At 70.0% G+C, this 56,014-nt stretch carries 50 protein-coding genes, 4 tRNA genes and 4 pseudogenes (1 of these 58 running past the window's edge); 27 read left to right on the top strand and 31 right to left on the bottom strand.

Translation table 11 applies throughout. The features are described from left to right. The 8 genes and pseudogenes from BW730_RS01295 to BW730_RS01260 form a co-directional block, all read right to left on the bottom strand. Positions 1-1,242: pseudogene (locus tag BW730_RS01295) on the bottom strand (NADH-quinone oxidoreductase subunit G); it reaches 1,157 nt to the left of the window's first position. After that, the gene (nuoF, locus tag BW730_RS01290) at positions 1,239-2,552 is read right to left on the bottom strand and encodes an NADH-quinone oxidoreductase subunit NuoF (RefSeq protein ID WP_077684724.1); all 1,314 of its coding nucleotides are present in this window, start codon (positions 2,550-2,552) and stop codon (positions 1,239-1,241) included. The pseudogene BW730_RS01295 and the gene nuoF overlap by 4 nt, the downstream one beginning before the upstream one ends. Beyond that, positions 2,549-3,292, bottom strand: coding sequence for an NADH-quinone oxidoreductase subunit NuoE (nuoE, locus tag BW730_RS01285; protein WP_077684723.1), 744 nt, complete (start codon positions 3,290-3,292; stop codon positions 2,549-2,551). The genes nuoF and nuoE overlap by 4 nt, the downstream gene beginning before the upstream one ends. Then, positions 3,289-4,638: an NADH-quinone oxidoreductase subunit D gene (locus BW730_RS01280; protein WP_077684722.1), complete on the bottom strand. Its 1,350-nt coding sequence runs from the start codon at positions 4,636-4,638 to the stop codon at positions 3,289-3,291. The genes nuoE and BW730_RS01280 overlap by 4 nt, the downstream gene beginning before the upstream one ends. Continuing rightward, positions 4,638-5,333, bottom strand: coding sequence for an NADH-quinone oxidoreductase subunit C (locus BW730_RS01275; protein ID WP_077684721.1), 696 nt, complete (start codon positions 5,331-5,333; stop codon positions 4,638-4,640). The genes BW730_RS01280 and BW730_RS01275 overlap by 1 nt, the downstream gene beginning before the upstream one ends. Next, positions 5,330-5,884: an NADH-quinone oxidoreductase subunit B gene (locus BW730_RS01270; RefSeq protein ID WP_077684720.1), complete on the bottom strand. Its 555-nt coding sequence runs from the start codon at positions 5,882-5,884 to the stop codon at positions 5,330-5,332. Before BW730_RS01270 ends, BW730_RS01275 begins: the two co-directional genes overlap by 4 nt. 20 nt (positions 5,885-5,904) lie before the next feature. Next, positions 5,905-6,264, bottom strand: coding sequence for an NADH-quinone oxidoreductase subunit A (locus BW730_RS01265; RefSeq protein ID WP_077684719.1), 360 nt, complete (start codon positions 6,262-6,264; stop codon positions 5,905-5,907). A 19-nt stretch (positions 6,265-6,283) separates the two neighbouring features. Further along, on the bottom strand, positions 6,284-7,567 hold the full coding sequence (locus tag BW730_RS01260) for a geranylgeranyl reductase family protein (RefSeq protein ID WP_077684718.1): 1,284 nt from the start codon (positions 7,565-7,567) through the stop codon (positions 6,284-6,286). 242 nt (positions 7,568-7,809) lie between these two features. Here BW730_RS01260 and BW730_RS01255 point away from each other — a divergent pair, with 242 nt between their 5' ends. Further along, a complete protein-coding gene (locus BW730_RS01255; RefSeq protein ID WP_077687472.1) occupies positions 7,810-9,066 on the top strand; it encodes an isochorismate synthase in 1,257 nt (418 codons plus the stop codon). 53 nt (positions 9,067-9,119) lie between these two features. Here the strand turns inward: BW730_RS01255 and BW730_RS01250 are convergent, their stop codons facing one another. Together BW730_RS01250 and BW730_RS01245 are read right to left on the bottom strand one after the other, a co-directional pair. Then, on the bottom strand, positions 9,120-10,751 hold the full coding sequence (locus tag BW730_RS01250) for a DUF6297 family protein (protein ID WP_077684717.1): 1,632 nt from the start codon (positions 10,749-10,751) through the stop codon (positions 9,120-9,122). Next, positions 10,751-11,395, bottom strand: a complete 645-nt coding sequence (locus tag BW730_RS01245) for an ABC transporter ATP-binding protein (RefSeq protein WP_145952670.1) — start codon at positions 11,393-11,395, stop codon at positions 10,751-10,753. The genes BW730_RS01250 and BW730_RS01245 overlap by 1 nt, the downstream gene beginning before the upstream one ends. Positions 11,396-11,458: 63 nt before the next feature. Here BW730_RS01245 and BW730_RS01240 point away from each other — a divergent pair, with 63 nt between their 5' ends. Further along, complete coding sequence (locus BW730_RS01240) at positions 11,459-12,157, top strand: demethylmenaquinone methyltransferase (protein ID WP_077684715.1); 699 nt, start codon at positions 11,459-11,461, stop codon at positions 12,155-12,157. Further along, on the top strand, positions 12,154-13,845 hold the full coding sequence (locus BW730_RS01235; RefSeq protein WP_077684714.1) for a TM0106 family RecB-like putative nuclease: 1,692 nt from the start codon (positions 12,154-12,156) through the stop codon (positions 13,843-13,845). Before BW730_RS01240 ends, BW730_RS01235 begins: the two co-directional genes overlap by 4 nt. A 277-nt stretch (positions 13,846-14,122) precedes the next feature. Here the strand turns inward: BW730_RS01235 and menD are convergent, their stop codons facing one another. From menD to BW730_RS01215, 4 genes are read right to left on the bottom strand one after another with little or no spacing between them, the layout of a single operon-like run. Beyond that, positions 14,123-15,652, bottom strand: a complete 1,530-nt coding sequence (menD, locus tag BW730_RS01230) for a 2-succinyl-5-enolpyruvyl-6-hydroxy-3-cyclohexene-1-carboxylic-acid synthase (protein WP_077684713.1) — start codon at positions 15,650-15,652, stop codon at positions 14,123-14,125. After that, complete coding sequence (locus BW730_RS01225) at positions 15,649-16,599, bottom strand: o-succinylbenzoate synthase (RefSeq protein ID WP_077684712.1); 951 nt, start codon at positions 16,597-16,599, stop codon at positions 15,649-15,651. Before BW730_RS01225 ends, menD begins: the two co-directional genes overlap by 4 nt. Then, entirely contained in the window at positions 16,596-17,474 is an 879-nt protein-coding gene (locus BW730_RS01220) for a 1,4-dihydroxy-2-naphthoate polyprenyltransferase (protein WP_077684711.1), read from the bottom strand. The genes BW730_RS01225 and BW730_RS01220 overlap by 4 nt, the downstream gene beginning before the upstream one ends. Beyond that, on the bottom strand, positions 17,471-18,478 hold the full coding sequence (locus BW730_RS01215; RefSeq protein WP_077684710.1) for an AMP-binding protein: 1,008 nt from the start codon (positions 18,476-18,478) through the stop codon (positions 17,471-17,473). Before BW730_RS01215 ends, BW730_RS01220 begins: the two co-directional genes overlap by 4 nt. Positions 18,479-18,513: 35 nt before the next feature. Between BW730_RS01215 and BW730_RS01210 the strand changes: the two genes are divergently transcribed. The 5 genes from BW730_RS01210 to BW730_RS01190 all read left to right on the top strand — a co-directional run bounded on the left by BW730_RS01210 (position 18,514) and on the right by BW730_RS01190 (position 22,040). Then, entirely contained in the window at positions 18,514-18,765 is a 252-nt protein-coding gene (locus BW730_RS01210) for a PLD nuclease N-terminal domain-containing protein (protein WP_077684709.1), read from the top strand. 81 nt (positions 18,766-18,846) lie between these two features. Further along, entirely contained in the window at positions 18,847-19,455 is a 609-nt protein-coding gene (dhaL, locus tag BW730_RS01205; protein WP_226996968.1) for a dihydroxyacetone kinase subunit DhaL, read from the top strand. 40 nt (positions 19,456-19,495) lie between these two features. Beyond that, the gene (locus BW730_RS01200; protein ID WP_077684707.1) at positions 19,496-20,314 is read left to right on the top strand and encodes a nucleotidyltransferase family protein; all 819 of its coding nucleotides are present in this window, start codon (positions 19,496-19,498) and stop codon (positions 20,312-20,314) included. After that, entirely contained in the window at positions 20,311-21,498 is a 1,188-nt protein-coding gene (locus tag BW730_RS01195; RefSeq protein ID WP_226996967.1) for a GHMP family kinase ATP-binding protein, read from the top strand. The genes BW730_RS01200 and BW730_RS01195 overlap by 4 nt, the downstream gene beginning before the upstream one ends. After that, positions 21,495-22,040, top strand: coding sequence for an NUDIX hydrolase (locus BW730_RS01190; protein ID WP_158522450.1), 546 nt, complete (start codon positions 21,495-21,497; stop codon positions 22,038-22,040). The genes BW730_RS01195 and BW730_RS01190 overlap by 4 nt, the downstream gene beginning before the upstream one ends. Positions 22,041-22,444: 404 nt before the next feature. Here BW730_RS01190 and BW730_RS01185 read toward each other — a convergent pair whose 3' ends face one another. Continuing rightward, entirely contained in the window at positions 22,445-23,302 is an 858-nt protein-coding gene (locus BW730_RS01185; protein ID WP_145952669.1) for a hypothetical protein, read from the bottom strand. 84 nt (positions 23,303-23,386) lie between these two features. Here BW730_RS01185 and BW730_RS01180 point away from each other — a divergent pair, with 84 nt between their 5' ends. Then, on the top strand, positions 23,387-24,619 hold the full coding sequence (locus tag BW730_RS01180) for an MFS transporter (RefSeq protein ID WP_077684704.1): 1,233 nt from the start codon (positions 23,387-23,389) through the stop codon (positions 24,617-24,619). Positions 24,620-24,630: 11 nt separating this feature from the next. On the opposite strand, the gene BW730_RS01175 is transcribed toward BW730_RS01180, so the two are convergent. Genes BW730_RS01175 through BW730_RS19900 form a run of 3 tightly spaced genes read right to left on the bottom strand, consistent with a single transcriptional unit; the run spans position 24,631 to position 26,563 of the window. Next, a complete protein-coding gene (locus BW730_RS01175) occupies positions 24,631-25,569 on the bottom strand; it encodes a cation diffusion facilitator family transporter (protein ID WP_418082024.1) in 939 nt (312 codons plus the stop codon). Between the two features lie 50 nt (positions 25,570-25,619). Continuing rightward, a complete protein-coding gene (locus tag BW730_RS19905) occupies positions 25,620-26,018 on the bottom strand; it encodes an NAD(P)-dependent oxidoreductase (protein WP_250637752.1) in 399 nt (132 codons plus the stop codon). Then, complete coding sequence (locus tag BW730_RS19900; RefSeq protein ID WP_250637751.1) at positions 26,015-26,563, bottom strand: NAD(P)-dependent oxidoreductase; 549 nt, start codon at positions 26,561-26,563, stop codon at positions 26,015-26,017. Before BW730_RS19900 ends, BW730_RS19905 begins: the two co-directional genes overlap by 4 nt. Before the next feature lie 172 nt (positions 26,564-26,735). Between BW730_RS19900 and BW730_RS18925 the strand changes: the two are divergent. From BW730_RS18925 to BW730_RS18400, 3 genes and pseudogenes are all read left to right on the top strand, one after another. Continuing rightward, positions 26,736-27,548: pseudogene (locus BW730_RS18925) on the top strand (glycine--tRNA ligase subunit alpha); the annotation flags it as partial. Between the two features lie 218 nt (positions 27,549-27,766). Continuing rightward, positions 27,767-29,773, top strand: a pseudogene (gene glyS / locus BW730_RS01165) (glycine--tRNA ligase subunit beta); the annotation flags it as partial. A gap of 14 nt (positions 29,774-29,787) precedes the next feature. Next, positions 29,788-29,940 (top strand): hypothetical protein, encoded by a 153-nt coding sequence (locus BW730_RS18400; RefSeq protein ID WP_158522449.1) that lies wholly within the window; start codon positions 29,788-29,790, stop codon positions 29,938-29,940. Between the two features lie 7 nt (positions 29,941-29,947). On the opposite strand, the gene BW730_RS01160 is transcribed toward BW730_RS18400, so the two are convergent. Beyond that, positions 29,948-30,550: a pentapeptide repeat-containing protein gene (locus BW730_RS01160; protein ID WP_158522448.1), complete on the bottom strand. Its 603-nt coding sequence runs from the start codon at positions 30,548-30,550 to the stop codon at positions 29,948-29,950. Between the two features lie 82 nt (positions 30,551-30,632). On the opposite strand from BW730_RS01160, the gene BW730_RS01155 reads away from it, so the two are divergent. Both BW730_RS01155 and BW730_RS01150 read left to right on the top strand, forming a co-directional pair. After that, the gene (locus BW730_RS01155) at positions 30,633-32,114 is read left to right on the top strand and encodes a patatin-like phospholipase family protein (protein ID WP_158522447.1); all 1,482 of its coding nucleotides are present in this window, start codon (positions 30,633-30,635) and stop codon (positions 32,112-32,114) included. A gap of 107 nt (positions 32,115-32,221) precedes the next feature. Continuing rightward, complete coding sequence (locus BW730_RS01150) at positions 32,222-32,917, top strand: aspartate/glutamate racemase family protein (RefSeq protein ID WP_077684702.1); 696 nt, start codon at positions 32,222-32,224, stop codon at positions 32,915-32,917. Positions 32,918-32,921: 4 nt separating this feature from the next. On the opposite strand, the gene BW730_RS01145 is transcribed toward BW730_RS01150, so the two are convergent. Next, positions 32,922-33,905 carry an aldo/keto reductase gene (locus BW730_RS01145; RefSeq protein ID WP_077684701.1) on the bottom strand — a complete coding sequence of 328 codons (984 nt, stop codon included), beginning with the start codon at positions 33,903-33,905 and terminating at the stop codon, positions 32,922-32,924. Positions 33,906-34,265: 360 nt separating this feature from the next. Continuing rightward, positions 34,266-34,859, bottom strand: a complete 594-nt coding sequence (locus tag BW730_RS01140; protein ID WP_077684700.1) for a DUF1269 domain-containing protein — start codon at positions 34,857-34,859, stop codon at positions 34,266-34,268. A gap of 353 nt (positions 34,860-35,212) precedes the next feature. Between BW730_RS01140 and BW730_RS01135 the strand changes: the two genes are divergently transcribed. The 6 genes and pseudogenes from BW730_RS01135 to BW730_RS01110 all read left to right on the top strand — a co-directional run bounded on the left by BW730_RS01135 (position 35,213) and on the right by BW730_RS01110 (position 42,842). Beyond that, positions 35,213-35,305 carry a potassium-transporting ATPase subunit F gene (locus BW730_RS01135; RefSeq protein WP_077684699.1) on the top strand — a complete coding sequence of 31 codons (93 nt, stop codon included), beginning with the start codon at positions 35,213-35,215 and terminating at the stop codon, positions 35,303-35,305. Continuing rightward, positions 35,302-36,978, top strand: coding sequence for a potassium-transporting ATPase subunit KdpA (gene kdpA, locus BW730_RS01130; RefSeq protein ID WP_077684698.1), 1,677 nt, complete (start codon positions 35,302-35,304; stop codon positions 36,976-36,978). The genes BW730_RS01135 and kdpA overlap by 4 nt, the downstream gene beginning before the upstream one ends. A 101-nt stretch (positions 36,979-37,079) precedes the next feature. After that, positions 37,080-39,058, top strand: a pseudogene (gene kdpB / locus BW730_RS01125) (potassium-transporting ATPase subunit KdpB). 10 nt (positions 39,059-39,068) lie between these two features. Next, a complete protein-coding gene (gene kdpC, locus BW730_RS01120) occupies positions 39,069-39,677 on the top strand; it encodes a potassium-transporting ATPase subunit KdpC (RefSeq protein WP_077684697.1) in 609 nt (202 codons plus the stop codon). A 28-nt stretch (positions 39,678-39,705) separates the two neighbouring features. Beyond that, on the top strand, positions 39,706-42,159 hold the full coding sequence (locus BW730_RS01115; RefSeq protein ID WP_226997179.1) for a sensor histidine kinase: 2,454 nt from the start codon (positions 39,706-39,708) through the stop codon (positions 42,157-42,159). Further along, positions 42,156-42,842, top strand: a complete 687-nt coding sequence (locus BW730_RS01110) for a response regulator (RefSeq protein ID WP_077684695.1) — start codon at positions 42,156-42,158, stop codon at positions 42,840-42,842. The genes BW730_RS01115 and BW730_RS01110 overlap by 4 nt, the downstream gene beginning before the upstream one ends. A 19-nt stretch (positions 42,843-42,861) precedes the next feature. Here BW730_RS01110 and BW730_RS18395 read toward each other — a convergent pair whose 3' ends face one another. From BW730_RS18395 to BW730_RS01100, 3 genes are all read right to left on the bottom strand, one after another. Next, on the bottom strand, positions 42,862-42,978 hold the full coding sequence (locus tag BW730_RS18395) for an excalibur calcium-binding domain-containing protein (RefSeq protein ID WP_158522446.1): 117 nt from the start codon (positions 42,976-42,978) through the stop codon (positions 42,862-42,864). 71 nt (positions 42,979-43,049) lie between these two features. Further along, entirely contained in the window at positions 43,050-43,295 is a 246-nt protein-coding gene (locus BW730_RS18390) for a hypothetical protein (RefSeq protein WP_158522445.1), read from the bottom strand. A gap of 456 nt (positions 43,296-43,751) precedes the next feature. Beyond that, a tRNA-Lys gene (locus BW730_RS01100) sits at positions 43,752-43,824 on the bottom strand. A gap of 41 nt (positions 43,825-43,865) precedes the next feature. Here BW730_RS01100 and BW730_RS01095 point away from each other — a divergent pair. From BW730_RS01095 to BW730_RS01070, 6 genes are all read left to right on the top strand, one after another. Then, the gene (locus BW730_RS01095; protein WP_077684693.1) at positions 43,866-44,525 is read left to right on the top strand and encodes a TCP-1/cpn60 chaperonin family protein; all 660 of its coding nucleotides are present in this window, start codon (positions 43,866-43,868) and stop codon (positions 44,523-44,525) included. Positions 44,526-45,023: 498 nt separating this feature from the next. Beyond that, positions 45,024-46,298 carry an SH3 domain-containing protein gene (locus BW730_RS01090; RefSeq protein ID WP_158522444.1) on the top strand — a complete coding sequence of 425 codons (1,275 nt, stop codon included), beginning with the start codon at positions 45,024-45,026 and terminating at the stop codon, positions 46,296-46,298. A gap of 95 nt (positions 46,299-46,393) precedes the next feature. After that, positions 46,394-46,466, top strand: a tRNA-Glu gene (locus BW730_RS01085). Between the two features lie 156 nt (positions 46,467-46,622). Continuing rightward, positions 46,623-46,696: transfer RNA gene (locus BW730_RS01080), tRNA-Asp, on the top strand. A 27-nt stretch (positions 46,697-46,723) separates the two neighbouring features. After that, positions 46,724-46,797 (top strand) — tRNA-Phe (locus BW730_RS01075). Positions 46,798-47,167: 370 nt separating this feature from the next. Next, positions 47,168-47,437: a YdeI/OmpD-associated family protein gene (locus BW730_RS01070; protein WP_145952667.1), complete on the top strand. Its 270-nt coding sequence runs from the start codon at positions 47,168-47,170 to the stop codon at positions 47,435-47,437. A gap of 107 nt (positions 47,438-47,544) precedes the next feature. Here BW730_RS01070 and BW730_RS01065 read toward each other — a convergent pair whose 3' ends face one another. Beyond that, positions 47,545-48,048 carry a hypothetical protein gene (locus BW730_RS01065; protein ID WP_077684691.1) on the bottom strand — a complete coding sequence of 168 codons (504 nt, stop codon included), beginning with the start codon at positions 48,046-48,048 and terminating at the stop codon, positions 47,545-47,547. 3 nt (positions 48,049-48,051) lie between these two features. Next, entirely contained in the window at positions 48,052-48,339 is a 288-nt protein-coding gene (locus tag BW730_RS01060) for a hypothetical protein (RefSeq protein ID WP_077684690.1), read from the bottom strand. Positions 48,340-48,444: 105 nt separating this feature from the next. Here BW730_RS01060 and BW730_RS01055 point away from each other — a divergent pair, with 105 nt between their 5' ends. Then, on the top strand, positions 48,445-50,616 hold the full coding sequence (locus tag BW730_RS01055; protein WP_077684689.1) for a tetratricopeptide repeat protein: 2,172 nt from the start codon (positions 48,445-48,447) through the stop codon (positions 50,614-50,616). 292 nt (positions 50,617-50,908) lie between these two features. On the opposite strand, the gene BW730_RS01050 is transcribed toward BW730_RS01055, so the two are convergent. From BW730_RS01050 to BW730_RS01030, 5 genes are read right to left on the bottom strand one after another with little or no spacing between them, the layout of a single operon-like run. Further along, complete coding sequence (locus BW730_RS01050) at positions 50,909-51,481, bottom strand: TlpA family protein disulfide reductase (protein WP_077684688.1); 573 nt, start codon at positions 51,479-51,481, stop codon at positions 50,909-50,911. Beyond that, complete coding sequence (gene ccsB / locus BW730_RS01045; protein WP_077684687.1) at positions 51,474-52,373, bottom strand: c-type cytochrome biogenesis protein CcsB; 900 nt, start codon at positions 52,371-52,373, stop codon at positions 51,474-51,476. The genes BW730_RS01050 and ccsB overlap by 8 nt, the downstream gene beginning before the upstream one ends. Then, positions 52,366-53,802: a cytochrome c biogenesis ResB family protein gene (locus BW730_RS01040; RefSeq protein WP_077684686.1), complete on the bottom strand. Its 1,437-nt coding sequence runs from the start codon at positions 53,800-53,802 to the stop codon at positions 52,366-52,368. The genes ccsB and BW730_RS01040 overlap by 8 nt, the downstream gene beginning before the upstream one ends. Positions 53,803-53,811: 9 nt before the next feature. Beyond that, a complete protein-coding gene (locus BW730_RS01035; protein WP_077684685.1) occupies positions 53,812-54,603 on the bottom strand; it encodes a tetratricopeptide repeat protein in 792 nt (263 codons plus the stop codon). Further along, positions 54,593-55,996 (bottom strand): ammonia-forming cytochrome c nitrite reductase subunit c552, encoded by a 1,404-nt coding sequence (locus tag BW730_RS01030; RefSeq protein ID WP_226996963.1) that lies wholly within the window; start codon positions 55,994-55,996, stop codon positions 54,593-54,595. Before BW730_RS01030 ends, BW730_RS01035 begins: the two co-directional genes overlap by 11 nt. Positions 55,997-56,014: the final 18 nt, after the last annotated feature.

Here is a 56,014-nt window from a genome sequence, read left to right as displayed (position 1 = left end):
CACGATCGGGGACTCGTCCTCGGGCTCGAAGCTGACGAGCACGACATGGCTGGCCGACTCGAGGTCGGCGTAGGTGACCGACTCCGTCAGCGACCTGCCCGCGACGCGGGCGGCGATGAACTCGGCCTCCTCCTGGGAGGAGGGACGCGAGCGGAAGTCGATGTTGTTGGTGCCGAGCACCGCGCGGGCGAACTTCGAGTAGCCGTAGGCGTTCTCGACGCTCAGCCGGCCGCCGGTCTGGACGGCGACGGCGGTCCCCGCGTCGCGCAGCCCGTGCACGGCCGCGTCGATGGCCTCGGGCCAGGACGCGGGCTGCAGCACGCCGTCGCGGCGCACCAGTGGGCGGGTGACGCGGTCGTCGCCGCGGGAGTACATGAAGCCGAAGCGGCCCTTGTCGCAGCTCCACTCCTCGTTCACCTCGGGCAGGTCGCCGGCGAGGCGACGCTTGACCTGGTGGTGACGCTGGTCGGTGCGCAACTGGCAGCCTGCGGCGCAGTGCTCACACGTCGTGGTCGTCGACACGAGGTCGAACGGGCGCGACTGGAAGCGGTAGGCGGCCGACGTCAGGGCGCCGACGGGGCAGATCTGCACGACGTTGCCGGAGAAGTACGAGTCGTACGGGTCCTGCTCGTAGGTGCCGATCTGCTGCAGCGCGCCGCGCTCGACGAGCGCGATGAACGGGTCGCCGGAGATCTGCTCGGAGAAGCGGGTGCAGCGCGCGCACAGCACGCAGCGTTCGCGGTCGAGGAGGATCTGCGCGGAGATGTTGACCGGCTTCGGGAAGGTGCGCTTGCGACCCTCGTAGCGGCTCTCCCCCGCGCCGTTGGTCATCGCCTGGTTCTGCAGGGGGCATTCGCCGCCCTTGTCGCAGATGGGGCAGTCGAGGGGGTGGTTAATCAGCAGGAACTCGATCATCCCCTCCTGCGCCTTGGCGGCGACGGCTGAGGTGACCTGCGTGTTGACCTTCATGCCCTCGGCGACCGGCATGGTGCAGGAGGCCTGCGGCTTCGGGAAGCCGCGGCCGTTGCCCGCGTCGGGGATCTCGACCATGCACTGACGGCAGGCGCCGACGGGGTCGAGGAGCGGGTGGTCGCAGAAACGCGGGATGGCGGTGCCGATCATCTCGGCGGCCCGGATGATGAGGGTTCCCTTTGGCACGGACACCTGCGTGCCGTCGATGGTCAGCGTGACCAGGTCCGGCTTCGGGGTCACCTCACCTGAGGTCTTGGCGTCGACGGTCATCGGGCGTCTCCTTCCTCGGTGAACAGCGAGCTCTTCTCGTAGGGGAACAGCTCCCAGGCGGGCGTGTGGTAGCCCTGCTCGAACTCGGAGCGGAAGTGCTTGACGGCGCTGGTGACGCACGCGACGGCGCCATCGGCCAGGGCGCAGAACGAGCGGCCGCCGATGTTGTCGCAGATGTCGAGCAGCTTGTCGACGTCGCCCTCTTGAGCCGTGCCCGCCTCGAACTTCATCAGCAACTGCACGAGCCACCAGGTGCCCTCACGGCACGGGGTGCACTTGCCGCAGCTCTCGTGCTTGTAGAACTCCACGAACCGCAGCGTGGTGCGCACGATCGAGGTGGTCTCATCGAAGATCTGCAGCGCCTTGGTGCCGAGCATGGTGCCAGCGGCCGCCATCGCCTCGTAGTCGAGCGGCACGTCGAGCGATTCGCCCGTCAGGATCGGGGTCGACGACCCTCCGGGGGTGAAGAACTTCAGCTCGTGGCCCTCGCGGACGCCGCCCGCGAGGTCGATGAGTTGGCGCAACGTGATGCCCATGGGGGCCTCGAACTGGCCGGCGTTCTTGACGTGGCCGGACAGCGAGTACAGCGTGAAGCCCTTGGACTTCTCGGTGCCCATCGACTGGAACCAGTCGGATCCGTTGGCCAGGATCGCGGGAACGGACGCGATCGACTCGACGTTGTTGATCACCGTCGGCGATGCGTACAGGCCTGCGACGGCCGGGAACGGCGGGCGCAGGCGCGGTTGGCCGCGGCGACCCTCGAGGGAGTCGAGCAGCGCCGTCTCCTCACCGCAGATGTAGGCGCCCGCTCCGGCGTGGACGATGATGTCCAGGTCGTAGCCGGTGCCGAGGATGTTCTTGCCGAGGTAGCCGGCCGCGTATGCCTCGCGCACCGCCTGCTGGAGGCGGCGGATGACGTGCAGCACCTCACCGCGGCAGTAGATGAACGACGTGTGGCCGTTGATGGCGTAGGAGGAGATGATGATGCCCTCGACCAGCGTGTGGGGGCTCGCCATCATCAGCGGCATGTCCTTGCAGGTGCCCGGCTCCGACTCGTCGGCGTTGACGACGAGGTACTTCGGGTTCGGGTTGTCCTGGGGGACGAAGGACCACTTCATGCCGGTCGGGAAGCCCGCGCCGCCGCGGCCGCGCAACTGCGCGTCCTTGACGAGCGTGATGACGTCCTCGGGCTTCATCTCGAGGGCCTTGCGCATCGCGCGGTAGCCGCCGGTCGCCTCGTAGCGCGACAGCTTCCACGAGTTGTCCTCGCCCCAGTTGGCGCTCAGCACCGGGGTCAGCAGATCGGTCACTTGGTCTCTCCCTGTTCCACGGGGGCAGGCTTGGCGTCGGCGGGCGGTGCCGTCCAGTCGTTCTGGGCCGCGATCCCGCGTCCGAGCAGCGAGGCAGGGCCCGCGGAGGGGCCCTCGTCGGCGCGGCCGTCGGGGAACCCCGCGAGCACGCGCTCGGCCTCGCGCCACGACGTGATCGTCGCGCCGCGCGGCGAGACGACCTCGCGGTCGGCCTGCAGGTCGCCGAGGACGTGCTCAAGCTTCTGCGGGGTCATGTTGTCGAAGAACTCCCAGTTGACCATCGCAACGGGGGCGAAGTCGCAGGCCGCGTTGCACTCGATGCGCTCGAGCGAGATCTGGCCGTCGGGGGTCGTCTGGTTCTCGTCGATGCCGAGGAACTTCTTGGCGCGCTCCAGCAGAATGTCGCCGCCCATCACGGCGCACAGCGCGGTGGTGCAGATGCCGACGTGCTGCTTGCCCGCCGGGCGACGCTTGTACATGGTGTAGAACGTCGCGACGCCGGAGACCTGGGCGGCGGTGATGTCGAGGATCTCGGCGCACACCTCGATGCCGCGGGGGCTGACGCGCCCGTCGACCGACTGCACAAGGTGCAGCATCGGAAGCAGCGCCGAGCGGGCCTCCGGGTAGCGGCCCGCCAGTTCGCGCAGTTCGGCGATCGTGGTCGCGTCGATGCTGGTCGACTGGTCCGCGTAGTCGACCGAGCCCGAGTCGGGGAAGTGGCTCTCGAAGTGGCCGCTCATCGGTCAACACCTCCAAGGACGGGGTCGATGCTTGCGACGGCGACGACCACATCGGACATCATGCCGCCCTCACACATCGCGGGAACGGATTGCAGGTGGTTGAAGCCCGGGTCGCGGAAGTGGCAGCGGTACGGGCGGTTGCCCCCGTCGGAGACGACGTGGCAGCCGAGCTCGCCCTTGGGCGACTCGATGGCCTGGTACACCTGACCGACCGGGACCTTGAAGCCCTCGGTGACGATCTTGAAGTGGTGGATCAGCGCCTCCATGGACTGGCCCATGATGTGGCGGATGTGCTCGTTCGAGTTGCCCTGACCATCCGGGCCGACCGTGAGCTGCGCGGGCCACGCGATCTTCTGGTCGGCGACCATCACGGGCTCACCCTGGGACTTCTGCAGGCGGTCGTAGCACTGCTCGACGATCTTGAGGGACTCCCAGCACTCCTCGAGGCGGATCCGGAAGCGGCCGTACGCGTCGTCGGAGGCCCACGTGACCACGTCGAAGTCGTAGGTCTCGTAGCCGCAGTAGGGCTGCGTCTTGCGCAGGTCCCAGTTGTAGCCGGTGGAGCGCAGCGGCGGGCCGGTGACTCCGAGCATCATCGACGCCGTCAGGTCCATCTTGCCGACCTCGGACATTCGGCCGATGAAGATCGGGTTCTCGTTGCAGAAGCCCGCGTACTCGGGCAGGTGCTTCTTCAGCCACGAGATGACGTCACGAAGCTGCTCGAGGCCACCCTCAGGCAGGTCGTTTGCGACGCCGCCGGGGCGGATGTATGCGTTGTTCATGCGCAGGCCGGAGACGGCCTCGAAGAAGTCGAGGATCATCTCGCGCTCGCGGAACGCGATGGTCATCATGGTGAGCGCACCGATCTCCATGCCGCCGGTGCCCATGGCGACCAGGTGCGAGGCGATCCGGTTGAGCTCCATCATCAAGACGCGGATCACGGAGGCGCGCTCCGGGATGTCGTCGGTGATGCCGAGGAGCCGCTCGACGGCCAGGCAGTAGACGGCCTCGTTGAAGATGGGCGCCACGTAGTCCATGCGCGTGACATAGGTCACGCCCTGGGTCCACGTCTTGTACTCCATGTTCTTCTCGATGCCGGTGTGCAGGAAGCCGATGCCGGGGCGGATCGAGGTGACGGTCTCGCCGTCCATCTCGAGGATCAGGCGGAGCACGCCGTGCGTGGACGGGTGCTGGGGGCCCATGTTGACGACGATGGTCTCGTCGCCGCGCTCGGCCTGCTCGGCCGCGATGTCTTCCCAGTCGCCGCCCTGCGCGAGGTAGACGCGGTCGACCTTCTCATCGCCGGAGCCGGCGAAGATGTCTTCGGTAGCTGCGTGCGTGGTCATCAGGAGTAGGACCTCCGGTTGTCGGGAGCAGGCACCTTGGCGCCCTTGTATTCGACGTCCACGCCGCCCAGGGGATAGTCCTTGCGCTGCGGGTGGCCCTGCCAGTCGTCTGGCATCAGGATGCGGGTCAGCGCCGGGTGACCGTCGTAGACGATTCCGAACATGTCCCAGGTTTCGCGCTCGTGCCAGTCCACCATCGGGTAGACCGGTGCGAGCGACGGGATGTGCGGATCATCGTCGGTGCACGTGGTCTCAAGGCGGACGCGGCGGTTGTGCGTGTAGCTCAGCAGATGCGCGACCGAGTGCAGTTCGGCCCCGGTCTCCTGCGGGTAATGCACGCCCGAGACTGAAACGCACACCTCGAAGCGCAGGTGCGCGTCGTCGCGGAACGCCTTCGCCACGTCGAGCAACTGCTCGCGCGGCACGTAGATCGTCAGTTCGCCGCGGTCGAACAGGAAGCGGCCCTCGTCGAGGCCGGGAATCAGTTCGAGGGCGCGGGAGCGGATCGAATCGAACGGCTCACCGAACGGCGGCTCGCTCTGGCCGGGCATCGACAGGTGACGCACGATGCCGTTGTAGCCCGAGGTGTCGGAGGATCCCTCGGACCACATGCCCTTGCGGGTCTCGAAGACCGGGAGCGCCTTCGCCTCGTCGCCGGTCGCGGGCAGGTTCGCGTCGGGGGTCTGCTCGCTCATCGCATGAGGCCCTTCATCTCGATCTTGGCGGGGGCGGCAAGGGCCGCCTGCTCGGCGTTCTCGACGGCGGCGGCCTCGTTGGGGCCGATGGGACGGTGCTGGACCTTCTCGCGCAGCTTGAACATGGCCTCGATGAGCATGTCGGGGCGCGGCGGGCAGCCGGGGATGTACATGTCGACGGGCAGGAAGTGGTCGCAGCCCTGCACGATCGCGTAGTTGTTGAACATGCCGCCGGAGGACGCGCAGGCGCCCATCGAGATGACCCACTTCGGGTTGGGCATCTGGTCGTAGACCTGGCGGATGACCGGCGCCATCTTCTGCGAGACGCGGCCGGAGACGATCATCAGGTCGGCCTGGCGCGGCGATGCGCGGAAGACCTCCTGGCCCCATCGTCCGGAGTCGTAGCGCGGCGTGCCGAAGGCCATCATCTCGATGGCGCAGCAGGCGAGGCCCATGGTGGCAGGCCAGAAGGAGGCCTTCCTGAGCCAGCCGAAGACGCCCTCGACCGTGGTCAGGAGGATGCCGCTTGGGAGCTTATCTTCGATACCCATGTGTCAGGATCCTTCCGAGATCAGTCCCAGTCCAGGCCGTTGCGGCGCAGGACGTAGAAGTAGGGGACGAAGAACAACACGATGAACACGATCATCGCGATGACGGCGAACATGCTCAACTGGTTGTAGGCGACGGCCCACGGCAGCAGGAACACGACCTCGATGTCGAAGACGATGAACATCATCGCGGTGATGTAGTACTTGACCGGGAAGCGACCGCCGCCGATGGGCTGCGGGGTCGGCTGGATGCCGCACTCGTAGCTGTCGTACTTGGCGCGGTTGTAGCGCCTCGGGCCAACCACGAGGCTCAGCCCCATGGAGACCAGGACGAACACTGTCGCCAGGATCACCATGCCCACGATGGGGATATAGGGATTCATCCTTAATCGTTCCTTCCGGTCAGGCCGACGGGGCGGCCTTGCACAGGGCGTTGATGATGCGGTCCATTGCGTCACCGCCGTGCGAGTCGGTGAGGTTGGCCAGGAGCTTCAGGACGAAGCGCATCAGCGTCTTGCGTGGCAGCCCGTAGCGGGTGCACAGATGCATGATGCGGGGGTCGCCGATCAGCTTCACGAAGATCGTGCCGAGGCGGTAGTACCCGCCGAGGCTGGCCTTCATCTGTTCGGGGTAGGCGCGCATGGCCTTCTCCGCGGAGGCGCTGCCGAAGCCGCGCGAGGATGCCTCTGCGATGGCCATGGCGGCGTACTCGGCCGCCTCCATCGCGTAGGCGATGCCTTCCCCGTTGAAGGGGTTGACCATGCCGCCCGCGTCGCCCACCAGGACGAGGCCGCGGCCGTAGTGCGGTTGGCGGTTGAACGCCATCGGCAGTGCAGCGCCCTGGATCTTGCCGACCATGTTCTGATCGCGGAAGCCCCACTCCTCGGGGGTGTGGTCGACCCAGCGCTTCAGCAGTGCCCGGTAGTCGGTCTGCCCGAACCCCTTGGAGGTGTTGAGGACTCCGAGGCCGACGTTGCTTGTGCCGTCGCCCATCCCGAAGACCCAGCCGTAACCGGGCATCAGGTTGGACTTGCCTCGCTCGCCGTCCCACAACTCGAGCCAGGACTCGAGGTAGTCGTCGTTGGTGCGGGGGCTCGTGTAGTAGGTGCGAACTGCAACGCCCATCGGGCGGTCGGAGCGCTTGTTGATGCCCATCGACACGGCGAGGCGTGAGGAGTTGCCGTCGGCCGCGACCACGATGGGGGCCTTGAAGGTGCGTCCGTCCTTCGTCGTGACCCCGGTGATCCGGCCGGTGCGGTCGTCGAGGACCGCGGCGTCGACGTTGGCGCCCTCGATCAGGTCGGCGCCGGCAGCGACGGCGTGGCGGGCGAGCATGTCGTCGAAGTCGGAGCGGGGGCGCACGAGGCCGTACGGCGGGAAGTCGGTCAGGTCGGGCCAGGGCAGTTCGAATGGCTCGGTGCGACCGCCGTAGACGCGCAGGCCCTTGTTGTGCAGCCAGCCGTTGGACTCGGAGGTGTCGATGCCGATGCGGGTCAGCGCGCGGGTCGCGCGCGGCGTCAGGCCGTCGCCGCACACCTTCTCGCGAGGGAAGTGCGACTTCTCAAGCAGCGTGACGCTCAGGCCATGACGCGCCAGATATGTGGCTGTCGATGAGCCGCCTGGACCTGCGCCGACTACGACAACGTCAGATTCGACGGCCGCGCCCTCGGGCTTGGCGAACGACATACACGCTCCTGGTCTCACACGTATCCGGATTCTCGGGTCAGTCTAAGGGTGGCCGGGTTTTTCGGCCAACCGACAACTCGCGATCCTAAACCCGATCTGACAAGGGATTCGGCATAACAATTAGTCACATATTACTTTCGTAATATATTGCGGGAAGTCAGGCCGGAGATGGGTGCCGCGACACCCGTCTCAACACGGGCCTCAGGTGGCTCCTTGGCCTGCCCACGGCTATGCTCGCGAGGGTGATTCTGGACTTCGGCAGCGCTCGGATGCGCGCCACGACCGTCGCCATCGACGACCCCGGTCCGTTGGAGGCGTTCCTGCCCGAGTCCGGTCCGTGCACCGCCTTCATCCGTAGGGGTGAGGGCTTCGTCGGGCTCGGTGAGGCGGCGCGGTTCGAGACCGACCGGTTGGAGGCGGCCGACGTCTGGTGGGATGAGATCTCCAACCAGATCGACCACGACTCAGAGATGCCGGGCGAGTTCGGAACCGGCCCGATCGCGGTCGGCTCGTTCACGTTCGACCCGGACCGCTCCGAGGACCGCTCGGTGCTCGTGATCCCGCGCATCATCATCGGCCGCCGCGGAGGCGTCTTCTGGATGACGAAGCTTGGCGCCGCGCGGGGCGACATGGCGCTGCCCGCCCGCCGCGAGCGCGTGGCCTCCCCCGTCAACCCGACCGCCGTCGGCGGCGCGATGGGCGAGGACATCTGGACGCGGATCGTTGGCGAGGTCGTCGACCTGATCCGCAACGACGAGGTCCACAAGGTGGTGCTCGCCCGCGACCTGATCGTCCGGGCCGACGAACCGCTCGACCTGCGCTACCTGCTCGACCGCCTGATCGAGAACTACCCGATGACATGGGCCTACCTGGTCGACGGGATGATCGGCGCCACCCCCGAACTTCTGCTGCGCAGGCAGGGCGGCCTTGTCACCTCGCGCGTGCTTGCAGGCACCGTGTGGCGCGAGGGCGACACCGTCGACCCGCTGCAACTTGCGGCCGAACTGGCCCGCTCCCAGAAGGACATCTCGGAGCACGAGTTCGCGGTGGCCTCGGTCGCGGAGGCGCTCGCGCCGTACTGCCAGGCCATGAACGTTCCCGAGGCGCCGTCGGTGCTGAAACTGCCAAACGTGATGCACCTGGCGACCGACATCACCGGCTCGGTCGGCCCCGACACCGGCGCGCTCGCGCTGGCCGCCGCGCTGCACCCGAGCGCCGCCGTGTGCGGCACGCCGACCCACCTGGCGCTCGACATCATCAGCGAACTCGAGTCGCTCGACCGCGGCCGCTACGCCGGCCCGGTCGGCTGGACGGACATGTACGGCGACGGCGAGTGGGCCATCGCGCTGCGGGGCGGCCAGGTGCGGCCGGAGACCCCGCAGGAGATCCAGTTGTTCGCCGGAGCGGGCATCGTCGCCGACTCCGACCCGAGCGTCGAACTGGCCGAGACGGGCGCAAAGCTCGTCCCGATGCTGCAGGCCCTCGGCCTCGACTCCTGAGGCCAGGGACGCGGAAACGGCCGCCCCGAAGGGCGGCCGTCTCACGGGTGTAGTCAGCGCTTCCGCTGAACCTGGATCTTCTCCTTGCCCGGGAGGGTGCCAGCGCGGCGCTGCTTCTCCTCCTCCTGCTGTCGCTTCAACTCCTCCTGCTGCTCCATCATCGACTCCTTGTCGAGGCCGGAACGCAGGAAGCCGAACGCGATCGCGGCGATCACCAGGGAGATCCACGGCGACCAACCGAACACGATCGGCAGCGTGACGAGCGCGACCATGTCGAAGCCCCGCAGCAGCGAGAACATGAGCCCTGGGGGCATCGCGCCGAAGCCGGTCGCCACGATCGGGCCGGAGTAGTCGGCGGGCTTGGCGGAGATCCACCGGACGGCCGCCAGGAAGCCGGCGATGCCGGTCACCAGGGCCGCGGAGGCCGCGTCGGTCGGGGCCGCCTTGATGCCGCCCGCGAGGCCGAGGAACGCCGGGAAGGCGGCGATCGCCCACAGCAGCGCGAGGATCGCGGGCACGACCATGGCGGCCGTCTTGATCTTGCTCGGGTCGAACGGGAAGCACCGCTGCAGGCCCTTGGTGCGGGTCAGCACGCGCAGCGAGTTCATGAACGGGATCAGCGCCGTCATCAGCACCAGCGCCGAGATCGGCGGGTTCAGTGCCGCGAGCCCGAGCGCCTGGATGGCGTACGGGACGATGACGGTGGCCGCGAGGATCAGCAGTGGGAGGGGTTGGCGCCACAACCGCTGCACGTCGCGCATGATCAGGGCCGTCGTTCCGAACCCGACGCCGCGGGTGGGGCTGACGTGGCCGCGCTGCTTCGACTTGCTCTCCACGAGGATGTCGCGGATCAGCGCGAACTCGAGCGCGAACGCGGCGCCCTGCAGGCCCGAGAGCAGCGAGCCGCCGGAGGTGACGCGCTGGCGTCGCACCCCTCGCAGCCGCAGGTAGGCGATGTAGCCCGCCACGAGCATCAGCACGAGGCCGACGCCCGCGACGATGAACGCGAGTTCGACCGACAGCGTGGTCAGCCCGCCGAGCGAGAACCAGCCCGCGGCGCCGCCCACCAGGGCGACGAGGGTCGCGATGGCGACCGCGCCGATCACCCACTGGACGGCGGTGATGATCCAGGTGCGGTCGAGCCCCTGCTCGGCGGCGGCGAAGGCCAGCAGCCCGGCCGACCCGAGCCCGCCCGCCAGCGCCCAGATGCCGATGGCGGCAAGCGGCGAGCCGGTCAGCGCCGCGATCAGCGCGCCGAGCAGGGCGCCCGCGACGAGCGCAAGGCTGATCGCCGCGACGAGGCGGCCCGCCAGGAGCTTGCGACGGTCGGTCGGGCCGTCCATCAGCCAGAACCCCTCAGCCGCGGAGGCGACGATGGGGCCGAACATCCGCGCGAGCACCAGGGTGGCGGCCAGGACGCCCGCGACGGCGGCCCAGGGCAGCAGCCCACGGGCCGCGAGGCAGCCGTCGGTGTCACAGACGGCGACGACCTGCTGCGCCTGCACGATCGAGGAGATGATCATGGCGCCGATCAGCACGATGCTGAACACCATCACGTAGCCGTCGGAGAGCACCTGGCCGAGGTTGCGGTCGGCGCGGCCCCGACGCCAGTCCTTCATCAGCAGCTTGAGCTGCTTCTCGTCGACGACGCCCATCTCGCCGAAGCGTGGGTCGGTGACGCTCATCAGGAACCCAGCCGGATCTGCCTCGCGCCGATCGCCTCGAGAAGCGATGGTTCGTGGCTGGCAAGCACGATGGCGAGCCCTCCGTCGATCTCGGCCTTCAGCCTGCGGCCGAGCCACGCGACGCCCTCGACGTCGAGGCGCTGCTCCGGCTCGTCGAGCACGAGCAGTCGGCGGGGCCGCACGAAGGCGGTCGCGAGCGCGAGGCGGCGACGCTGACCCGACGAAAGCGTGGAGGGCAACTGCCCGGCCTGCGCGACCAACTGCACCTCCTCCAGGACCTCGTCGACGAGCGCGTCGGGATCGGTGAGGCCATGCGCGCGGGCCAACAGGTCCAGGTGCTCGACGACCGAGAGGTCGGGGAAGAAGTCGAGGTCATCGATGACGGTCGCGACGTCGCGGCGGATGGCCGCGTTCGTCTCCGACACCTTGACCCCATCGACGGTCACGGACCCCTCGTCGGGGCGGTCGGCGCCGACGAGGCAGCGAAGCACCGTCGACTTACCCGCGCCGTTGCGCCCGGTCAGCGCGACGGCCTCTCCCTCGTGGACCTTCATGGAGAAGCCCTCCACGATCGTCACCGGGCCGTAGCCCTTCTTCAGTTTGTCCACTTGGAGGACGACGTCTTTCTTAGCCACGGGGTCCATTGTGGCCGATGGTCGAAACGAGTGGCGAACGCGACCGTCGGAACTCGACGCTAGGCTGGCCGAATGCAAAACCAGCGGGCTGGCCTCGACAAGCAACGCGCCGACGTCGCGGCGATGTTCGACGCAGTGGCGAAACGCTACGACCTGTTCAACTCGGTGCTCAGCCTCGGCCAGGTCTACGGCTGGCGCAAGGCAACCGTCGCCGCCGTCGACCCCCGCCCTGGGCAGCGCATCCTCGACCTCGCCGCTGGCACCGGCACCTCGTCGGCGGCGCTCGCCGAGACCGGCGCCTACGTGGTCGCAAGCGACATCTCGCTCGGCATGCTCGAGCAGGGCCGCCGCCAGCAGCCTGGCATCGACTTCGTCGCGGGCGATGCGCTCGCGCTGCCCTTCCCAGACGACACCTTCGACGCGGTGACCATCTCGTACGGTCTGCGCAACGTCGAGAACACCGAGGCCGCGCTCCGCGAGATGCTGCGCGTCACCAAGCCGGGCGGGCGCGTCGTCATCGCCGAGTTCTCCACGCCCACCAACAGGGCGTTCCGCTACGTCTACACCGACTACCTGGTGGCGGCGCTGCCCCGGATCGCGAAGCTGTCGAGCAACCCCGTCGCCTACGGCTACCTTGCCGAGTCGATCATGGCGTGGCCCGATCAGGCAGGTCTCGCCGACGTGATGGCGCGCGCGGGCTGGACCGACATCGGTTGGCAGAACCACGCCGGGGGAATCGTCGCGCTGCACCGCGGCTGGAAGGCTCAGTGACCCCCTTCGTGCTGGACGCCTACACGGCACGCAGTTGCCCGGTCAAGACGTTCAACACCTTCGACCCGACGCTTCCGGACCTGCCGCTCGACGAGTCGCTGCGCGAGTCGTTCCAGGGGGGCTCCGACTTCCGCGACGCCGTGCTCGGGCGGCTCGCCGACGGCGAGGGTGTCGTCGACCTGCGCGGTCTTGATGCGAGCTGGGACGAGCGGGTCGAGGCGTGCCTGGCCGCGCTTGGCTCGGGCGCGGCCGTCGTGATCGGTGGGGTCCTGCCGCTCGACCTCGACGGCCACCGCAGCGGCCGGCCCGATGCCCTCGTCAGGGGCGCCGACACCGAGGCGGGCGCGCCGGGATACTGGCCGCTGAAGGTCAAGCCGTACCGCGTCCGCGAGAAGCAGATGGGCGCCGACCTGATGCGCACCTCGACGCTCGAGGCACCGCGACTGCTGGCCCCGCTGATCGACGCACGGTACCGCGTCTACCGCGAGGGCGTGCTGCTGGAACTGGCCCACTACTGGCGACTGCTCGAGTCGTGCGGCTTCGCCTCGTCCGAGCCGCTCGCCGCGGTGGTCGGCGACGACCGGGCCGGCGACGCGGAGCCCACGCTCACCTGGGTCGACCTGACGACCAAGTTCATCCGCACCTACTCCAAGACCGCCGGACACAAACTGCGCTCCGCCCTGGAGCGCTACGACCACGAGCACCGGTTCCGCGTCTACGTCGCCGAACACGCCTCCGAGCGCACAGGCGTCGACGACCCGCCGCCGGTGGTGCGGCCGATCCGCGTCAAGGAGTGCGAGTGGTGCGCCTGGTGGCAGGTGTGTCGCCCGCAGATCGACGACGACGACCTGTCGCTTCGCATCTCCAAGGCCCCCCTCGATGTGAGGGAACTGCAGACGCTCCTGTCGCTCGGCATCAAGACGGTCGCCGAACTCGCGGAGGCGGACGTCGACGACCTGCTGCCCGGCTACCTGCCGCTGACCGCGCACCGGGACCGCTCGGAGCAGCGGCTCCGGCAGGCCGCGCGTCGCGCCAGGATGCTCGCCTCCGGGGTGGACCTGGAGCGGGTCAGCGTCGAGCCCATCGGGGTGCCGCGCTCGGCCGTCGAGGTGGACCTCGACATCGAGACCGCCGACGACGGCTCCGTGTACCTCTGGGGCGCGCTGCTGACCGACGCCGACGGGAGCCGGTTCGTCGGCTTCAGCGAGTTCGACCACATCTCGGGGGTCCGCGAGATCGACCTGGCGCGCCGCTTCTGCGCCTGGCTGCTCGACCTGGTCGCGGCGCACCCCGAGGTGAAGGTCTTCCACTACAGCGACTACGAGACGGTCCACCTGCAGCGGTTGGCCGAGCGGAGCGACGACCCGACGCTGCTCGCGGCGTGCGCGCTGATCCGTGACCACTTCGTCGACCTGTTCGGCTACGTGCGCGACAACTTCGTCGGGGTCGACGGCCTTGGCCTGAAGATCGTCGCGACGCGCGGCGCCGGCTTCTCCTGGCGGGACGAGGAGCCCGGCGGCCTGGCGTCGCAGACGTGGTTCAACGAGGCGGTCGACGGCGCCTCGGCCGAGGCGCGCGCGGCGGCCCGCGAGCGGGTGCTGGAGTACAACGAGGACGACGTGCGCGCAACGCTTGCCGTGCGCGACTGGCTGACGGCCTTCGACGACGCGGACCGCAACGCTGGTTGAGCCATGAAGGACGCGTCAGCGGACTTCATCGGTCGAAACCCACCCGCACCCGAAAGGCATCCCGAGCCCCAGCACCGGGCGCCAGAGGTTTCGACGCAGCCGCGGACGACTACGTCGCCGCGGCTGGCTCAACCAACGGCATGCTGGTTGAGCCATGAAGGACGCGCCAGCGGACTTCATCGGTCGAAACCCACCGGCACCCGAAGGCCGACCCGGCCTCAGCGGAATGGGCACGAGGTTTCGACCGATGAGACGACGCTCCGCGCCGTCTCATGGCTCAACCAGCGACGCGGGCGACGATGAACTCAGCGCTCCCCCGCAGCGCCGCCGACAGCGACTCCCGGTCCGTGACCGTGACCGACTCCCAGCCCAGCGCCGCCGCGACGCCCGCCAGGTCGACACCTTGCGGCGTCAGGAAGACCCGGTCGAAGCTCTCGGCGTACTCCGGGGCCCCCTGCTCAAGGCGGCGGAAGATGCTTCCTCCCCGGTCATCGGCGACGACGACCCGCAGGCGATCCGGCCACGGCTCGGACGGCGGCCGCACCAGGGCGCCGAGGTCGTGCTGGGTCGTCAGGTCGCCGAGCAGCACCGTCATGGGGCGACCCGAGGTCAGCGCCAGCCCCGTCGCCGAAGCGATGGTGCCGTCGATGCCGGCAAGCCCCCGGTTCGCGTAGACGTGCGGAGGGTTCGGGTTCAGCGGCGAAAGGTCGGCGGCCCGGATGATCGAACTCGACCCGAGCCACAGGTCCTCATCCGTTCCGAGCGAGGCGACCACCTCGTCGGCCACCGTCCGCTGCGTGAATCCGGGCCTGCGCTGTTCCTCGACGGGAGCCTGCCAGGCGGCGAGCCAGGAGGGGTCCTGGTCGGCGAGCAGCACCCGGTCGGCCACGATCGCGGCGCGGTGGCCGGGGTCGTGCCAGCGGGCCTGGTCCGTGACGACCACCAGTTCGATGTCTGGGCGGCCGATCAGGTCCGTGACGGGTCGGGTGAGCGTCGGGTGGCCGAACATGACGACCCGCTCGACCTGCGGGCCGAGGTCGGCGAGCAGGTGCCGGTATCCGGGGTTGGCGTTGGCGCCGACCCGCGCGTTCGACGACGGCTCGGCGAGCAGCGGCGCACCGCTCACCTCTGCCAGGGCACGCGCCTCGGCGCCGACCACGGGCGACGCGTCCCCGACGAGCACGACGGTGCGACGACCGTCCAGTTCGACGGATTCGTGTCCGGCCGAGCGCGCCACGGCGAACGGCCGCTCGACGGGCGGGGGCAACTCCCCCACCATCGGCGTCTCGAACTCCACGTTGACCTGCACGGCACCCGGCTGCCTGGTGCGGCGACCCTCGGCGAGCACCACGGCCCGCTGGATGCCCGCGGCCCACGCCTCCGGCGTCCCCGACTCGGACGACAGCCGGACGACGCCGAGCACCGAGGTCCCGAACAGGCCGACCTGCTCGCCGGTCTGGCTTGCGCCGGTGCCGACGTGGTGCGCCGGGCGATCGGCGGTCAGCAGGACGAGCGGCACCCCGGCGGTGGTTGTCTCCATGGCGGCGGGCACCAGGTTGGCGACCGCGGTGCCGGAGGTCGTGATGACGGCGACAGCGCGGCCAGAGCCCTTGGCAAGGCCGAGCGCGGTGAACGCGGCCACCCGTTCGTCGACGCGGACGTGCAGCCGAAGCGTCCCCGCCCGGTCGGCCCGGTCGACTGCGAGCGCGAGGGCCGCGGAGCGCGACCCGGGGGCGAGCACCACGTCGGTGACGCCGAGCCCCACCAGCGCGTCGACGATGGTCGAGCCAAGTTCGATGCTGCTCATCTGCGCCCCTCCACGATCCGGTTCACGCGCTCCCACCTGGCGAGCCAGAAGGCGGTCACGTCCTCGTCCGCTCGGCAGGCCTCCAGCAGCGCCGGGTCGACGGCGACGGGCCCAACGGGGAGCGTCCCGTCGACCGGCGCGAGCGGCGCGGCGGTGACGTCGGCCGCGAGGAGTCGCTGCGTCTCGAGCCCGCACGCGTACGGCAGGTCGGGAAGTGCGGCCGCGAGCGCGACGCCCGCGGCGAGCCCCACCGACGTCTCGACCGCCGAGGAGACGACGACGGGGAGCCCCAACTCGTCGGCGAGTCGCAGGCAGCGGGACACGCCGCCGAGGGGCTGCACCTTGATGATGGCGATGTCGGCCGCGCCTGCCCGCTTGACCCGCATCGGGTCCTCGGCGCGCCGGATCGACTCGTCCGCCGCGATCGGGACGCCAAGGTCCATGGCCCGCAGGGTGGCCAGTTCGTCGACGGAGGCGCAGGGCTGCTCGACGTACTCGAGGCCGAACGGCGCGAGTTCGGCGACGGCGACCCGCGCCTCCTCGAGGCTCCACCCGCCGTTCGCGTCGACCCGTAGCCGCGCCTCGGGAAGCGCGGCACGCACCGCGGCGACCCGGGCGACGTCGTCGTCGAGCCCGCTCCCAGGCCCTGCGACCTTGATCTTGACCGTGCGGCACCCGGACGCGACGGCGCGGGCGGCCGCGGCTTCGGGGTCGAGCGCTGGCACGATGCCGTTGACCTCGACGCGGTCACGCACCGGCGTCGGCGCTCCGAGGTCGGCCCATTCACGGGCGGCAAGCAGCCAGGCGGCCGCCTCGTCGTCGTCGTATTCGGGGAACGGGCTCCATTCCGACCAGCCGGCATCGCCCTCGAACAGGACTCCGCTGCGGCGCGTGATGCCGCGGAAGCCGACCGTCATGGGGATGTCGTAGACGAACGGGGCGCTCATCCGAGATAAACCCCGACGAGCAGGCCGAGGCCGAGCCCGATCTCGGCGAAGCCGGTGGACTGGATCACCGGGATCAGCCGCGGGCCCATCGCGCCGCCGAGGACGCGGCGCAGCGGGTCGATCAGCAGCAGCAGCGACAGTAGCGCGATCAGCGCGTACCACGTGGTGAGGGCCGCGAATCCGACGATGCCGAGCGCGGCCACCGCGCACAGCGCTGCGTAGAACCGTCGGGCGCCCGCGTCGCCGAGGCGGGCGGGGAGGGTGAGCTTGCCGGACTCGCGGTCGGTGGCGATGTCGCGGATGTTGTTGGCGACCAGGATCGCGCTGGCCAGGGCGCCGACGGCGGCGCCCGCGATCCAGGCGTGCAGGGGCGCCGAGTCGGCGATCACGTAGGTCGTGCCGACGGTGGCGACCAGCCCGAAGAACACGAAGACCATCAACTCGCCGAGCCCCAGGTATCCGTAGGGGCGCCTGCCTCCGGTGTAGAACCAGGCGGCCAGGATGCACAGCGCGCCGACGGCGAGCAGCCACCAGTGTCCGCTGAGCGCCACCACCGCGAGCCCTGTGAGGGCGCCGACGCCGAAGGACGCGAACGCCGCGGCCTTCACCGCGCGGGGGCTCGCCAGCCCGGAGGCGACCAGTCGGACGGGGCCGACGCGGTCGTCGTCGGTGCCGCGCACGCCGTCGGAGTAGTCGTTGGCGTAGTTGACGCCGACCTGGAGCGCGAGCGCGAGCACGAGGCACAGCAGCGCGATCAGCCAGTCGTGGTGGCCGAGCGCCGCGGCGCTCGCCGACCCGGCGAGGATCGGCGCGACGGCGGCTGGGAGGGTGCGGGGGCGTGCGCCCGCCACCCAGATGGCGAGGGTGTCGTTCATGGTTCGACCAACTGTAGGAGCTTTTCCCGGTCCGGCTTACCACCCAGGCCGCGCGGGAGCGGGTCGACGAGCACGACCTGCCGGGGCAGGCAGGCGGCGGGCAGGCCGGCCCTGAGCCGGTCGCGCCACTGCTCGAGGGACCCGGACGGGGCGAACAACACCACCCGCGCTCCCCACTCGGGGTCGTCGACGGCGAGCACCGCGGTGTCGGGGTCCAGCCGGGCGGCCGCGGCGCGCACCGCCGCGAGGTCGACGTTGACGCCGCCGGAGATGACGACGTCGTCGACGCGGCCGTCGATCACCAGGACTCCGTCCTCCCAGTGCGCCCGGTCGCGGGTCAGGACGGCGCCGTCGACCAGGGTCGCCGCGGTCAGTTCCGGGCGACCGAGGTAGCCGTCGAAGACGCTCGGCCCGGCGATCGCGACGCGGCCCAACTCCCCCAACCGGACGTCGACGCCGGGCAGCGGCACCCCGTCCCAGACGACGCCCCCGCACGTCTCGCTCATGCCATAGGTCTCGATGACCCGGATCCCCGCGCGTCTGGCCCTGTCGCGCAGGTCGGGCCGCAGCGCGGCGCCCCCGACGAGTACCGCGTCGAACCGGGCGAGCGCGCCCGCAACGTCGGGCTGCTCCAGCGCGCGGTAGAGCTGGGTGCCGACGATCGAGACGCAGTCGCCCTCGCCGCTGGGGCGAAGCGACGCGAGGCTCGGGTCCGCGGCGACCACGCCGTCGCCGAGCAGCCCCCGCACGAGCACCATGAGGCCCGCGACGTAGCGCGGTGAGAGGGTGAGGTGCCAGCGCCCCGCAAAGCCGAGCCGCTCGGCGGAGGAGAGCGCCGCGGCGACCAGGGCCTCACGGCCGAGGACGACGAGCTTGGCGTCGCCGCTCGATCCGGAGGTGGCGACCACGACGGTGCCCTCCGGCGCCGTCGAATCCCCGTCGGCGAGCCACAGCCCGGGGCCGCCGTCGAGGAAGCGGGCCACCGACGTTGCCAGATCCTGCATCGGGCCAGCTTATCGACGGGGCGTAGACTGTCGGCATGCCTCGGGTCCTGCTCATCATCGCTGTGGTGATGCTCACCGTGTACTGCGTCGTGGAGGTCGCGCAGTCACGGGGCTACCGGGTGCGCTCCATGCCCCGATGGCTGTGGGCGTTCGCCGTGATCTGCGTCCCCGTCATCGGCCCGATCTCCTGGCTCTTCCTGGGCCGCCCCGTCAAGGAAACGCGGCAACTGCCGCCCACCGCAAAGGCTCCTGACGACGACGAAGACTTCCTGCGCGGCCTCCGCTGATCGAAGCTTGACAGCCCACACGTGGGGCTGTGGGAAACTTGACCTCGGAAAGAGGGAGGTCGCCCGGCTATGGCTAATGGCGTGACGGCAGTACTTGAGTGGCTGCGCGAGTGCGCTCGCGAGTTCGACGAACGGCTCGATGAGCTCAACGATCTGGATCGCGTCCTGGGCGACGGCGACCACGGCACCAACATGCGGCGCGGCTTCGCGGCCGCCGAATCCCTGCAACTCTCCGAGAACGCGCGCGCCTTCGAGGCGCTCCGCCAGGTCGGCATGGCGCTGGTCAGCAACGTCGGCGGCGCCTCCGGGCCCCTGTTCGGCACGTTCCTGCTGCGCGCCGGGGCGAACTGGCCGTCGCCGCCGAGCACGGCAGGCGTCGCCATCGCGGTGCGCCAGGGCCTCAACGGCGTCGTCGCACGCGGGAAGGCCGACGCGGGAGACAAGACCATGGTCGACGCGCTGATCCCGGCCGCCGAGTCGCTCGAGGCCTCCGCCCGCAACGGCGAGGACCTGCAGACGGCGCTCGCGAAGGCGGCCGACGCCGCTGAGGCGGGCCGCGACGCGACGGCGGGCATGGTCGCCAAGCGCGGCCGGGCGCACCTTCGCGCGGACGAGTCGGTCGGCGTCCTCGACCCGGGCGCGGTGTCGATGAGCATCATTCTGCGCACCGCCGCTCAGCACATTTCGTAGCTTTTTCGGCGCTCCGGTGCGTGGGCAATAGCCTGGTGTCATGAGCTTCCAGGCACCCCACAAAGCCGTCATCCTGGCCCGCGGGCTCGGGTCCCGCATGCGTAAGGAGGCTGAGGGCGTCGCCCTCAGCGATGAGCAGACCAAGGCGGCAGACGCCGGCGTGAAGGCGATGATCTCGGTCGGTCGCCCGTTCCTCGACCACGTGATCAGCGCCCTGGCCGACGCAGGCTTCACCGACATCTGCCTGGTGATCGGCCCCGAGCACGACCTGATCCGCGACTACTACGACACCGTCGAGAAGTCCCGCGTCACCATCTCCTACGCGATCCAGGAGGTGCCGCTCGGCACCGCGAACGCCGTGCTGTCGGCCGAGGAGTTCGCGGGCGACGACCGCGTGCTCGTCATCAACTCGGACAACTACTACCCGGCCGAGGCGCTCGACCTGCTCAAGGACGTGCCCGGCTCCGCGCTCGTCGGCTTCACCCGCGAGGGGATGCTGACGCGCTCCAACATCGCCGCTGACCGACTCGCGGCCTTCGCGCTCGCCACCGCAGACGCCGAGGGCAACCTCGACGAACTGGTCGAGAAGCCCGACGAGGCCACCGCCGCCCGACTGGGCGCGGACGCCGTCATCTCGATGAACTGCTGGCTGTGCACGCCCGCGATCTTCGCCGCGGCGAAGGCCATCCCGCCGTCGGCGCGCGGCGAGTACGAGATCACCGACGCAGTCCGCCAGGCCATCGCAGACGGCGACCCGTACCGCGTGGTGCGCGCCGACGTCGGCGTGCTCGACATGAGCAACCGCGGCGACATCGCATCGGTCGTCGACGCGCTCGGCGACAGCGAGGTCGTCCTGTGAAGTGGTTCGTCCCCGGTCGCCTCGAGGTGCTGGGTAAGCACACCGACTACATGGGCGGCCGCTCGCTGCTGGCCGCCGTCGACCGCGGCATCACCATCGAGGTGACCGACTCCGACGCGGGCTTCGTCGCCTCCACGACGGCGCTGCCCGGCGAGATCAGGCTCGAGCCGGGCACCGACCCCGGCCTGCCAGGCGGCCACTGGGGCAATTACGTCCAGGCGGTCCTCGACCGCCTCGCCTCCAACTTCGGCGACCTGCGGTCCGCGCGGATCGTGATCGACTCCGACCTCCCGCTAGCGTCGGGCATGAGTTCGTCGTCCGCGCTCGTCGTCGCGGTCGCGCTCGCCCTTGCCGACCACAACGGCCTGCGGGAACGCGAGGAATGGACGTCGAACATCTCCGACGACGTCGACCTGGCCGGCTACATGGCCACCATGGAGAACGGCCTGACGTTCGGCACGCTGGAGGGCCTGAAGGGCGTCGGAACCTTCGGCGGGTCCGAGGACCACACCGCGATGCTGTGCTGCCACCCGGGCAAGCTCACCGAGTTCACGTTCTGCCCGATCGTCGAGGGCGAATCGGTCGACCTGCCCGAGGACCTGACGTTCGTGGTCGCCGTCTCCGGCGTGCTCGCCGAGAAGACCGGCGCCGCGCTTGAGCACTACAACTCGCTGTCTGCCAACGCGCGCGAGATCGTCGAGGCGTGGAACGACGCGACGGGCAGCGAGGACGCGGTGGTCGCCGACGCGCTCGCCAGCGACGAGGACGCCCTCGAGGGCCTGCGGGCGGTGACGGCGCACGACCCGTCGCTGAGCAGGCGGCTGAGCGCGTTCGTGACCGAGTCTGAGGTCGTCATCCCCCGCGCCGTCGCGGCTCTGCGGGCCGGCGATCTGGCGGCCTTCGGCGCCGCGGCCGACGAGTCGCACCGCAACGCCGCCGACGTGCTCGGCAACCAGGTTCCCGAGACCAACCGACTGCAGGCGCTCGCCCGCGAACTCGGCGCGATCGCCTCGGCGGGCTTCGGCGCCGGGTTCGGCGGCTCCGTGTGGGCACTCGTCCCGGTCGCGGACGCGCAGGCCTTCGGCGACCGCTGGTTGACGGCCTACCTCGCCGAGTTCCCCGAGGTCGCACAGACCGCGTCGATCGTCGTCACCCGCCCCGGCGGGCCGGCGCGTCGCCTGTGAGCGCACTGACCGACCTCGACCGCCTGCTGGCCGCCTGGACCCCGTCCGAGGATCAGCAGGCGGTCCTGCTTGAGCGCTACGTGCGTTTCGCCGCCGAGCACGGGAAGGCGTCGCTGGAGAAGTCGGGCGGGCCGGTGCACTTCACGGCCAGCCTGATCCCGTTCGACGAGGACCTCACGCGCGTGCTGCTGGTGTTCCACGCGAAGGCGCAGCGCTGGCTGCAGCCCGGCGGGCACGTAGAGGCCGACGACCCGACCGTCGAGGCCGCCGCGCGGCGCGAGGGTCGCGAGGAGTGCGGGGTGCCGGTCGACGGCGCACTGGTGCCCGCGCAGTTGGACGCGCACGAGTTGGGCGGCAGGTTCACCTGCCGCGAGCACCTGGACATCCGCTTCGCGACGAGGGTCCCCTCGGACGCGGTGCCGCACGTGTCGGACGAGTCCGAGGACGTCCGCTGGTTCGCGGTCGACGACCCGGTGGTCCGCGCCGAGGTCGGCGCCCTGGTCGCAGCGGGCCTTGCCGCCCTGAGATCCGCCGCTGGTTGAGCCATGAGGGACGCGCCAGCGGACCTCATCGGGTTCGCTGGTTGAGCCATGAGGGACGCGCTAGCGGACCTCATCGGTCGAAACCCCCGCACCCAAAAGCCCAAGCCGAGTCCCGACACCGGGCGCCAGAGGTTTCGACGCAGCAGCAGGCGACTACGTCGCCGCGGCTGGCTCAACCAACGGGTCACAGCACCGGATGCCAGAGGTTTCGACGCAGCAGCAGGCGACTTCGTCGCCGCGGCTGGCTCAACCAACGGGGTCCCAGCTCCGGACGCCAGAGGTTTCGACCGATGAGGCGACGCTCCGCGCGCCTCATGGCTCAACCAACGAGGTCCCAGCACCGGCGCCACAGGTTTCGACGCAGCAGCAGGCGACTTCGTCGCCGCAGCTGGATCAACCAGCCCTCAGGGGCGCAGGATCGGGCGGACCAACTCCTCGACGCTGACGCCCCGACGCTCCGCCTCGGCGACCAGCGCCTGTGCGACCCCCTCCGGCAGCGCACCCTCCGCGCGACTCTGGTCGGGAAGCAGGATCGACAGCACAGGCACCACGATCGCGCCGAGGGTCGCAAGGATGGCGAGCACGCCGAGTAGGCGCGGCACCACGTCGTTGTCCCAGTTCTCGAACCAGATCATGAACCACACCACCAGCAGCACCGCGACGAACAGCCCCAACGTCGCCCGCAGCCCCCACCGCACGACGGGGCGGCGCCGGTCGGACAGCAGCAAGAGCAGCGACGCGAACGACCAGGCCACCGTCAGCGATAGCACCGTCCACAGCACCTGGTAGACGGCGTCGTTGAACGAGAAGCTCACCCACACCAGGAACACCGTGTACGCGGCCGACGCGACGGCCACGAGGGCGCCGATCAGGCCGAAGAGTTCCAGCCTCCGCCCCACGAGCGCCACGCAGCACAGCGCCCCGATGCTGTAGGCCCCGATGACGGCGGTGGTGATGAGGACCTTGCTCGCCGTCTCCCCGAGGCTACCGACGATCAGCGTCGCGATCCCGAGGATCGCGGCGATCCCGAAGGCCACCACCACTACCCCGACGAGGACCCGACGCAGCGCCGCGGTGCGACTGCGCGCGGAAGCCTGAGCGGGCGGTCGGCTCTCGCCGGGAGGGCCGGCTTGGGTGGGAGCGCCAGCAAGATGGGGCGGCCCGGCCTGAGCGGGCCGAACCTGAGCGGAACCGCCCGCGGGGTTGGGCCGACGGGCCGGGGTGGGCTGGCCGATCGGGTCGGGCGGCGGTGCGGTGACCATGCGTCCTCCATCTGCCGTCGTTGGCTCTCCCGGGAGCCTACGCGTCAGACGGGGCCTGCCCCGGTATTCCGGAACAATGGCGCCATGGCCGCTGGCGCGTTTCCCCGCTTCTGGGCCGCAGCGACGATCTCCTCGTTCGGCTCCGCGGTCAGCGGCGTCGCGCTTCCGGTGCTTCTTGTGCAGGTTCTGGACGCCTCCGCGACCGAGGTGGGCCTGGTCAACGCGGCCCAGTTCGTGCCATACGCGGTGCTCGGGCTGATCGCGGGCGTCTACGTCGACCGGTGGCGGCGCAGGCCGGTGCTGGTCGTCACGAGCCTCGGCCGGGCGTTCTGCCTCGCGCTGATCCCGCTGCTCTGGCTCGCGGGCGGACTGCATGCCTGGTCGCTTGCCCTGTTGCTGATCGGCTTCGGCGCCTTCTCGGTGTTCGGGTTCGCCGCGTCCCAGTCGATCCTGCCGAGCCTTGTCCCCCGCTCGGAACTGGTGCGGGCCAACGCCCGTCTCGACCAGAGCGACACCGCGGCCCAGACCGCTGGCCCGCTCGTCGGGGGCGGCCTCGTCGGCCTGTTCGGCGCGCCCATCGCGATCGCCGTCGACGCGGCCAGTTACGTCGTCGACGCGTTCCTCAACGCTGGCCTGCGCGTCGACGAGGCGCGATCCGTCGACGCCAAGCGCCCGCGTCTGGTCGCCCAACTGCGCGAGGGCTTCGGGTGGACCTATCGGCACGCGACGCTCGGCCCGCTCGCCGTCTCCACCCACGTCTGGTTCCTCGCGAGTTCCGCGAGCGGCACCGTCCTCAGCCTGATCGCGCTGCGAACGCTTGGCTTATCGCCGTTGGTGTTCAGCCTCCTCATCGCCGGAGGCGGGGTGACGGGCCTGCTCGGCGCGTCGCTCGCCCCTGCCGTGGGTCGGCGCCTCGGCCCGGGCCCGACGATCATCGGTGCCCGCCTGCTGTACGCCGTCACGTGGCTGATCGTCGCGCTGACCATGGGCACGCCGGCAGCGGTCCCCGCCCTGTTCGTCGCGCTCGCGTTGCACGGGCTGGCCGCCGGGATCGAGAACTCCAACGAGATGGGCTACTGGCAGGCGTTGACGCCCGACCGGCTGCTGGGGAGGGTCAACGGGACGAGGCGATCCATCAACCGGACCGTGGCCGTGCTCGGCTCTGCGCTCGGGGGCGTCTGCCTCACTCTGATCGGCGACCGCGGCACGCTGCTCGGCATCGTCGCGGTATTTGCCGTGGCCACTGCGATCGTCGCGCTCTCACCGCTGCGGCTACAGGGGAGGCGCTGGGACCCCGAAGCCCCTTCCGAGGCCTGAGAGGCGGGCCGTCAGTCGAGGTGCTCGTCCTCGTAGCTGCGGGGGTCCTCCACCGGCTCCAGGTGCCCGGTGACGTGCAGGTCGGGGAACTCGTCGCGGATCTCGTCGATGAGGTCCTCCATGGCGTCGTGGCCCTCCTTGACGCTCCAGGCGCCCGGCACGAGCATGTGCATCTCCATGAAGGCCCTCGCCCCGGAGACCCGGGTGCGCAGCGCGTGGAACCTGATCTCGTCGCCGGTGTGGGTGTCCAGGATCTCGCGGATCCGGGCGTTGGTCTCCTTCGGAAGCGACTCGTCCATCAGGCCCGCCGTCGACTCAGAGACGAGCCGCCAGCCCGTCCAGAGGATGTTGATGCCGACGGCGATGGCGACGATCGGGTCGAGGATCTTCCATCCCGTCAACCAGACGAGACCGACGCCGACCACGACCCCGACCGAGGTGATCAGGTCGGTCATCAGGTGCTGTCCGTCGGCGCGCAGCGTGATCGAGTTGTAGCGCCGCCCCGCCTTGATCAGCACCATCGCGACCGCCCCGTTGACGGCCGCCGCCACCACGGAGATCAGCAGGCCGATGCCCACCTGCTCGAGCGGCTGCGGGTTCAGCAACCGCTGGATGCCGAGCACCAGGATCACGGAGGCGGCCACGAAGATCATCACGCCCTCGATGGCCGAGGAGAAGTACTCGGCCTTCGAGTGGCCGTAGTGGTGGTTCTTGTCCGCGGGCTTCGCGGCGACGCGAAGCGCGATCAGCGCGACGATCGCGGCTACCAGGTTGACGACGGACTCGGCCGCGTCGGAGAGGAGGCCGACCGATCCGGTGATCAGCCACGCCGCCGACTTGAGCGCGATCGTCACGAGGGCCGCCGCGATGGACAGCCAGGCGAACTTGGTCAGGTCGACTCGGGTGGTGCTCACACGCTCAATCTTCGACGCCCGCGCTCGGCCCCACAAATCAAAGCGTGCCTACGGCGCGTCCGAGGGCGTCCCCGGGGCGCTGTCGCCTAGCGGCGGACCAGGTTGCGGATCTCGCCGCCCGTGCGGACCGCGTCGATGTTCTGGGCCAACAACTTGTCGCCGTTCTGCGGGCGACCGCCCGCGACGTGCGGCGTGATCAGCAGGTTCTTCTCGTCCCAGAGCGGCGACTCGGGAGGCAGCGGCTCGGTCGCCGTCACGTCGATCGCGGCGCCCGCGAGGTGGCCGGAGCGCAACGCGTCGACGAGGGCCTGCTCGTCGACGGTGCTGCCGCGGCCCACGTTCACCACCAGCGCGCCGGGCTTGAGCTGAGCAAACCGCTCCGCGTTCATCGCGTTGGCGGTGCTGGGGTGGTGCGGAAGGATCATCACGAGGATGTCGGTGTCGGCGAGCACGTCGGCGAGGCCGTCGTAGTCGACGACCGTCACTCCCCGCGCTCACCCGCCGTCCGGGCCGCCCCGGTGACCTTCGCCCCGAGCGACTGGAGCAGCGGCGCGAGCGTCGACCCGATGGAGCCGTAGCCCCAGATCGTCACGTTCGCGTCGTTGAGCGTGGTGACGCGGCCATCGTCGGCGCGCAGCTTCATCGCCCCCGAGAGCTTGGGGTCCCAGTAGCGGCTCTCCTGGTTCTGCAGTGCGCGCGGCAGGTGGCGGATCAGCGCGAGGATCATGCCGAGGGCGTGCTCCGACACCGGCCCGTCGTGGAGCCCGACGCCGGTCGCGATCGGCACCTCGACGGGGAACCCTGCGGCGACCACGGGGTCGGGTCCGGCCAGGAACGCCTGCACGAGCTTGAGGTTCGTCAGCCGCTCCGCGGAGTCACGCAGCACGTCGGCGGGCTGCCCCCAGGCGACCAGCACCTCGGCGTCGAGGTGTTCCTCCGGCACGGGGACCGAGTGGTCGATCGTGACGAACTCGACGCCGTCGATGACCGGGACCTTGCCGCGGTAAGCCTTGGGGACCAGGACCTTCATGCGTGCCACCTCCATGTGTTCTTCGGTACTTCCCAGCATGTCATACGGCCAACCGTCCGTCTGTGCGGCATCGCGTCCGCGAGCGGCCGCACCCGGACGGGCGCCGCCCTGGGACGAACCGGCCGAGGCCGAGCCGGGCGCCGCCGAGGGCTAGAATGCCCGGGTGCTGACGATGCAAGACGCCCTACGCCGCCTTTCCGACTACTGGACCTCCAAGGGCTGCCTGACCTGGCAGCCCTTCAACACGGAGGTCGGCGCCGGAACCATGAACCCGGCGACGGTCCTGCGCGTGCTCGGCCCCGAGCCGTGGGACGTCGCCTACGTCGAGCCATCGGTGCGACCCGACGACTCCCGCTACGGCGAGAACCCCAACCGGCTGCAGACCCACACGCAGTTCCAGGTGATCCTCAAGCCGGAGCCGGGCGACCCGCAGGAGCTGTACCTCGGCTCGCTCGAGGCCCTCGGGATCGACCTCAGCAAGCACGACGTCCGCTTCGTCGAGGACAACTGGCAGCAGCCGGCCATCGGCGCGTGGGGCCTCGGCTGGGAGGTGTGGCTCGACGGCATGGAGATCACGCAGTTCACCTACTTCCAGCAGGTCGGCGGCCAGAACCTGGACCCGATCCCCGTCGAGCTGACCTACGGCGTCGAGCGCATCCTGATGGCACAGCAGGGCGTGACGCACTTCAAGGAGATCGCCTACGCCACCGCCGCGGACGGCCGCATCGTCACCTACGGTGAGGCGTTCGGGCAGCAGGAATACGAGATGAGCCGCTACTACCTCGACGACGCCGACGTCGAGGCCAACCGCAGGCTCTACGAGACCTACGTCGGGGAGGCGACCCGGATGGTCGAGGCCCGGCTCCCGGTGCCCGCGCACTCCTACATTCTCAAGTCGAGCCACGCGTTCAACGTGCTCGACGCCCGCGGCGCCATCTCCACCACCGAGCGCGCAAAGGCCTTCGCCACCATGCGCCGCCTGATGCGCGACACGGCCGCGCTCTGGATCGAGCGCCGCGAGGAGTTGGGCTTCCCTCTCACCCGTGAGGCCGTCGAGGCCGCCCCCGCGACGCCGGAGGCCCCCGTCGACCTGCCCTCCGACGCGCAGACCTTCGCGCTCGAGATCGGCGTCGAGGAACTACCCCGCACGTCGTCCCGCAGACGGTCGACGCCGTCCGCGAGGCCCTCACCGCCAAGCTCGCAGCGACCCGGCTCACGCATGGCGCGATCACCGTCGAGGGCACCCCTCGGCGCATCGTCGCCATCGTTGAGGGCCTCGCAGCCCGTGAACCCGACGCCGATCAGCTTCGCAAGGGGCCCAAGTGGGCCGCCGCCTTCGACGGTGTGGGCAACCCGACCAAGCCGCTCGAGGGCTTCGTCCGTGGCCAGGGCGCGACGCTCGACCAGGTCGTCAAGGCCGAGATCGGCGGCAACGAACACGCGGCGATCAGCGTCTCTGTCGAGGGTCGCGGCGTGCTCGACGTGATGGGCGAGATCGTCGCCGACGTCGTCAGCGGGCTCCGCGCCGAGAAGAACATGCGCTGGAACGACCCGAAGCTGTCGTTCTCCCGCGCCATCCGCTGGCTGGTCGCCCTGTGGGGCCCGGCAGTCGTGCCCGTCGCGGTCTCCGACCTCGTCGCGGGCCGCACCACCTACCTGCAGCGCCCCGTCGCGGGCGAGGACGGCACCCGATCTGACGGTGCGCGCGTCGGCAAGGTCGACCTCGCCACCGCATCGGACCTGCTGCCGACCATCGCCGACGGGGCGATCCTGCTCGCCACCGACGCCCGCCAGGGCTCCGTACGCGACCAGGCGACCAGGCTGGCCGCGACCGTCGGCGGCACCGTCGACCTTGAGGGCGAGGCCGCCCTCGTTGACGAGATCACCAACCTCGTCGAGGACCCGCACGGCGTGCTCGGCCACTTCGAGGAGCGCTACCTCGAACTGCCGGAGCGCATCCTCACCACCGTGATGCGCAAGCACCAGCGCTACCTGCCCGTCTACCGTGACGGGAAGCTGGCGCCGCACTTCGTCACCATGGCCAACGGCCTGTGCGACGACGACACCGTCCGCGCGGGTAACGAGTCGGTCATCCGTGCCCGCTACGAGGACGCGCTGTTCTTCTGGAACTCCGACCTCAAGGCCACCGACGCCGACAGCTTCGTGCCGGGGCTGGAGAAGCTGACGTTCGAGGACCGCCTCGGCTCCGTCGGGCTCCGCGCCCGCCGCATCGCCGACGTCGCCGCCAAGCTGGCCGACCGGATCGGCCTGGACGGCGCGGACCGCGAAACGCTGGACCTCGCGGGCCGGCTCGCCAAGTTCGACCTCGCGACAGAGATGGTCGTGGAGATGAGCTCGCTCGCCGGGTTCATCGCGAAGGAGTACGCCGTGCGGCTCGGCGAGACCGAGGCCGTCGCCGACGCGCTGTACGAGATGGAGCAGCCGCACACCTCGGCCGACCCGGTCCCCGCGACCGTGCCCGGCTCACTGCTCGCGCTCGGTGACCGGTTCGACCTGCTGGCTGCCATGTTCGCCCTCGGCGCGAAGCCGACCGGATCGTCCGACCCGTTCGGGCTGCGCCGCGCCGCGCTGGGCGTCGTGCGGATCCTGCGCGAGTCCGCGGGCACCCCGCTGGAGGGCATCACGATCCGCGCCGGGCTCGAGGACGCCGTCGCACGGCTCGCCGAGCAGGGCGTCGACGTCGCCCCGGACGCCGTCGACTCGGCCCTGGAGTTCACCATCGGCCGCTTCGCGCAGCTGCTGCGCGACGAGGGCACCTCCGCCGACCTGGTGAACGCGATCCTGCCCGCGGCCAACGCCCCCGGGCGCGCCTCCCGCCTGCTCGGCGAACTGTCGGCCCTCGAGGACGAACGCCTCGGCGACCTCGTTGAGGCGCTGGTGCGGATCTCGCGGATCCTGACTCCGAAGGTGAAGCCGAGCTACGACCGTTCCAAGCTGACCGAGCCCGCCGAGTTGGCGCTGGCCGACGCGATCGAGGCGATGCCCTCCGACGTCGCCTCGCGCTCGATGGCCGACGTCGTCGAACTGACGGACCCGCCCGTGGCCGCGGCCGAGGAGTTCTTCGAGGAGATCCTCGTCAACGCCGAGGATCCGGCGGTGCGCGCCGCCCGGCAGGGGCTCCTCGCGTCGCTGCTGCACGCCGCCCCTGCAGGCATCGACTGGAAGGCGCTCGACACGGCGCTGAGCTGAGGATCAGAGACCCCATGGCCGAACGAGAAGACGACGCCCCGCGGCCCGTCCCCGATCAACCGGGCGACAGTGCCGGCGGGCAGTCCACGCACGGCGAGCGCGTGGACGCCTCGTCGGTCTGGGCGCGCACCCGCTACGCCGAACTGCTGAAGCGGCTCGGCAAGTAGGCCGCACCTACGCCACGGTGATCCCCAGGATGTCGGCGAGCACCGGGGCGAGTTCGGTCGCCTGGTCGTAGCCGAGCTTGATGCCCCGCATGCCCTCCGGGTTCGACTCCAGGCCCTGCAGTCGGGCGCCGCGCAGGTCGACCCGCTTGGTCTTCGAGTTGGTGAGGATCAGCTTTCCGACGGTGGCGTCGACGAAGTTCAGCACCTCCACCTTCGCCTCCGACAGGTCCAGTTCCCCGACCACGGCGCGATCGATCTCGAGCCGGTTGATGGTGGTGCCGCGGAGGTTGAGGTAGTCGATCTTGCCGCCCACGATCCGCACCCGGGTCCAGGTTCCGGCGAACGCCTGGATCGCGCCGATCCGACATTCCGCGACCGTCACATCCTGGAGCGTCGACTTGGCGAACGACACATCGGTGGCGCGCGAGGATGAGAAGTCGACGTCGGCGAGGCGGCAGCCGATCAGCCGTGCCCCACTGAGGTCCGCGTCACGGAACTGGCTGTCCAGGATCCGCAGCCCGTGCCGCTCGACGCCCCCGAAGGAGACCCCCTTCTCGTCGACCCCCTCGATGTAGCCGTCCTCCAACAGGTCCTGCACGTCGATGCTCATGGACCCAGAGGGTACTCCGAGCCACCGACGGCGCGCCCTCAGTCGCATGCCGCGCGACGCGCACGTCGCTAGGCTTGTCGCCATGGCTGGTAAGGGATGGTTCGGGCTTCCGTTCTTCTCGCTCACCCCCAGGGCGGAGGTGGTGTCCTGCGTGTTGTCGGGTGGCGGGTCGAGGGCGAGCTTCCAACTTGGCGCGCTGGACTATCTCTACCGGCACGACGAGCAGTTCACGCCCACGATCTTCGTCGGCGCCTCCGCAGGCTCGATCATCGCGTCGTCGCTTGCGCAGTCGGCCGAGCGCGAGGGGCAGCGGGAGTACCTGCGCAGGCTGCGGTCGATCTGGGACGCCATGACGGAGCCGAACGACATGTTCACGCCGCGCCCCTGGTACGACCGGCTCGCCACCGAGGGCCCTCAGTGGCTGGAGCTGGTGCGCCCTGCACGGCCCGAACCGAAGCCGGCTCCCCCCAAGCCTCGCCCGCCGCTGCTGCAGTTCCTGCGCACCGAGGCCACGAGTTCGCCGTCGCCCCCTGAGCCGGTGACGGCCCCGAACCCGCTTGAACTGGCGCTCACCCCCGACTCGGAGACGCCGGTGCGCTCCGAGTGGTCGCTGAACGCGCTGTCGACCATCGCGTCGCATCTCGGGCGGCTCCCCCGGCTCGGCAGCGACCTCAACGCCATCGCGCACGGCCTCGACGCCACCAAGTCGATGTACCGCCCCGGGCCGGTGCTCGTCGAACTGCTGCGCGAGGAGATGTTCTTTCCCGCCCGAGTTTCTGCCTCGGGGGCCACGCTGCGGATCGCGATGGTCGCGCTGGAGTCGGGCGAGCTGCGCTTCATGACGGAGAAGGGCACCCTGGTCGACCGGAACAACCAACCGGTCGGCACCGCTACCCACGACCTGGGAGTCGGGGTGCTGGCCTCGTGCGCGATCCCCGCAGTGTTCCGGCCGGTGCCGATCGGCGCCGAGACCTACGTCGACGGCGGCGCGCGTGAGAACCTGCCCGCCGAACTGGCCATCGGCCACTTGGGCGCCGCCCGCAACTACATCGTCAGTTCGCAGTCCACCGGTGTGCACCGGCGGGCCTCGATGGCCGACGCCGACCTGTTCTCCATCGTGATGCGCTCCACCGAGATCCTGATCGACGAGGCGGGGCGCGACGAACTGGCCTACGCGCATTCCGCGGGCTCGATCGTGATCTATCCGGAGTTGAGCGTGCACGACGCCATGACGGTCGATCCGGCGCTGATCGCGATCAACGAGGCGTACGGATGGTTGCGCGCCGCGGAGCAACACCTTCACCTGGACGCGGCCGCCGAGGCTCGGCACCGTCGACTCATCGAGGCCCGGCTCCGCGCCCTCCAGGCCGAGAACGACTACCTGGCCGCCGCCGAGCCGGACAAGCGCCAGAATGCGGCGCTCGCGTCGGCGAAGACCGCCCTGCGCGACGCCGTCCGATCTGCGAGCGACAGCCCGCTGCCGCCCGGCGCGAACACCTGGTGGCGCACCTGGGAGCCCCGTGCCGCGGCGCCGAGGATCGATCCCCCGTGGATCCACGACTGACCCGACGCTGACGACCCGCCGACCGGGCAGCCTGTCGGGTCGCGGGTGGCCCGGTGTGCGATCCGTCCCTGTGGCAGGCTTGCCGCACCATCACGAAGGGGACTTGGATGCTACGGATCGGGATGCTCGGCGGGATGAGTTGGGAGTCGACGGCCCAGTACTACCGGCTCGCCAACGAACTGGTCCGCGACCGCCTCAGCGGGCTTCACTCGGCGCGCATCCTGCTCGACTCGGTCGACTTCGCCGACATCGAGGCCATGCAGTCCGAGGCCCGCTGGGACGACGCCGGACGCGCGCTCGCGGCACGGGCCGCCGCGCTCGAACTGGCGGGCGCCGACCTGCTGCTGATCTGCACCAACACGATGCACAAGGTCTATGACGCCGTCGACGCCGCCGTCACGATTCCCGTGCTGCACCTTGCGGACGCCACCGCGGCCGCCGTCAAGCGCGCCGGTGTCAGCACGGTCGCGCTGCTCGGCACCGCATTCACGATGGAACAGCCGTTCTACCGGGAGCGGGTTGCCGCGGCAGGCGTCGAGGTGCTCGTCCCCGAGGCGGGCGACCGGGCGGTGGTGCACAGGGTGATCTACGAGGAGTTGGTCCGCGGCATCGTGCGCGACGACTCCCGCGAGGCGCTGCGCGGCATCATCTCGTCACTGGCCGCAGCCGGCGCCCAGGGTGTGATCCTCGGCTGCACCGAACTCGAACTGCTGGTCGGCCCCGACGACGTCGACGTCGCGGTCTTCCCGACGACCCGCATCCACGTCGAGGAGGCGTTGGCGGCAGCGGGCGTGCCCGGCTAGGACCTCAGAGCCCCACCATCCTCATGCCTGCCTCGCCGTAGCGGTCGCCCGCGACCCCGGCGTCGGTGAGGGCGTCGAGCGTGGCGATGTCGTCGGCCGAGAGACGCACGGCCGCGGCGGCGGCGTTCTCGTCGATCCGGCCGCGGCGCCTGGTGCCCGGGATCGGGACGATGTGGGGTCCCTTCGCAAGCAGCCACGCGAGCGCCACCTGGGCCGAGGTTGCGTCGACCGCCTCGGCCAACTGCTGCACCTGGGTGAGCAGCGCCTGGTTCCGCGCCAGGTTCTGCTCCTCGAAGCGCGGGATGCTCGCCCTGATCTCGCCCTCACCGAAGCCCTGCCCGGGTCGCACCGTCCCGGTGAAGAAGCCCTTGCCCAGCGGGCTGAACGGGACGAACCCGATGCCAAGTTCCGCGCAGGTCGGCAGCACCTCGGCCTCCGGGTCGCGCGTCCAGAGCGAATACTCGCTCTGCACCGCGGTCACCGGGAACGTCGCGTGCGCCCGTCTGATGGTGTCCGCGCCGGCCTCTGAAAGCCCGAAGTGGTGCACCTTCCCGGCCGCCACCAGTTCGCCGACGGCGCCCGCCACGTCCTCGATGGGGACGGCCGGGTCGACGCGGTGCTGGTAGAAGAGGTCGATGCTCTCGACGCCGAGGCGCTTGAGCGACGCGTCGGCGACCCGCCGGATCTGCTCAGGGCGCGAGTCGGTGCCCTGCATGCGCCCGTCGGCGATGTGCCAGCCGAACTTGGTCGCGACGACGACCTGGTCGCGGATCGGCGCGATCGCCTCCCCGACGAGGATCTCGTTGTCGTAGGGTCCGTAGACCTCTGCGGTGTCGATCAGGGTGATGCCTTGCTCGACGGCGTAGCGCAGCACGCCGATCATCTCGTCCCGGTCGCCCGGGTTGGGCCCGTAGGACTGGGACATGCCCATGGCTCCGAGCCCGATCGCCGAGACCTCGAGCGACGTGCCGAGAATCCTGCTGTGCATCGCACCCTCCTTGGGGTTGGCCCCAACACCGGTGCGGCGAGGCCCACTCCCGATTCTGCCCGCCGGAACCTGACCCCGCTTGCCGTTCCCCGAGCCCGCGCCGTTCCCCGAGCCTGTCGAGGGGTCCGAAAACCACAGCGAACAAGACGGACGCTTCGACAAGCTCAGCGAACAAGCCGTTCCCCGAGCCGGCACCGTTCCCCGAGCCTGTCGAGGGGTCCGAAACCACAGCGGACGCGACGAACGCTTCGACAAGCTCAGCGAACAAGCCGTTCCCCGAGCCCGCTCCGTTCCCCGAGCCCGTCGAGGGGTCCGAACACCGACGCACGGACGCTCGGACAGGCTCAGCGACCAGCCCGGCTACTTGTCGAACTTCGCCTTGAGGGCCGCGACGCGCTCGTCCCACTTCTCGTGGCGCTCGTCCTTGCGCTGCTTGCGCAACTCCTCGGACGCCGCCTTGCGCGCAGCCTCCGCAGCGTCCTGCTCGGCCTCCAACTCGTCGAGCACCTGGCCGAGCGGGACGCGCGTGATGGCGCCGCCCTGGCCAGCGACGAACTGGTCGAGCGCCGACGTGTCGGCCTCGTCGGTCTGCAGGATCAGCGCGTTGTGGCCGGGCGCGATCTTCTTTGCCATCGAGCCGAGCACGGAGGACTGGTCCTGCGCGCGGTCCAGGTCGGATAGTCCGCCGATCAGCCCGCCAGCGCCCCAGCCGAGCAGCATCCCGAGCGGTCCGCCGAGCTCCCCGACCAGTAGTCCGATCAGGGAGCCACCCAGATAGCCTCCTCCGGCGTCGAGGTCGCTGCCCTCCGGAGCGGAGAGCCTGCCGTCGGCGTCGCGCTGGATCAGCGCCGCCGCGACCACCGCGCTCGAGACGGGAGAGGCCTTCAGGTCGGACTCGGCCTTGAAGGCGTCGGCCACGGCGGGGAAGGTCACGATTGCCACGTATTCGGTCATGGGAAACCCTTTCGTTGCGGGCGAATGCCCTTGTGTACCGGTTTTCACGCTACGCCCGGCCGTTGGCCGACACGCCGGGCGAGACAGATTCCGGACGGACGGCCAGCCCGAGGCGGATCCCCACAGATCCGAAGACGAGGCCCGGGTGTAGGCAACCCGTCAGGCCGACGCTCGAGGTCGTATGGAAGCCGTTAGGACGCTGTCGCCCAGGCGGCCGGCGGAGTTGGCTGTGGGTGTGCCCATCGAGGGCGCTGCAACTACTCAGGAGCCCTCATGCTCGACATCGTCTATGTGCTCATCACCATCGCGCTGTTCGTCGCTGTTGGCCTGCTCGCTAAGGGGGTCGAACGGCTGTGACCGCCTTCGACATCGTCGCCACTATTCTCGCTGTGGCGGCCATCTGTTACCTGCTCGCCGCGCTCGTGCGCCCGGAGCGCTTCTCATGACCGCACTGGCCGCAGCCCTGACGCTGCTCGCCGTCGCCGTCCCGCTCGCCCTGGCCTACCGGCCGCTCGGAGACTACCTTGCCTGGACCTACACCTCGACGAAGCACTGGCGCGTCGAGCGGTGGGTCTACCGCGGCCTGGGCGTCGACCCGGATCAGGGGCAGACGTGGCGGGCCTACCTGCACGGCCTGCTGGCGTTCTCCGCCGTCGGGATGTTGATCCTGTTCACGCTGCAGCGCGTCCAGCAGTGGCTGCCGTTGTCGCTCGGCCACGGCCCCGTCTCCCCCGCGCTGTCGTTCAACACCGCGGCCTCATTCGTCGGCAACACCAACTGGCAGTCCTACTCGCCCGAACTGACGATGGGGCACCTGGTGCAGATGGCCGGGCTCACCGTGCAGAACTTCGTCTCGGCCGCCGTCGGCATGGCGGTGGCCATCGCGCTGGTCAGGGGGCTCGCGGCCAGGTCCACCGGCCTGATCGGCAACTTCTGGGTCGACCTCACCCGGGGCCTGCTGCGGGTGCTGCTGCCGATCAGCGTGGTCGGTGCGCTGCTCCTGCTCGCGGGCGGCGTCACGCAGAACCTGGTGGGCATGACCCACATCACCACCATCGCGGGCGCCGATCAGGCGATCCCGGGAGGCCCTGTCGCGTCGCAGGAGGTCATCAAACTGCTCGGCACCAACGGCGGCGGCTTCTTCAACGCGAACTCGTCCCACCCGTTCGAGAACCCCGGCTCCCTCACGAACTACCTCGAGATCTTCCTGATGCTCGTGATCCCCTTCTCACTGACCCGTGCCTACGGACGGATGGTCGGGGACGTCCGCCAGGGCTACGCGACGCTCAGCGTCATGGCGCTGCTCTTCACGGCCTCGTACTCGATCCTCGTCGCCCTTGAGTCGACGGCCCGCGACGCGGCCCCGGCGCTCGCAGGGGCCGCCATGGAGGGCAAGGAGACCCGCTTCGGGATCATCGGATCAGCGCTGTTCGCCACCACGAGCACCGGCACCTCCACCGGCGCCGTCAACTCGATGCACGACTCCTACACCTCGCTGGGCGGCATGATGCCGATGCTGAACATGATGCTCGGCGAGGTCAGCCCCGGCGGCGTCGGCGCGGGCCTCTACGGCCTGCTCGTGATGGCGATCATCTCGGTGTTCGTGGCGGGCCTTCTGGTCGGCCGGACGCCCGAGTTCCTTGGCAAGAAGGTCGGCCCGCGCGAGGTGAAGCTCGCGAGCCTCTACATCCTGGTCACCCCGACCCTCGTGCTGGCGGGCACCGCGCTCAGCTTCGCGCTGCCCGGTGTGAGCGACTCGGTGCGCAACACCTCGATCCTCAACCCCGGCCCGCACGGCACGTCGGAGGTCATCTACGCCTTCACCTCGGCGGCCAACAACAACGGCTCCGCATTCGCTGGCCTGACCGCTGACACGCCCTGGTTCAACACGGCGCTCGGCCTCGCGATCCTGATCGGCCGGTTCGTGCCGATCGCGCTGGTGCTCGCCCTCGCGGGCTCCTTCGCAACCGCGACCCCAGCGGAGGCGACGGTCGGCACCCTGCCCACGCACCGTCCGCTGTTCGTGGCCCTGATGATCGGGGTCGTGATCGTCGTCTCCGCCCTCACCTACTTCCCGGCCCTGACCCTCGGGCCGCTCGCCGAAGGACTGTTCCGATGACCACCACCAAGGCCGCCCAACCCCGCCGCGGGCAGTGGGCCCAGGCGCTGCCCGGCGCCTTCCGGAAGCTCGACCCGCGGGCCCAGTGGCGCAACCCCGTCATGTTCCTGGTCTGGGTCGGAGCAGCCCTGACGACGGCGCTCGCCCTCGTGGAACCCTTCATCGGCGGGCCCCGACCCTCGGGGGCACCGCGGTGCCCGTCAGTTTCACCGCGCTGATCGCCGGCTGCCTCTGGTTGACGGTGCTGTTCGCCAACCTCGCCGAGTCGGTCGCTGAGGGCCGCGGCAAGGCGCAGGCCGAGTCGCTGCGCAAGACGCGCACCACCACCACCGCACACCGCGTGCAGCGCTACGACGCGGATGCGGACGCGGGCGCCGAGCGCGCCTCGACCGAGGAGATCGCCTCCTCAGACCTCCGCCTCGGCGACGTCGTGGTGGTCTCCGCAGGCGAGACGATCCCCGGCGACGGCGACATCGTGTGGGGCATCGCCTCGGTCGACGAGTCGGCCATCACGGGCGAATCGGCCCCCGTCGTGCGCGAGTCCGGCGGCGACCGCAGCGCCGTCACCGGCGGCACCCGGGTGCTGTCCGACCGGATCGTGGTGAAGGTCACGTCCAAGCCGGGCGAGACCTTCGTCGACCGGATGATCGCGCTCGTCGAGGGCTCCGCCCGTCAGCGCACCCCCAACGAGATCGCCCTGTCGATCCTCCTCGCAGGCCTGTCCCTTGTCTTCCTGGTGGTCGTGTTCACGCTCAACCCGATCGCCTCAGCGGGGGCGCAGCCGGTGTCGCTGACGGTCCTGATCGCGCTGCTCGTGTGCCTGATCCCCACCACGATCGGCGCGCTGCTGTCCGCGATCGGCATCGCGGGCATGGACCGCCTCGTGCAACGCAACGTGCTCGCCATGTCCGGGCGCGCCGTCGAGGCCGCGGGCGACGTGTCGACGCTGCTGCTCGACAAGACCGGCACCATCACCTACGGCAACCGACGCGCGTCCGAGTTCCTGCCGCTGGAGGGGGTCGACGCCCACCGGCTGGCCCACTTCGCGGCCCTCGCATCGCTGAGCGACCCCACGCCAGAGGGTTCCTCGATCGTGGCGCTCGCCGCCGAACTCGGGGTCAGTCCCGAGCGCCAACCAGGCGCCGTGCCTGTGCCGTTCACGGCCCAGACCCGGATGTCCGGCCTTGACCTGCCCGACGGCACCCAGATCCGCAAGGGCGCCGCCTCGGCCGTGCTCGCCTGGCTCGACCTTGCGAGCGCGGAGACCACCGACATCGCCGACGGGATCGGCGCCTCCGGCGGCACCCCACTGGTGGTCGCGTCCAAGGGACCCCGCCACGAGAGCATCCTCGGCGTGGTGCACCTCAAGGACATCGTCAAGGACGGCCTCCGGCAGCGCTTCGACGAGCTGCGCTCGATGGGCATCCGCACCGTGATGGTCACCGGGGACAATCCGCTGACCGCCGCGGCCATCGCACGGGAGGCCGGCGTCGACGACTACATCGCCGAGGCGACCCCGGAGCAGAAGCTCGACTACATCAGGCGCGAGCAGGAGGGAGGCCGGCTGGTCGCCATGACCGGCGACGGCACCAACGACGCTCCGGCTCTCGCGCAGGCCGACGTCGGCGTCGCAATGAACACCGGCACCTCCGCCGCGAAGGAGGCGGGCAACATGGTCGACCTCGACTCTGACCCGACCAAGCTCATCGACATCGTCGCCATCGGCAAGCAGTTGCTGATCACCCGCGGAGCGCTCACCACGTTCTCCATCGCCAACGACATCGCCAAGTACTTCGCGATCATCCCCGCGATGTTCATGGGCGTCTTCCCCGGCCTCGCGGCCCTGAACGTGATGGGCCTGCACTCCCCCGCCTCCGCGGTCGCCTCGGCGATCATCTTCAACGCCCTGGTGATCATCGCCCTCGTGCCGCTCGCGCTGCGCGGCGTGAAGTACCGGCCCGCAGGCGCCGCCCAGATCCTGGGCCGCAACCTGGCGATCTACGGCCTCGGTGGCGTCATCACCCCCTTCGTCGGCATCTGGCTCATCGACCTCGTCGTGCGCCTGATCCCCGGATTCTGAAAGGTCCGACATGCCTCAATCGCTGCGCCTCATCACCAGGCAGAGCGCCGTTGCCCTCCGCGCCATGGTGCTGCTCACCGTCGTGCTCGGGCTGGTCTATCCGCTCGCGCTCACCGGCATCGGGCAGGTGCTGTTCCCCTGGCAGGCCAACGGCTCGCTGGTGCACGACGCGTCCGGCCAGGTGGTCGGCTCGAAGCTGATCGGGCAGGCCTTCGTGGACGCCGACGGTGCCCCGCTGCCGCAGTACTTCCAGTCGCGGCCCTCCGCCGCGGGCGACGGCTACGACGGGTCGGCCTCCTCCGGCAGCAACCTCGGCCCGAACAACCCGGATCTGGTCGCGGCCATCGCCGAGCGGCGGGCCGCGGTCGCGGAGTTCAACGGCGTGCCCGAATCCGAGGTCCCCGCCGATGCCGTGACGGCGTCCAGTTCCGGCCTCGACCCGGAGATCTCCACCGCCTACGCGGCCATTCAGGTCGACCGGGTCGCTGCGGCCCGGGGCATCGAACCGAGCCGGGTCGCCGACCTCGTGAAGGAGAACACCTCCGGCATTGGATACTTGTCCGAGGTCCGGGTCAATGTGGTGGAGTTGAACCTGGCATTGGACGAACTGGAGGGCTGAGGACGTGAGCTCGCGTGGGCGACTGCGGGTGCTGCTCGGGGCCGCGCCGGGGGTCGGCAAGACGGTCAGCATGCTCGACGAGGGGCACCACCTGGCCGCCGAGGGCGTCGACGTGGCGATCGGCCTCGTCGAGACCCACGGGCGCGCCGCGACGGCAGCCCTGACCGAGGGGCTGCCCGTCATCCCGCGGCGCACCGTCGACCACCGCGGCGTCCTCCTCAACGAGATGGACGTCGACGCGGTGCTGGCACGCCACCCCGACACGGCGCTCGTCGACGAACTGGCCCACACGAACGCGCCTGGCTCCCGCAACGAGAAGCGTTGGCAGGACGTCGAGGAACTGCTGGCGGCGGGGATCAACGTGATCTCCACCGTCAACATCCAGCACATCGAGTCCCTGAACGACGTCGTCGAGACGATCACCGGGGTGCCGCAGCGCGAGACCGTCCCCGACTCGGTGCTGCGCGCCGCCGACCAGGTGGAGGTCGTCGACCTGGCCCCCGAGGCGTTGCGCGACCGGCTGTCGGGCGGCGTCGTCTACCCTGCGGAACGCATCGACGCCGCCCTCTCCAACTACTTCCGGCTCGGCAACCTGACGGCGCTGCGCGAACTGGCGCTGCTGTGGCTCGCAGACGAGGTCGACCAGGCCCTCACTCTCTATCGCAAGGACCACGGCATCGCGGGCACCTGGGAGGCCCGCGAGCGCGTCGTCGTGGCGCTGCCCGGCGGCCCTGAGGGTGAGACGCTGCTGCGCCGCGGGGCCAGGATCGCGGCGCGGGCGGGCGGCGAACTGATCGCCGTGCACGTCTCGACGCAGGACGGGCTGCGCGCCGACAACCCGACGGCGTTGGCGGAGCAGCGGGTGCTGGTCGACAAGCTCGGCGGCAGTTACCGCCAGGTGATCGGCGAGGACACCCCCGAGGCGCTGATCGAGTTCGCGCGCTCGGTCAACGCGACCCAACTGGTGCTCGGCGCGAGCCGCCGCAGCCGGCTGAGCGCCGCGCTCACCGGGGCCGGCATCGGCGCGAGCGTGATCCGCGACTCGGGCGACATCGACGTGCACATCGTCACGCACGCCGCCGCGGGCGGCCGGTTCCGGTTGCCGAAGGTCGGCGGGGCGTTGTCGCCGACGCGCCGGGTCGCGGGGTTCGCGCTCGCCCTGATCGGCGGGCCGCTGCTGACCTGGCTGCTCGTCACGTTCCGCAGCCCCGAGTCGATCACGGGCGACGTGCTCAGCTACCAACTGCTGGTCGTGGTCGTCGCGCTCACCGGCGGGCTGTGGCCGGCGCTGTTCGCCGCGGTGATGTCGGGCCTGACGCTCGACTACTTCTTCATCCAACCCTTCTACACGATCACGATCGCCGACCCCCTCCATATGCTGGCGCTGGCGCTCTACGCGGCGGTCGCGGTGCTGGTGAGCTACGTCGTCGACCGCGCGGCGCGCAGGGCGCGGGTCGCCAAGCGCGCGGCGTCGGAGTCCGAGCTGATCCAGACGGTCGCGGAGAACGTGCTGCGCGGCGAGGACGCCCTGCAGGCGCTGGTCGCGCAACTGGTCGACGCTTTCGCCCTCGACGGCGCCGTCCTGACCGACAGGGGCAAGCGGATCGCCGAGGCGGGCGAACTGAGCCCCGACCCGACGCGCCTGACGCTGACGGACGACGCCGTCCTCGAACTGCACGGCAAGGGCCTACCGGCCTCAGAGCGTCGCCTGATCGGCGTCATCATCGCCCAACTGGGCGCGGCGGTCGAGCATCGCCGCCTCGAGGAGACGGCGAGCGAGATCGAGCCGATCGCCGCCTCCGACAAGGTCCGCGGGGCCCTGCTCTCGGCCCTCAGCCACGACCTGCGTCGCCCGCTGGCGGCCGCGACCGCCGCCGTCGGAGGGATGCGGCTCGCCGACGATGCGCTCAGCGACGCGGACCGTCGGGAGTTGCTGGAGACGGCCGACCAGTCGCTCGCGGCGTTGTCGACGCTGGTGACGGACCTGCTGGACGTGTCGCGGCTTCAGGCCGGGGCGCTCACGATCGAGACCTTCCCCATCGAGCTCAGCGAGGTGATCGAGGGCGCGCTCGACGAACTGGCGCTCGGCCCCGAGGAGGTCACCGTCGCGCTGCAACCCGACGCGAACCGGGCGATGGCCGACCCCGTCCTGCTGCAGCGCGCGTTGGTCAATCTGCTCGCCAACGCGACCCGGTACAGCCGTCGGGTGAGGGTCGCCACCAGCGCGTTCGGCGACCGGATAGAGGTCCGCGTCGTCGACCACGGGCCGGGGGTCAGCCCCGAGCGCCGCGACGACATCTTCGTCCCATTCCAGCGACTGGGCGACGTCGACAACACCACGGGGCTGGGGCTGGGGCTCGCCCTGTCGCGCGGCTTCGTCGAGGGAATGGGCGGCACCATCGAGCCGGAGGACACACCCGGCGGCGGGCTCACCATGGTGGTGTCGCTTCCGACCGGCGCCCGTGAGGAGGGGAACGAATGAAGATCCTGATCGCCGACGACGACCCGCAACTCGTCAGGGCGCTGCGCATCACCCTGACCGCGAAGGGCTACCAGGTGGTGGCAGCCGCCGACGGCGCGCAGGCGATCGCGGCCGCCATCGATCACAAGCCCGACCTGTACCTGCTCGACCTGGGCATGCCGCGCCTGGATGGCGTCGAGGTGATCCACGCGATCCGCGGCTGGTCCGACGCCCCGATCCTGGTCGTCTCCGGTCGGGCAGGGTCGGCCGACAAGGTCGAGGCGCTCGACGCGGGCGCCGACGACTACGTCACCAAGCCGTTCTCCGTCGACGAGTTCCTTGCCAGGGTCCGCGCCCTCGCCCGCCGGGTGCCGGAGCGCCACGAGGAGGCGCCGCCGCTGGTGCGGATCGGGACGGTGGACGTCGACTTCGCGGCCCGCACCGCGGTCGGCAGCAACGGCCCGATCCGGCTGACCCCGACCGAGTGGCAGGTCCTCGAACTACTGGCCCGCAACGAGGGGAAGTTGGTGACGAGGCAGACGATGCTGACCCACATCTGGGGCACCGAGCACGCCCGCGACACCGGCTACCTGCGGCTGTACCTCTCGCAGTTGCGCAAGAAACTCGAGCCCGACCCGTCCTCGCCGCGTCACCTGATCACCGAACCGGGGATGGGCTACCGCCTGGTCATCTCCCCCGCCTGACTCGCAGCGGGTCGGGGACTCACTCGCAGCCGACTCCGTCACCGTCGCGATCGAGGTGCCGCCCGTAGCCGGGGTCGCCGATCCTGACGGGGTCCGCGCCCGCCGCGCGGGCCGCCGCGCAGTTGCGGAAGTACACGGCGTCGCCGTCGGAGGACGAGAGCCGCTGGATGGTCGGCTCGGCCGCCGCGGCGGTCTGCTGAGCGACCTTCAGCTTGGAGGGGGCTCGGGCTCCGACTCGGCGGTCGGGGCCGGCTCCGCGGCGACAGTGGCGGTGGCCGTCGCCGTGGTCGTCGCGGTCGCGGTGACCGTCGGCCCCGGGACAGTCGCGGTCACGGTGGGGCCGGGCGCGGTCACCGTGACGGTCGGCGCGGGCTTGGGCTGTGCCGTGACGGTCATCGTCATCGACGCGGGCTCTGCGGAACTGGCGTCGCCGCCGCCGAGGCCGACGCCCATCAGCAGTCCGACGATGCCAGCGCCCGCCCCGATCGCCGCCTTGGACCGCCACCTCGACCTGGGCGGGGGCGCGACGGGCCGTTGCTGGGGAAATCCCTGGGGCGGCCCATACGGAGGCTGCCCTGGGGGAGGCGTCGTCGAGTACGCCTGCGGAGGTGCCTGGAAAGCCGGAGGACCGGCCTGTCCTTGTGGTCCCGGACGTCCGAATCGCTGCGTCACTCATGCCCCCTGGCGTTGTCGTCGGGGACATCATGGCAGGGAGGGGCGCTGCGCTGCTAGTGGGCCCATGTTTGGGGGTTCTGACGGCTACCCGTGCTTCTCGATGCGTTCGGCGGACGAGGGGTCGGCGTTCCGGTGCCCCTGGATCCATGCCGATGGCGAGCGCTCTCGCAGTGCAATGGCTTACACGATGGCTTACAGAAAATGCCTGAATGGCGTCCACATCGCTGTGGCCAGTGCCCCCAGCGGGGCTCGAACCCGCGACCCATGGATTAAAAGTCCACTGCTCTGCCAACTGAGCTATAGGGGCGAAGGCAGTCTAGCGTCAGAGGCGTCTGGCACGCTTGGGACATGGCTCCCTGGCAGTGGCTCGTCCTGATCATCGCGGTGGGCGGCGCGCTGCTCGCCTTCGCGGTGCTCGCCGATCGTCGCGCCCACCGTCGAATCACCGGCGCGGGGGAACCGGCGCCGCTGCGCCACAACGACGAGGTCAACCGGCACGTGCCGACCTATATCACGCAGGACGAGATCGACGACCTTCCCGCCCCGGGTCGCGGCGTCGACGGGTCGCTGCCGCACAAGGGCGAGGGGTTCGCGTTCGGGCACGCCTCCCCCGACTTCGCCACCGTCAACGACGGAGCCTCCTGGGCGAACCCCCGACTGCTGGTCGTCGACGGCGCCGTCGAGACGATGCGCGAACTGATGGCGCCGCTGTCGCGGGCCAGCGAAGAGTCGCCGCTGATCCTGGTCGCCGCCCGGTTCCATCCCGATGTGCTCGCCACCCTCGCCGCGAACCGTCGGGCGCTCAACCTCCCCATCGTGGCCGCCGTCGCGGGCGATAGGGACCGCAGGAGACTGGCCGAGGCCACCGGCGCTACCGAACTGACCCCCGCCGACCTGCAGGCCGGCTACGTCCCGGATGAGGCGCTCGGCCGCGCCGCTTCCTGGTCGAGCACCGGGTCGCGCTGCTGGGTCCAACCCGACCAGAGCGCGTGGCGGGTCGAACCGTAGGCCGATCCGCGCTATCACCCAGGTCTCGAACCTCAACCTCGAACCTCAACCTCAAGCACGAACCTCAAGCTCGACTTCAGCTCGCTTGATTCTGAGAAACCGACACGCTTCTCAACTATGCCCTTCGTCCAGGAACCCTGGGTGAAGCCTCATCGCCCCTTGTCGAAGCGCCTTTGCGTGCCAGGGCCGGTGCACGAATCACAAGTTTGTGATTTTCGCACCTGAGCGGTGTGTCGGCTTGTGTAGTTCTCAGCAAACTCTCAACCAACGTTGTCCCGCCGCGTGGCCGACTCCTAGTGTCCATCGCAGTGGCCGGACGTGTCGGGGGCGGATGCCCCGGGGAAGCGGCACGTCTGGCCAACCGCAACGACGAGGAGAGACGTGAGAAGAGCACTCAAAGGCCTACGCGGCGTAGCAGCGGCGGCCGGAGTGGCAGTTCTGGTTCAGGGACTCGGCACTTTGGCACTGGGCCCTTCGGCCGACGCAGTGGACGGAAACGTGACCGCGACCACGAGAGTCAATGTCCGGACCGGGCCTGCAACCTCGTACAAGTCACTGACCGTCATCAACAAGGGCGTCTCGCTGCCCAGCCACGGCTCAAGCAACGGCTGGACGAAGGTCACCTTCAACGGCAAGACCGCCTACATCGCCTCGGCGTACCTGACGGGCACCTCCTCGGGCGCACCGTCGTCGGAGACCTCGCAGGGCACCAAGCCCGCGGCGGGCGGCAGCACGTTCACGACGGCGAACCTCAACCTGCGCACTGGCCCCTCCACTCGCGACAAGGTCACGTTCGTGGTCCAGCGCGGCACCCAGCTCTCGTTGACGGGGAAGGTCAGCGGCAGCTACGCGCAGGTCACCTACAAGGGCACGACGCTGTGGGCATCCACCAGCTACCTGAGCTCCAAGGCCTCGCAGGCCTACGACGACAAGCTGCCGAAGGTGACGGGCCAGGCCCGCGGCACCACGGCGCTGATGGTCCGCACCAGCTCCTCATCCAAGTTCACCAACCTCGGTGACGCCCCGAAGGGCACGATCTTCGACCTGACCGGGGTCAAGGAGAACGGGATGGCGCAGATCATCTACAAGGGCGCCGTCCGCTGGGTCAACGCCCAGTACCTGACGACGGTGGGCAGCGGCTCGACCGCCCCGACCGTCCCGACTCCCCCCAAGACGACCACCAGGTACGCCACGACGGTGCTCAACATCTGGGCGGCCTCAAGCGGCCAGTCCTACAGCGGCGAGATTCCCCGCGGCGGAGAACTGCAGGTCACCGGCACCGTCAAGAACGGTCGCGCCGAGATCATCGTGAGCGGCGCCTCCAAGTGGGTGACGTCGAAGTACGTCTCGGCCACCAAGCCAAGCAGCGGCGGGACCGGGGCCTCAAGCGGCGGCGGAACCTCGCTCAACCGCGGCTACTCCAGCGGCCTTGACCAGACCAACGCCAACGTCCAGTCGATCGTCCGCGATGTCTGGAACCGCTACTCCGCGATCAAGACGATGTACGGCTGGCGCCGCGACGTCACCCCGGACCATCCCGCGGGTCGCGCCGTCGACGTGATGATCCCCAGCTACAAGAGCAACAGTGCCCTCGGCTGGGAGATCGCCAACTACTACCGGGCCAACGCCTCGAAGTACAACATCAACTACATCATCTTCGACCAGAAGATCTGGTCGACCGCCCGCAACAAGGAGGGTTGGCGCTCGATGGCCAACCGGGGCGGCGACACGGCCAACCACAAGGACCACGTGCACATCAACACGCACGGCTGATCCCCCACGAAGGGCGCGCGACCTCGGGTCGCGCGCCCTTCGTCGTGCCCGCGTGTTTGTGGGGCCCCGCGAAGTCCCCTATGCTTGACCCGCTGGTCCCCATCGTCTAGCGGCCTAGGACTCCGCCCTTTCACGGCGGCAGCACGGGTTCGAATCCCGTTGGGGATGCGCAACGGGCATGGCGCCGAGCCTCTCGGCGTCGTGCCCAAACTATGCGGCCTTCACCGTTGTACTGTCACTGACTAGGCGTTTTGCCCGATGTGACAGCGCGGTGGAAGTCACGCTATAGTTACCGGGCTGGCTCAGCCAGTAGGTCAAGAGATTGGCCCCGTAGCGCAGTTGGTTAGCGCGCCGCCCTGTCACGGCGGAGGTCGCGGGTTCGAGTCCCGTCGGGGTCGCTAGGTCAGGCATCAAGCCAGGCCACCGGCCAGGTAGCTCAGCTGGTAGCAGCGTTCGCCTGAAAAGTGAAAGGTCGCCGGTTCGATCCCGGCCCTGGCCACAGTGAGACCCCTAGACGACTAGGGGTTTTCTCATTTCCCGGCCAATCCCACGCCCTCTCCATACCGCCAGACTTTCGCCCCAATGGCTACAGGAATGGCTACAGTCCACAAGACGACTAGGGGTTCTCTCATCCCCGGAGCAGCAGGTCGCCCTGCAGCGTTCGCCTGCAACCTACACGTCGCCGACTCGACCTTGGCACTGGCCACAGCGAGACCCCTAGACGACTAGGGGTTTTCTCATTTCCCGGCCAATCCCACGCCCTCGCGATACCGGCAGGTTGTCGCCCCAATGGCTGGACAAATGGCTGGACCGCGGGTAACGGCGCGCTCCCCCGACCTCCTTCGGCGGAGACGGCCTAGAATCGTCTGGTGAAGATCGAGACCCTCCCAGCAGGCACGGTGCACGACACCGTCCCCGACGACCTCGCGGAAGCGCTCGGCGGAGACGAGGCCGCGATGACGGCCTGGCTCGACATCACCCCGCTGGCCCGCAACGAGTGGATCTGCCTGGTCACGGACGCCAAGCAGGACAAGACGCGAGCCAGGCGACTCGAGCGCACCATCTCGCAACTGGGCGACGGACATCGCCGCCCCTGTTGCTGGCCCGGTTGCGCCCACCGCGAGCGCAACGGAACGTAACCGCGGGCCCGGGCCCCGCCACGGGTCGGGGACTCATGGGCTGACCTGCCCAGGGGACGCAGAACGGCCCACGCCCGAGCGGGCGTGGGCCGTCGCGACGCAGGGCGTCAGGCCGCGAGGGACTCCGCGGCGGGCCAGAAGCCCTCTGATGCGAGCATCGCGATCCGGTAATCGAAGTAGGAGCCGTCTGTGAACGTGACCCGCAGGTGCGCCTTGGGCTCGCGCGACCCCTGATCCGTCAGCGAGGCGATCGACGCGAGGGCGATGGTCACCTTCTTGGTCGGCGGCACCTCACGCATCGTCAGGCCGAAGTCCAGCAGTTCCACCGCCGTGTCGGTGATCGTCAGGGCGACCCCGTAGCCCTCGCGCGGCAACTGGCGCGCCAGGCTGCCCGGCTCTCCCCCGATGTGCTTCGACGACGAGGCGGCCTCGGCCACCTTGCCGATCGCCCGGCCGATCAGCGCGGTGCCACCGACGCCGGTGTTGCCTCCGGCCTCGTACGACGACGGGGTCACCATGATGTGCCCGCGGTAGCCGGGCACGTGCTCACGCATCGCCTCGCTGAGGTCGGGGGCCGCGAAGGCCTTCTTGATGCTGTCGAACAGTCCCATGACTCAGGCCTCCTTCCTGCCGCGCACGAACACCACGACCGCGCCGATCAGGAACGCCGCGGCAAGCACGCCGAGCACGATCATCAGGGGCTGGTAGCCGATCGAGGTGATGATCCGTAGGAGCCCACCCCTCCGTCCGCCCGACTGGTCAAGCAGTTGGTCCCACAGGTCACCGAAGGCGAGATAGGCCGTCAGTCCCGCAAGCACGACACCGATCCCGGCGAGCGTCAGCGCGCCGGCTTCTCCTGAGCTCTCCTGCTCTTCATGGATCTCAATTCCAGGTTCGTTCATGGCACCGGATCCTCGCAGACCCGGGCCAAGCTTCCGCGTCGATCCGGGCGCCCACGGCAAGGCCGAACGATCCCGAACACCGCCCGACCCGGTTAGGCTTCCTGCGTGGCACAGCCAGCGACCCTCGACGACCTCGCGGCCGAACTGCGCCGACTTAGGGCGCTGGTCGGCAGCCCGTCCTACGCCGACCTGGCGCGCCGGATCGGCACCCTCCGCGCCGAGCGCGGCCAGCCCCACACCGCGCCCGGCCGGATCACTGTCTATGACGCGTTCCGCGACGGCAGGACGCGCCTCGACGCAACGCTCGTGCTCGACCTCGTCGTCGTCCTCGACGCCGACGCCGACCTCGCGCTGTGGCGGGACCGGCTCGCCTCGATGACGCGCGCCTCCCGCGTGGCCGTCTCGACCGTCCTTGCCTCGACCACTCGCCTCCGAGGTCGGGCAGCCGAGGCGGCGACGCTCGAGCGCCTGGAGCACGGCCAGTGCGCGCTCATCACCGGGCTGCCTGGCACCGGGAAGAGCGAACTCGCGATGGCGGCCGCGGGCCGGCTCGGCGAGAGGCATCTGATCGTGCCGATGCGCGGCTACCACCACTCGGCGCCGCCGCTCAGCGCCGCGGATGTCGCGGCGGAACTGCTGCGCCTGATCGACGTCCCCGCGCGCGAGATCGCGCAGTTGGGGCCGCGCCAGCAACCTCGACGGTGGCGGGAACTCGCGGCCGACCTCGACCTCGTCGTGGTGCTCGACGACGTGTCGCCCCGTTCCGAGGCCGACGAACTGATCGCGGGTGGTCGCTGCAGGACGCTCGTCACCAGCCGCGAGTCGGGCGCGGTCACCGCGGACGTGACGGTCGCGCTCTCGCCGCTCACGGAGGACGAGACGGTCGCGCTGCTCGCCGACACCATCGGCGCCGGCCGCGTCGCCGCCGAACCGGACGCCGCGGCGGACCTCGCGCGGCTGGCGGGTGGCATCCCCATGGAGGTGCTGGTCGTCGGAGGCGCCGTCCTCCAGCGCCCCGAGTGGGCGCTCGCCGACCACGTCCACGCCCTCGCGACCGCGTCCAGGACGTCGCCGCTGCGCCCGGCGTTGCAGGTCAGCTACGCGAGGCTCACGCCGTCCCAACAGGGGCTGCTGCGACTGCTGGCGCTGCACCCCGACACGGCCGTCGACGCGCGCAGGGCAGGCATCCTGGTTGGCGCGGACGCGACCGCCGACCTCGCGGCGCTCCAGGCCGCCAACCTGCTGAGCGCCCGCGGCGACCGGTACGGCTGGCACGACCTCGTCCGGGACTTCGCGCACGACGAACTCCAGACGCAGGTCCCCCACAGCGCCCAGCGGGCCGCCGTGGCGCGACTGGTGCGCGCGGACCTCGACCTGCTCGCCGCCGCTGTCGACGCGCTGCATCCGGGGATCGCCGGCCGGGTCGCGACCGAGCCGACCTCGGCGATGGGCACGGCCGAGGCCACCGCGTTTCTGGCGGCAGAACTGCCGACGCTGCTGACGCTGCCGGAGACGGCACGCGACTGGGGCCTCGCCGCCGAACTGTCCGAGGCGTCGGCCCTGCTGTTTCCGGTGCTGTCCTTCGAGGTGCGGCTCACCGAGGCGGTTCGGGTGCACAGCCTCGCGGCGCAGGAGGGCGCGCCGGAACGCGAGGCCCAGGCCCGTCGTCACCTGGCGCGGGCGTTCGAGGAGCAGGGGCGCTACACGCAGGCGATCGCGGAGTTGGAGGTGGCCCTCGAACTGGACCAGCCGGAGCGCGACCGACTCCTGATGGCGCTCGGCAACGTGCGCCTCAGCCAGGACGACCTGCCGGGGGCGATCGAGAGCTACCGGGCCGCCATCGACGCGTGCCACGACGACCTGCACCGCGCCTTCGCGCACGCCAACCTGTCTGAGGGGCTGCGGCGCTCAGGCGATCTCCCGGCGGCCCGCGACGCGGCGCGGCGTGCCATCGACCTCCTGGCCGCGCTCGGGCACCGCTCCCACGAGGCCCAGGTGACCGCCAACCTCGCCCTGATCGCGCAGGCCGAGGGCGACCTCGACGAGGCCTACCTGCTGCTCGAGGCCGCCGCCGAGCGCGCCGTGGCCAACCGCGGGCACTACCTGCGGGTGCGGGCGTCGATGGCGTCGGTGCTGATCGACCTCGGCCGGCTTGACGAGGCCGAGGAGGCGATCGACGAGGTGCTCGCCGCGGTCGACGAGCGCACGTTGGCGGACCTGTACCACGAGACGCTGGCCGACCGGGACCGCCTGGCCGCGGCGCGGTTGGCTGGCTAGGGGACGGGCTGCGTGGCTATCGGACCCCTCGACAAGCTCGGGGAACGGTGCCCCCCCAAGCTCGGAGAACTACGCTCGCTGAGCCTGTCGAAGCGTCCGCAACACCGGCATCGGACCCCTCGACAAGCTCGGGGAACGGTGACGGACAAGCTCGGGGAACGGCGACCGCAAGCCCGGGGAACGACGCTCGCAGAGCCTGTCGAAGCGTCCGCAACACGGGCATAGCTATCGGACCCTCGACAAGCTCGGGGAACGGCGACCGACAAGCTCGGGGAACGGCGTCGGGAACGCCTCAGCCCTGGGCGGCCGAGCCCGCGCCGATGGCCTCGAGTTGCTCGTCGATCTCCTCGGGCGACAGCGCGCCCTTCAGGACGGAGACGATGGTGCCATCGGCGTCGATGAAGTAGTGCGTCGGGACCGAGGTCGCCAGGTAGCTCAGCGAGATCTCGCCGATCGGGTCGGGGACGCTGCGGATGGTCAGCCCCAACCGCTCCGCGTAGTCGGCCACCAGGCGGCGATCCTCGCGCAGGTAGATGGCGACCACGTCGACGCGCTCCGAGGCCGCCTCCACGTCGGGCAGTTCGGCACGGCAGATGGAACACCACGTCGCCTGGAACAGCAGCCACACGGGCTTACCCCGGTACGCCTCGAGCGAGACCGGCTCCCCGTCGATGTCCAGCGCCTTGAACCCGGGCGCGGGCCCGCCGACCTTCGGTGCCTGGGCGACCGGCGTCGACGGCTCCCCCGCGGCGGAGGCGGGCCCTCCCTTGATCGCGTAGACCCCGGCGAGCACGACCGCGATCAGGACGACGAGACCGACGACGGCCAGCGCCCTGCTGCGCGAACGGACCAGCGACTCAGGCATAGGAGTGGAGGCCACCGAGGAAGTGGTTGCCGAAGTAGGCGAACAGCACGGTGGCGAACCCGATCACGAGCATCCACGCGGCCTTGCGGCCACGCCAGTCGCGCACCACACGCACGTGCAGGAAGGCCCCGTAGACGAGCCAGGTGACCAGCGCCGCGGTCTCCTTGGGGTCCCAGCCCCAGTAGCGACCCCATGCGGTGTTGGCCCACACCGAGCCGAGCACGATCATGATCGTCAGCAGCGGGAAGGTCATCACTGCGGCCCGGTAGCCGATGTCGTCGAGCACCTCGAGTCGCGGCAGCTTCACGCGCTTGATGACGGGGTGCAGCAGGTACAGCACCGCTGCACCGAAGGACACGCACGCGGCCCCGTAGGCGACGACCGCGAAGCTGACGTGCAGCGTCAGCATCAGGCTGTTCTGCAGCGCCGGGATCAGCGGCTTGACGCTCGTGTCGAGCGACATCCCGTAGACGAGCATCCCGCCAGCGACTAGCAGCACGATCAGCGTGATCAGCCGGATCCGGTAGCGCAGGTCGAAGAACAGGTTGACCAGGAGGACGCCCCACGCGAACGCGATCGCGAACTCGTGCTGGTTGGAGAACGGGCCGTGGCCCGTGTACGTCATCCGCACCACGATGTAGGCGGTCAGCAGCACGACGGCGGCGATCTGGAACGCGGCGACCCACCAGCCGAGCGAACTGCGACGCCCCGACTTTGCCTCGGTGGTCGCCTCGACGGTCTCGGCGGGCCCGTCTCCGACTGAGACGAGCGCCCGGGAACGGGTCTCGACCGCCGCGCCGCGCTTGCGCGTGACGAGCGCGAAGCAGCTGACCACGCCGAACAGCGTGATCACCGTTGCCGCTGTCACCAGGTATTCGGCCATCTCAAGCATCGATCAGCTCCTTGTCGTGCATCGCTTCTGCGGGGGGCTTCTCGTCCCCACCATCGTCGGAGGCGGGCGCGGTGGCGTCGATGCGCTCGATGAGCCCGCGGAAGTGCCGCTCGAAGGTCGTGTCGAGCTTCTCTGCGGAGGCGATCTGGATCAGCGAACCGTCGCCGTCGGGGGTGACGCGCACCCAGAGCCTGCGGTGGCGCGCCATGAAGGTCATGCACATGCCGAGCACCAGCAGCGTCGAGCCGACCCACATCCAGGCGGCACCGGGATCCTGCCGCGCGATGATGCCGGTGTAGCGCAACTCGCGTTCGAACGTCAGCGTCATGCCGCCGCCCTCCGCGGATTCGCCCTGTTCGACGGGGAGCACGTCGAGCTTCTCGTCGGTATCGACGTCGTAGAGCTCGAACACGGCGCTGCCCGGCGCGATGTTCGCGTCAGTCGCGCCCGAGGCTGGGGTGACAACCAGCACCTCGATGCCGGAGCCGCGAGGGATGATCTTGCCGATCGCATAGCGACCGTCGTTACTCTGCCACTTCAGCGGGACGGCGCCCTCAAAGACCGTCTCGCCGAGCCGCTCGATCCTCAGCCCCGCGGCGATGCCGTAGGAGGTCTGGTGGAAGGCGGTCCCGTCGACCCGCAGCGGCTCGTTGACGCGGACGTCCTGCTCCGCGACGACCTGCCCGTCCCGCTCGATCACCAGGTGGCTGACGTAGTCGGTGGGGCGGCCCATCTCGTCGTAGGAGTCCTTGAAGGACGTCGCCGTGACGGTGAGGCCGGTGCCGTGGCCGACCTCGACGCTCTGGCCGACGGCGACGTCGAGGGTGTCGTCGAAGCCGGTGAATGCGGAGATGCCGAACGCCGCGAGGATAACGACCATGGCGGCGTGCGCGATGGCCGTGCCGAACGGACCCCAGCGGAACCGGTCGGCGTACATGCCGACTGCCCCGTCGTCGAGCCTGTCGTCGGTCAGTTGGCGGTAGAACTTGCGGCGCAGTTCGGCGCCGACGTGGTCGAGGCCCGCCTGGGGCGTCATCGGCAACCGCAGGGAGGCGCGGTACTGGGCGCGCTCAAAGAACTTCTCGGTGACGTGCACCCGCGGCTTGGTCGCCCGCTTCCACAACTGCGGGAGGCGGTGCACGGTGCATGCGATGATCGACAGCCCGAGCAGGACCGTGACGCCGAGGAAGATCGGCGACGACCACAGGTTGAAGATGCCAAGCACGTCGAGCACCGCCGTCCACCCGCCGTAGCGCGGCTGCATGGAGGCGAGGAACGCCGCGTGCGCCGCGGGGTCGGCTGCCGAGCCGGGTGGCTCCTGGGTGATCAGGGTGCCGAGCAGCGCGAACACCGCCATCGCGAGGATGACGAGCGCGCCGAGCACCTTCGAGCGGAGGATCCGGTAGACCCAGGCTGCGAGCTCACGCATGATTGCTTCTCACTTCCCGGTCGGGGTCGGGCTCGGGCTTGCCGAGCCCATCGCGTCGAGCGCGTCGAGGTGCGAGACGACGGTTGCCGCGAGGTCGGAATCGGGGGCCACCTCGAGGACGGTGTCCCAGGCCGCCTTCGCCGCGGCCGCGTTGGGCGGCTCCTCGGCGAGGTGGATGAAGCCGAGGTTGTACCAGGCCTGAGCGTTACGGGCGTCGACCTCGGTCACCTTGGTCCACAGCTCCTCGGCACGTTCCTGGTTCCCGTTGTTGAAGTGCAGCACGCCGAGTTCGAGGTTGATGGCGACGTCGTCTGGCGCGTCGACGAGCTTTGCCTCGAGTTCGGCCATCCTGGCGGCACCGCCGTCGGTTGGCTGGCTCGTCGGGGCGGGCGCCTGACCCGCCGCCTGGTCGTCCTGCTGCGGCGGCAGCCCGATCCGGAAGATCCCGTAGACGAGCGCGGCCAGCAGCGCGAGCCCGATGACGGGCAGCGCGAGCCCGCTGCGCTTCTTCTGCGCCGCCACGGGCACCGGCGTCGGGACCTTGTCCATGGGTGTGTGCACCTTGGTGCGGCGCGGCTCGTCGTCATCCTCCCCCAGCTCGGCCAGCGCGAGGTCGGAGGCGGCAGGCGCCTTCTCCTGCGAGTCGTCGGCCCGCTCGGGGATCGAGTCCGGGCCTGCGTTCGCGTTCGCCTGGGCGAGCTGCTGTTCCGCCCACCCCCGAAGCTCCTCCGGAGCGGTGTTCAGGAACTCCGCGAGGGCCTCGGGGCTGGGTGAGTCAGATAGTGGGGTCTCAGCTTTCACGTTCCTCTGCTGCCTTCCTGTTTGCCTGCGAGATGTCGGAGGCCTCCAGCGAGGCCGGGTCGACACCCTGCAGCACGAGCTGCCCCTTGCGGGACGCGTCGAGCGAATCGGCGAGGATCCGCTGGATGTAGGCCGGAGCGTGGAACCCGTTGGAGTTCTCGGAGTAGACGTAGTCGAGGAAGAAGCTCGCCTTGTTCTGGAACTCGCGGGCCTGGTCGATCGCCTCGGCGGGGGTGCCGTCGGTCTGTGCCGTCTCGAGCGCCCGGATGAGCTGGACGAGCGAGTCGAACGCGCGGTCGCGGGTGCCGATGAACTGGTCCTGGATCCCGACGACGCGGTTGGTCATCTCCTCCTCGGTGGCGCGGTGGCACGTCATGCACGAGGCGTTGATGTTGAGCAGCGGCGACTGGATCTGGTGGTTGGTGATCTTCTTGGCGCCCTCTGCCTCGTACGGCATGTGGCAGTCGGCGCAGCTCACGCCGTTGTCGGCGTGGATGCCCTGGCTCCAGATGTCGAACTCGGGGTGCTGGGCCTTCACGATCTCGGCGCCGGTGGTGGCGTGCGTGAAGTCCTTGTGCCCGTCCTCCTGGTAGTACTCCCAGATGTCGTCGATGTTGAGGCCCTTGGTCCACGGGAACGTCAGTTCCTTGGTGTCCTTCTCGAAGTAGTACTCGACGTGGCACTGGGCGCACACGTAGCTGCGCATCTCCTGACGCGTTGCGTCGCGGTTGACGTCGAAGTCGGCGATGCCCTCGGCCTTCTTGGCCGCGGTGATGCCCTTCTCGAACGCTGGCCGAGTGATCCGCAGTTGCATCGTCTCGGGGTCGTGGCAGTCGATGCATGCGACCGGATGCTCGGCGAGTTGGGTCGCGTCGGCGTAGGTCATCTGGTTCATCTTCTGGAAGCCGGCCTCGCGGTCGCCGTTACCGAGTTCGTCCATGATCGTCACGGTCGACGCGTGGCAGTTCAGGCACGCGCCGGGCTGCTTGAAGTCGAGCACGCGCAGCGTGAAGCGCTGGTCCTCGAGCATGAAGGCGTGGCCGCGGGCATGGCGGTAGTCGACGGAGAACGGGTAGCCGGCCCACATGTCCTTCAGCCGCGGATCCTCCTCGATCCGGCTGGTCGACACGATGGTGCGCGGGTCGGTCTCGGTCGCGGTGCGCTCCTCCTTGACGGAGCCCGCGTGGACGGTGGGCGTCATCTCCTTGGTGCGCAGGTACGACTCGTACTGCGCGGGGAAGTTCTGGCCCCAGACCGCGGGGTCGGCGATGGTGTCGTCGAGGTCGACCACCTTCGTGAAGGAGTCCCCTGCCTCCCCCTGGCGCTGGATGATGTTCGCAAGCAGGGCCGTGATGCCCGCCGTCACCACCGCGGTGGCGACGATGGCCGCCACGATGATGCCGAGCCTGCG

It is taken from the genome of Tessaracoccus aquimaris, assembly GCF_001997345.1.
Classification (GTDB): Bacteria; Actinomycetota; Actinomycetes; order Propionibacteriales; family Propionibacteriaceae; genus Arachnia; species Arachnia aquimaris.
This window is presented reverse-complemented; position numbering and strand designations above follow the sequence as displayed.

Bases quoted from the DNA above. Each gene is read 5' to 3' on its own strand.
- nuoE (WP_077684723.1), bottom strand. From the start codon at position 3,292: ATGAGCGGCCACTTCGAGAGCCACTTCCCCGACTCGGGCTCGGTCGAC.
- BW730_RS01280 (WP_077684722.1), bottom strand. From the start codon at position 4,638: ATGACCACGCACGCAGCTACCGAAGACATCTTCGCCGGCTCCGGCGAT.
- BW730_RS01275 (WP_077684721.1), bottom strand. From the start codon at position 5,333: ATGAGCGAGCAGACCCCCGACGCGAACCTGCCCGCGACCGGCGACGAG.
- BW730_RS01270 (WP_077684720.1), bottom strand. From the start codon at position 5,884: ATGGGTATCGAAGATAAGCTCCCAAGCGGCATCCTCCTGACCACGGTC.
- BW730_RS01265 (WP_077684719.1), bottom strand. From the start codon at position 6,264: ATGAATCCCTATATCCCCATCGTGGGCATGGTGATCCTGGCGACAGTG.
- BW730_RS01260 (WP_077684718.1), bottom strand. From the start codon at position 7,567: ATGTCGTTCGCCAAGCCCGAGGGCGCGGCCGTCGAATCTGACGTTGTC.
- BW730_RS01250 (WP_077684717.1), bottom strand. From the start codon at position 10,751: ATGAGCGTCACCGACCCACGCTTCGGCGAGATGGGCGTCGTCGACGAG.
- BW730_RS01245 (WP_145952670.1), bottom strand. From the start codon at position 11,395: ATGGACCCCGTGGCTAAGAAAGACGTCGTCCTCCAAGTGGACAAACTG.
- BW730_RS01240 (WP_077684715.1), top strand. From the start codon at position 11,459: ATGCAAAACCAGCGGGCTGGCCTCGACAAGCAACGCGCCGACGTCGCG.
- menD (WP_077684713.1), bottom strand. From the start codon at position 15,652: ATGAGCAGCATCGAACTTGGCTCGACCATCGTCGACGCGCTGGTGGGG.
- BW730_RS01225 (WP_077684712.1), bottom strand. From the start codon at position 16,599: ATGAGCGCCCCGTTCGTCTACGACATCCCCATGACGGTCGGCTTCCGC.
- BW730_RS01220 (WP_077684711.1), bottom strand. From the start codon at position 17,474: ATGAACGACACCCTCGCCATCTGGGTGGCGGGCGCACGCCCCCGCACC.
- BW730_RS01215 (WP_077684710.1), bottom strand. From the start codon at position 18,478: ATGCAGGATCTGGCAACGTCGGTGGCCCGCTTCCTCGACGGCGGCCCC.
- BW730_RS01210 (WP_077684709.1), top strand. From the start codon at position 18,514: ATGCCTCGGGTCCTGCTCATCATCGCTGTGGTGATGCTCACCGTGTAC.
- BW730_RS01200 (WP_077684707.1), top strand. From the start codon at position 19,496: ATGAGCTTCCAGGCACCCCACAAAGCCGTCATCCTGGCCCGCGGGCTC.
- BW730_RS01185 (WP_145952669.1), bottom strand. From the start codon at position 23,302: ATGGTCACCGCACCGCCGCCCGACCCGATCGGCCAGCCCACCCCGGCC.
- BW730_RS01180 (WP_077684704.1), top strand. From the start codon at position 23,387: ATGGCCGCTGGCGCGTTTCCCCGCTTCTGGGCCGCAGCGACGATCTCC.
- BW730_RS19900 (WP_250637751.1), bottom strand. From the start codon at position 26,563: ATGAAGGTCCTGGTCCCCAAGGCTTACCGCGGCAAGGTCCCGGTCATC.
- BW730_RS18400 (WP_158522449.1), top strand. From the start codon at position 29,788: ATGGCCGAACGAGAAGACGACGCCCCGCGGCCCGTCCCCGATCAACCG.
- BW730_RS01160 (WP_158522448.1), bottom strand. From the start codon at position 30,550: ATGAGCATCGACGTGCAGGACCTGTTGGAGGACGGCTACATCGAGGGG.
- BW730_RS01155 (WP_158522447.1), top strand. From the start codon at position 30,633: ATGGCTGGTAAGGGATGGTTCGGGCTTCCGTTCTTCTCGCTCACCCCC.
- BW730_RS01150 (WP_077684702.1), top strand. From the start codon at position 32,222: ATGCTACGGATCGGGATGCTCGGCGGGATGAGTTGGGAGTCGACGGCC.
- BW730_RS01145 (WP_077684701.1), bottom strand. From the start codon at position 33,905: ATGCACAGCAGGATTCTCGGCACGTCGCTCGAGGTCTCGGCGATCGGG.
- BW730_RS01140 (WP_077684700.1), bottom strand. From the start codon at position 34,859: ATGACCGAATACGTGGCAATCGTGACCTTCCCCGCCGTGGCCGACGCC.
- kdpA (WP_077684698.1), top strand. From the start codon at position 35,302: ATGACCGCACTGGCCGCAGCCCTGACGCTGCTCGCCGTCGCCGTCCCG.
- kdpC (WP_077684697.1), top strand. From the start codon at position 39,069: ATGCCTCAATCGCTGCGCCTCATCACCAGGCAGAGCGCCGTTGCCCTC.
- BW730_RS01110 (WP_077684695.1), top strand. From the start codon at position 42,156: ATGAAGATCCTGATCGCCGACGACGACCCGCAACTCGTCAGGGCGCTG.
- BW730_RS18390 (WP_158522445.1), bottom strand. From the start codon at position 43,295: ATGGGCGTCGGCCTCGGCGGCGGCGACGCCAGTTCCGCAGAGCCCGCG.
- BW730_RS01095 (WP_077684693.1), top strand. From the start codon at position 43,866: ATGGCTCCCTGGCAGTGGCTCGTCCTGATCATCGCGGTGGGCGGCGCG.
- BW730_RS01065 (WP_077684691.1), bottom strand. From the start codon at position 48,048: ATGGGACTGTTCGACAGCATCAAGAAGGCCTTCGCGGCCCCCGACCTC.
- BW730_RS01060 (WP_077684690.1), bottom strand. From the start codon at position 48,339: ATGAACGAACCTGGAATTGAGATCCATGAAGAGCAGGAGAGCTCAGGA.
- BW730_RS01050 (WP_077684688.1), bottom strand. From the start codon at position 51,481: ATGCCTGAGTCGCTGGTCCGTTCGCGCAGCAGGGCGCTGGCCGTCGTC.
- ccsB (WP_077684687.1), bottom strand. From the start codon at position 52,373: ATGCTTGAGATGGCCGAATACCTGGTGACAGCGGCAACGGTGATCACG.
- BW730_RS01040 (WP_077684686.1), bottom strand. From the start codon at position 53,802: ATGCGTGAGCTCGCAGCCTGGGTCTACCGGATCCTCCGCTCGAAGGTG.